Source organism: Chloroflexota bacterium, from assembly GCA_018825785.1.
GTDB lineage: Bacteria > Chloroflexota > Dehalococcoidia > JACVQG01 > JAHKAY01 > JAHKAY01.
Window position 1 is genome coordinate 1 of the sequence record JAHKAY010000054.1, and the last position, 43,799, is coordinate 43,799.

Annotated in this window: 49 protein-coding genes and 1 tRNA gene; 19 read left to right on the top strand and 31 right to left on the bottom strand. The window is 62.8% G+C overall.

The window, feature by feature from the left end; genetic code table 11:
- From KJ624_07595 to KJ624_07635, 9 genes are all read right to left on the bottom strand, one after another.
- Positions 1 to 325: carbohydrate kinase family protein (locus KJ624_07595; GenBank protein MBU2009680.1), on the bottom strand; the 325-nt coding region annotated here is incomplete at its 3' end.
- A complete protein-coding gene (locus tag KJ624_07600) occupies positions 322 to 1,278 on the bottom strand; it encodes a hypothetical protein (GenBank protein MBU2009681.1) in 957 nt (318 codons plus the stop codon). The genes KJ624_07600 and KJ624_07595, both read right to left, overlap by 4 nt.
- Complete coding sequence (locus KJ624_07605; GenBank protein ID MBU2009682.1) at positions 1,275 to 2,063, bottom strand: phosphoglycerate transporter; 789 nt, start codon at positions 2,061 to 2,063, stop codon at positions 1,275 to 1,277. Before KJ624_07605 ends, KJ624_07600 begins: the two co-directional genes overlap by 4 nt.
- On the bottom strand, positions 2,063 to 2,707 hold the full coding sequence (locus KJ624_07610) for a PHP domain-containing protein (GenBank protein MBU2009683.1): 645 nt from the start codon (positions 2,705 to 2,707) through the stop codon (positions 2,063 to 2,065). Before KJ624_07610 ends, KJ624_07605 begins: the two co-directional genes overlap by 1 nt.
- A 3-nt stretch (positions 2,708 to 2,710) precedes the next feature.
- The gene (gene efp, locus KJ624_07615; GenBank protein MBU2009684.1) at positions 2,711 to 3,271 is read right to left on the bottom strand and encodes an elongation factor P; all 561 of its coding nucleotides are present in this window, start codon (positions 3,269 to 3,271) and stop codon (positions 2,711 to 2,713) included.
- A gap of 108 nt (positions 3,272 to 3,379) precedes the next feature.
- Positions 3,380 to 3,787, bottom strand: coding sequence for a cobalamin B12-binding domain-containing protein (locus KJ624_07620; protein MBU2009685.1), 408 nt, complete (start codon positions 3,785 to 3,787; stop codon positions 3,380 to 3,382).
- Positions 3,788 to 3,790: 3 nt separating this feature from the next.
- Complete coding sequence (gene mce / locus KJ624_07625) at positions 3,791 to 4,189, bottom strand: methylmalonyl-CoA epimerase (protein ID MBU2009686.1); 399 nt, start codon at positions 4,187 to 4,189, stop codon at positions 3,791 to 3,793.
- Between the two features lie 8 nt (positions 4,190 to 4,197).
- Positions 4,198 to 5,844 carry a methylmalonyl-CoA mutase family protein gene (locus tag KJ624_07630; protein MBU2009687.1) on the bottom strand — a complete coding sequence of 549 codons (1,647 nt, stop codon included), beginning with the start codon at positions 5,842 to 5,844 and terminating at the stop codon, positions 4,198 to 4,200.
- On the bottom strand, positions 5,845 to 6,453 hold the full coding sequence (locus KJ624_07635) for a superoxide dismutase (GenBank protein MBU2009688.1): 609 nt from the start codon (positions 6,451 to 6,453) through the stop codon (positions 5,845 to 5,847).
- Between the two features lie 227 nt (positions 6,454 to 6,680).
- On the opposite strand from KJ624_07635, the gene ruvB reads away from it, so the two are divergent.
- Genes ruvB through KJ624_07650 form a run of 3 tightly spaced genes read left to right on the top strand, consistent with a single transcriptional unit; the run spans position 6,681 to position 9,776 of the window.
- Positions 6,681 to 7,736, top strand: a complete 1,056-nt coding sequence (gene ruvB, locus KJ624_07640) for a Holliday junction branch migration DNA helicase RuvB (GenBank protein ID MBU2009689.1) — start codon at positions 6,681 to 6,683, stop codon at positions 7,734 to 7,736.
- 35 nt (positions 7,737 to 7,771) lie between these two features.
- Positions 7,772 to 9,211: an SBBP repeat-containing protein gene (locus KJ624_07645; GenBank protein ID MBU2009690.1), complete on the top strand. Its 1,440-nt coding sequence runs from the start codon at positions 7,772 to 7,774 to the stop codon at positions 9,209 to 9,211.
- Positions 9,204 to 9,776: an epoxyqueuosine reductase QueH gene (locus KJ624_07650; GenBank protein MBU2009691.1), complete on the top strand. Its 573-nt coding sequence runs from the start codon at positions 9,204 to 9,206 to the stop codon at positions 9,774 to 9,776. The genes KJ624_07645 and KJ624_07650 overlap by 8 nt, the downstream gene beginning before the upstream one ends.
- Before the next feature lie 56 nt (positions 9,777 to 9,832).
- Here the strand turns inward: KJ624_07650 and KJ624_07655 are convergent, their stop codons facing one another.
- Together KJ624_07655 and KJ624_07660 are read right to left on the bottom strand one after the other, a co-directional pair.
- A complete protein-coding gene (locus KJ624_07655) occupies positions 9,833 to 11,179 on the bottom strand; it encodes a hypothetical protein (protein MBU2009692.1) in 1,347 nt (448 codons plus the stop codon).
- Entirely contained in the window at positions 11,172 to 11,705 is a 534-nt protein-coding gene (locus KJ624_07660) for an RNA polymerase sigma factor (protein ID MBU2009693.1), read from the bottom strand. Before KJ624_07660 ends, KJ624_07655 begins: the two co-directional genes overlap by 8 nt.
- Positions 11,706 to 11,793: 88 nt before the next feature.
- On the opposite strand from KJ624_07660, the gene rimI reads away from it, so the two are divergent.
- On the top strand, positions 11,794 to 12,399 hold the full coding sequence (rimI, locus tag KJ624_07665) for a ribosomal protein S18-alanine N-acetyltransferase (protein ID MBU2009694.1): 606 nt from the start codon (positions 11,794 to 11,796) through the stop codon (positions 12,397 to 12,399).
- Here rimI and KJ624_07670 read toward each other — a convergent pair.
- From KJ624_07670 to KJ624_07685, 4 genes are all read right to left on the bottom strand, one after another.
- On the bottom strand, positions 12,394 to 13,389 hold the full coding sequence (locus KJ624_07670; protein ID MBU2009695.1) for a DUF128 domain-containing protein: 996 nt from the start codon (positions 13,387 to 13,389) through the stop codon (positions 12,394 to 12,396). The two genes, rimI and KJ624_07670, sit on opposite strands and share 6 nt — an antisense overlap.
- A 49-nt stretch (positions 13,390 to 13,438) precedes the next feature.
- Positions 13,439 to 13,672, bottom strand: coding sequence for a hypothetical protein (locus KJ624_07675; protein ID MBU2009696.1), 234 nt, complete (start codon positions 13,670 to 13,672; stop codon positions 13,439 to 13,441).
- An 8-nt stretch (positions 13,673 to 13,680) separates the two neighbouring features.
- The gene (locus KJ624_07680) at positions 13,681 to 15,246 is read right to left on the bottom strand and encodes an FMN-binding glutamate synthase family protein (GenBank protein ID MBU2009697.1); all 1,566 of its coding nucleotides are present in this window, start codon (positions 15,244 to 15,246) and stop codon (positions 13,681 to 13,683) included.
- A gap of 119 nt (positions 15,247 to 15,365) precedes the next feature.
- A tRNA-Glu gene (locus KJ624_07685) sits at positions 15,366 to 15,439 on the bottom strand.
- Positions 15,440 to 15,653: 214 nt separating this feature from the next.
- Between KJ624_07685 and KJ624_07690 the strand changes: the two genes are divergently transcribed.
- Complete coding sequence (locus KJ624_07690) at positions 15,654 to 16,043, top strand: hypothetical protein (protein ID MBU2009698.1); 390 nt, start codon at positions 15,654 to 15,656, stop codon at positions 16,041 to 16,043.
- A 174-nt stretch (positions 16,044 to 16,217) separates the two neighbouring features.
- Here KJ624_07690 and KJ624_07695 read toward each other — a convergent pair whose 3' ends face one another.
- Both KJ624_07695 and KJ624_07700 read right to left on the bottom strand, forming a co-directional pair.
- A complete protein-coding gene (locus tag KJ624_07695; GenBank protein MBU2009699.1) occupies positions 16,218 to 16,604 on the bottom strand; it encodes a prepilin-type N-terminal cleavage/methylation domain-containing protein in 387 nt (128 codons plus the stop codon).
- A 191-nt stretch (positions 16,605 to 16,795) separates the two neighbouring features.
- The gene (locus KJ624_07700) at positions 16,796 to 17,386 is read right to left on the bottom strand and encodes a MarC family protein (protein MBU2009700.1); all 591 of its coding nucleotides are present in this window, start codon (positions 17,384 to 17,386) and stop codon (positions 16,796 to 16,798) included.
- Positions 17,387 to 17,577: 191 nt separating this feature from the next.
- On the opposite strand from KJ624_07700, the gene KJ624_07705 reads away from it, so the two are divergent.
- Both KJ624_07705 and KJ624_07710 read left to right on the top strand, forming a co-directional pair.
- Positions 17,578 to 18,603 carry a histone deacetylase gene (locus tag KJ624_07705; protein ID MBU2009701.1) on the top strand — a complete coding sequence of 342 codons (1,026 nt, stop codon included), beginning with the start codon at positions 17,578 to 17,580 and terminating at the stop codon, positions 18,601 to 18,603.
- Between the two features lie 6 nt (positions 18,604 to 18,609).
- On the top strand, positions 18,610 to 19,485 hold the full coding sequence (locus tag KJ624_07710; protein MBU2009702.1) for a hypothetical protein: 876 nt from the start codon (positions 18,610 to 18,612) through the stop codon (positions 19,483 to 19,485).
- A gap of 36 nt (positions 19,486 to 19,521) precedes the next feature.
- Here the strand turns inward: KJ624_07710 and hemW are convergent, their stop codons facing one another.
- From hemW to def, 8 genes are read right to left on the bottom strand one after another with little or no spacing between them, the layout of a single operon-like run.
- The gene (gene hemW, locus KJ624_07715) at positions 19,522 to 20,649 is read right to left on the bottom strand and encodes a radical SAM family heme chaperone HemW (GenBank protein MBU2009703.1); all 1,128 of its coding nucleotides are present in this window, start codon (positions 20,647 to 20,649) and stop codon (positions 19,522 to 19,524) included.
- Entirely contained in the window at positions 20,646 to 21,539 is an 894-nt protein-coding gene (locus KJ624_07720; protein ID MBU2009704.1) for a cation diffusion facilitator family transporter, read from the bottom strand. Before KJ624_07720 ends, hemW begins: the two co-directional genes overlap by 4 nt.
- Before the next feature lies 1 nt (position 21,540).
- Positions 21,541 to 22,428 carry a protein translocase subunit SecF gene (gene secF, locus KJ624_07725; GenBank protein MBU2009705.1) on the bottom strand — a complete coding sequence of 296 codons (888 nt, stop codon included), beginning with the start codon at positions 22,426 to 22,428 and terminating at the stop codon, positions 21,541 to 21,543.
- Position 22,429: 1 nt separating this feature from the next.
- A complete protein-coding gene (secD, locus tag KJ624_07730; protein ID MBU2009706.1) occupies positions 22,430 to 23,758 on the bottom strand; it encodes a protein translocase subunit SecD in 1,329 nt (442 codons plus the stop codon).
- A gap of 4 nt (positions 23,759 to 23,762) precedes the next feature.
- Positions 23,763 to 25,187 carry an HD domain-containing protein gene (locus tag KJ624_07735; protein MBU2009707.1) on the bottom strand — a complete coding sequence of 475 codons (1,425 nt, stop codon included), beginning with the start codon at positions 25,185 to 25,187 and terminating at the stop codon, positions 23,763 to 23,765.
- Positions 25,188 to 25,346, bottom strand: a complete 159-nt coding sequence (locus tag KJ624_07740; GenBank protein ID MBU2009708.1) for a hypothetical protein — start codon at positions 25,344 to 25,346, stop codon at positions 25,188 to 25,190.
- A gap of 1 nt (position 25,347) precedes the next feature.
- On the bottom strand, positions 25,348 to 25,803 hold the full coding sequence (locus tag KJ624_07745) for a PspC domain-containing protein (GenBank protein MBU2009709.1): 456 nt from the start codon (positions 25,801 to 25,803) through the stop codon (positions 25,348 to 25,350).
- A complete protein-coding gene (def, locus tag KJ624_07750) occupies positions 25,778 to 26,278 on the bottom strand; it encodes a peptide deformylase (GenBank protein MBU2009710.1) in 501 nt (166 codons plus the stop codon). Before def ends, KJ624_07745 begins: the two co-directional genes overlap by 26 nt.
- 103 nt (positions 26,279 to 26,381) lie before the next feature.
- On the opposite strand from def, the gene KJ624_07755 reads away from it, so the two are divergent.
- Together KJ624_07755 and KJ624_07760 are read left to right on the top strand one after the other, a co-directional pair.
- Positions 26,382 to 26,543 (top strand): hypothetical protein, encoded by a 162-nt coding sequence (locus tag KJ624_07755; GenBank protein MBU2009711.1) that lies wholly within the window; start codon positions 26,382 to 26,384, stop codon positions 26,541 to 26,543.
- A 32-nt stretch (positions 26,544 to 26,575) separates the two neighbouring features.
- Positions 26,576 to 27,169 (top strand): HNH endonuclease, encoded by a 594-nt coding sequence (locus KJ624_07760; protein ID MBU2009712.1) that lies wholly within the window; start codon positions 26,576 to 26,578, stop codon positions 27,167 to 27,169.
- Between the two features lie 178 nt (positions 27,170 to 27,347).
- Here KJ624_07760 and priA read toward each other — a convergent pair whose 3' ends face one another.
- The 4 genes from priA to KJ624_07780 are packed head-to-tail and all read right to left on the bottom strand — an operon-like array spanning position 27,348 to position 31,079.
- Complete coding sequence (gene priA / locus KJ624_07765) at positions 27,348 to 29,468, bottom strand: primosomal protein N' (GenBank protein ID MBU2009713.1); 2,121 nt, start codon at positions 29,466 to 29,468, stop codon at positions 27,348 to 27,350.
- A gap of 15 nt (positions 29,469 to 29,483) precedes the next feature.
- Positions 29,484 to 29,873 carry a 50S ribosomal protein L19 gene (gene rplS / locus KJ624_07770; protein MBU2009714.1) on the bottom strand — a complete coding sequence of 130 codons (390 nt, stop codon included), beginning with the start codon at positions 29,871 to 29,873 and terminating at the stop codon, positions 29,484 to 29,486.
- Positions 29,857 to 30,603 (bottom strand): tRNA (guanosine(37)-N1)-methyltransferase TrmD, encoded by a 747-nt coding sequence (gene trmD / locus KJ624_07775; GenBank protein MBU2009715.1) that lies wholly within the window; start codon positions 30,601 to 30,603, stop codon positions 29,857 to 29,859. Before trmD ends, rplS begins: the two co-directional genes overlap by 17 nt.
- Positions 30,603 to 31,079 carry a MogA/MoaB family molybdenum cofactor biosynthesis protein gene (locus tag KJ624_07780; GenBank protein MBU2009716.1) on the bottom strand — a complete coding sequence of 159 codons (477 nt, stop codon included), beginning with the start codon at positions 31,077 to 31,079 and terminating at the stop codon, positions 30,603 to 30,605. The genes trmD and KJ624_07780 overlap by 1 nt, the downstream gene beginning before the upstream one ends.
- A 213-nt stretch (positions 31,080 to 31,292) precedes the next feature.
- Here KJ624_07780 and KJ624_07785 point away from each other — a divergent pair, with 213 nt between their 5' ends.
- The 10 genes from KJ624_07785 (at position 31,293) to KJ624_07830 (ending at position 40,780) form a co-directional block, all read left to right on the top strand.
- Complete coding sequence (locus KJ624_07785) at positions 31,293 to 31,622, top strand: hypothetical protein (GenBank protein ID MBU2009717.1); 330 nt, start codon at positions 31,293 to 31,295, stop codon at positions 31,620 to 31,622.
- Between the two features lie 13 nt (positions 31,623 to 31,635).
- Positions 31,636 to 32,544: a 16S rRNA (cytosine(1402)-N(4))-methyltransferase RsmH gene (gene rsmH / locus KJ624_07790; GenBank protein ID MBU2009718.1), complete on the top strand. Its 909-nt coding sequence runs from the start codon at positions 31,636 to 31,638 to the stop codon at positions 32,542 to 32,544.
- A gap of 12 nt (positions 32,545 to 32,556) precedes the next feature.
- Positions 32,557 to 32,784, top strand: coding sequence for a hypothetical protein (locus KJ624_07795; GenBank protein MBU2009719.1), 228 nt, complete (start codon positions 32,557 to 32,559; stop codon positions 32,782 to 32,784).
- A gap of 27 nt (positions 32,785 to 32,811) precedes the next feature.
- Positions 32,812 to 33,153, top strand: a complete 342-nt coding sequence (locus KJ624_07800; GenBank protein ID MBU2009720.1) for a hypothetical protein — start codon at positions 32,812 to 32,814, stop codon at positions 33,151 to 33,153.
- 53 nt (positions 33,154 to 33,206) lie between these two features.
- A complete protein-coding gene (gene ftsA / locus KJ624_07805; protein ID MBU2009721.1) occupies positions 33,207 to 34,457 on the top strand; it encodes a cell division protein FtsA in 1,251 nt (416 codons plus the stop codon).
- Positions 34,458 to 34,474: 17 nt separating this feature from the next.
- Positions 34,475 to 35,593 carry a cell division protein FtsZ gene (gene ftsZ, locus KJ624_07810; protein ID MBU2009722.1) on the top strand — a complete coding sequence of 373 codons (1,119 nt, stop codon included), beginning with the start codon at positions 34,475 to 34,477 and terminating at the stop codon, positions 35,591 to 35,593.
- Between the two features lie 117 nt (positions 35,594 to 35,710).
- The gene (nrdR, locus tag KJ624_07815) at positions 35,711 to 36,220 is read left to right on the top strand and encodes a transcriptional regulator NrdR (GenBank protein ID MBU2009723.1); all 510 of its coding nucleotides are present in this window, start codon (positions 35,711 to 35,713) and stop codon (positions 36,218 to 36,220) included.
- 305 nt (positions 36,221 to 36,525) lie between these two features.
- On the top strand, positions 36,526 to 38,745 hold the full coding sequence (locus KJ624_07820; protein MBU2009724.1) for a vitamin B12-dependent ribonucleotide reductase: 2,220 nt from the start codon (positions 36,526 to 36,528) through the stop codon (positions 38,743 to 38,745).
- 60 nt (positions 38,746 to 38,805) lie between these two features.
- Positions 38,806 to 39,288 carry a hypothetical protein gene (locus KJ624_07825; GenBank protein ID MBU2009725.1) on the top strand — a complete coding sequence of 161 codons (483 nt, stop codon included), beginning with the start codon at positions 38,806 to 38,808 and terminating at the stop codon, positions 39,286 to 39,288.
- Positions 39,269 to 40,780: an ATP-binding protein gene (locus tag KJ624_07830; protein ID MBU2009726.1), complete on the top strand. Its 1,512-nt coding sequence runs from the start codon at positions 39,269 to 39,271 to the stop codon at positions 40,778 to 40,780. The genes KJ624_07825 and KJ624_07830 overlap by 20 nt, the downstream gene beginning before the upstream one ends.
- Positions 40,781 to 40,800: 20 nt before the next feature.
- On the opposite strand, the gene purL is transcribed toward KJ624_07830, so the two are convergent.
- Both purL and KJ624_07840 read right to left on the bottom strand, forming a co-directional pair.
- Positions 40,801 to 43,002, bottom strand: a complete 2,202-nt coding sequence (gene purL, locus KJ624_07835) for a phosphoribosylformylglycinamidine synthase subunit PurL (GenBank protein ID MBU2009727.1) — start codon at positions 43,000 to 43,002, stop codon at positions 40,801 to 40,803.
- A 58-nt stretch (positions 43,003 to 43,060) separates the two neighbouring features.
- On the bottom strand, positions 43,061 to 43,799 hold a 739-nt coding region (locus KJ624_07840; GenBank protein ID MBU2009728.1), incomplete at its 5' end, for an aminotransferase class I/II-fold pyridoxal phosphate-dependent enzyme.

Consider the following 43,799-nt stretch of genomic DNA (forward strand, 5'->3'; position numbering starts at 1 on the left):
CATAAAGGGAGCGGTGGCCCTTCTTGTCCACCAGGCCAAAGATGGTGCCGGTGGGGACGCCGGGCTTAACGGCTATGTGGCTGGTATCCACCCCCTGTCCCTCCAGGTCGGCGATGAGCCTTCGGCCCTCCTCGTCATCCCCCACCGCTCCGATGAAGCCAGTGGCCACCCCCAGGCGGGCCAGGGCGTAGATGGTGTTAGCCGCCGAGCCCCCCGGGGCCAGGAGCATCCCCTCGACGGGGGCCTCCCCCTCCCGGACAATCTTTTCCACCCGGAGGAGGCGGTCCAGGTTCATGGCCCCCAGGCCCACCACTTCAGGCTTCATCCCAGCTCCCCCGCTCTGGCCCGCAGCAGCCGGCGGTAGTGCTGGTGGAGCTCCAGGGGCCTTTCTTTCTTTCCCACCAGCCAGTGGAGGCCTCTTGCTCCTCCCGCTTCCACAAAGGCCCTCACCCCCTCCCTTCCTCCCTCCTCCCAGGCCAGGAGCACCCCCTCCAGAGGAAAGAGGCTCTCCCCGGCCAGGCCCAGGGTGGCATAGGGAAGGGCATACTGGTTGGCATTGAAGGCCACTGCCAGGCCCCCCGCCTCCCCCACCACCCGGAAGAGGGGGAAGTCGGTGATGCTGTCCCCCACCACCACCACCTCCCCAAAGGAGGTATCCCCTACGAGCTTTCTCAGGGCCTCCACCTTTCTTCTCCCTCCCACCGGCCTCACCTCCTCCAGGAGCACTTTCAGGGGGGAGGCAGCCAGCACCCTCCAGTAGAAATCGTCCAGGAGGGCTTTTATCTTCTCATCATCCCTCTCCGGGCGAAGGGATGACAGGGCCTTTTCAGCCCTCTCTACCGGCTCAAGGCTCTCCAGGGCAAAGGCCCGGCGGTACTGGTCCAGGGGGAGAGGGGTGGAGGCCACGTCCTTCGCGGGGATATCCAGACGGCGGGCGATGGCCCGGGCATAGGGCCGATAGGTGGTGGTAATACACAGGACCCGCCATCCCATCCCCATGAGCCGGCCTATCAGCTCCTGGGCACCCGGCGTGAGGCTGGCCTTTCTGGCCAGCCGGACAATCTGGGCCTCGGTGGTCCCGTGGCGAAGGAGAAAGGGAACAATAAGGCCCAGGGTGTCCCCCGGCTCATAGCCCGGCCTCTCCTCCAGAGTCAGCAGGTCGTCATAGCGGCTCACGGCCTCGAAGACCTCCCTGCCCCCGGGGAAGAGTCCCATCAGCTCGTAGGCATTGTCATTGGGGGAAAGGGGGCCTTCCAGGTCAAAGGCCACAATCTTCATCCCGGCTTCCCGGCCAGGGCCTTTTCTATCTCCGCCGTGAGATTATGGCCAGGGATAGCCCTGTCCTGCCGGTCCAGGACCCGCCCCCCCTCTATCTTCACCCTCCCCTCCCCCAGGGCCCGCAGGGTAGCCACGATGAGGGGGAACTCCCTTTTGAGCCCCTCCTCCCTGATGGCCTGGAAGAGGGGCAGGTCTTCTCCCCTGGCCCGGACCTCCTCCCAGGGGAGTTTCTCAACCTCCTTCCACAACGGGTCAAACCTCGCCCCCCGCAGGGAATAGGTGCAAAAGGTCAGCGGTGGCCCCTCGTCCAGCTCGGGGGTCACCAGGTGCATCATCACCCCCGAGGCCCGCGCCCTTGCCCGGATGAGCTGCCAGATGACCTCTTGCCAGGTCCCCTTGGGGCCTCCGGGGGCGGCGGGGTGGAGGTTTATCATGGGGTAGCGCTGGCACATCTCCTCCCCCAGGATGAGCATATAGCCCGCCAGGACCAGGAGGTCCGGTTTGAAACGCCTCAGCTTCCCCATCACCTTCCTATCGTATTCCAGCCTCCGGGAAGGACCGGAGATGCCAAAGCTGGAGGAGGAAAGGGTGAGGAGGGGTATCTTGTAGCCTTTCACCAGCCCAAAGAACAGGTCGCTCTCCCCAGCCTCCCCCGGCTCCCGGTTAGAGAAGACAAAGGCTATTTCCGCTTTGACCTCGCCCCGCCCTATGGCCTCCCACACCGTTTCTAAGAGGTCCCTGGCGGCCTGGTCCCTGCCCGTGGAGAGCCACCCCAGCCTGAGCATCAGCGCCCCAGGGCTTTGAGGAACTTCTGCCACGGGCCCAGGAAGTGCACCCAGAGGGAGGTGGTGCCCCCCCCAATCTTCGCCTTGGCCAGGGACTCCAGGAATCCCTGAGGGCCCTGGAAGGGCGGCATCTCCACATAGGCCCGGCCCACCTCCCCGAGGGTGTGGGCATCGCTCCCCGCCGTCATGAGGAGGCCATGGCTCTGGGCAAAGGCCTGGGCCTGGTCCCGGTGAAAAAGGGAGCGGGCATTGAAGGCCTCTATAAACTGGAGCTGGGGGAGGAGGTCCAGCAAGGTATCCCGCCGTAGGCATGAGCGGTAGAAGCGGTCAAAGGGGTGGGGGACCCCGGCCAGCCCCCCCTGCTCGCGGATGAGTTCCACGGTCTGGGCGGCGGTGAGGCCGGAGGGGACAGTCTTCTCCATGAAGAGGCCCAGGACTTCCCCTTCCCTGGTCATCACCTCCTCGCCCACAATGACCGAGAAGGGGGCCATCTCCCTCACCCTCAGGGCCCCCTCTATGGTCCCATGGTCAGTAACCGCCAGGCAGTCTATCCCCACCTCCCCACAGCGCCGCAGGAGCTCCCGGAGGGGGAGGCGGCAGTCAGGCGAGTAGCAGGTATGGAGGTGCAGGTCCGCCCGGAGCAAGGCCTAGCTCACCTTCTCCAGATACTCGCCGGTCCTGGTATCCACCTTGATGGTGTCCCCCGGGCTGATGTGGAGGGGGACCTGGATGGTAAGGCCGGTCTCCAGCCGGGCCGGCTTGCGGCCGCCCTGGGCAGTATCCCCTTTATAGGCAGGGCCTGTGTCCTCCACCTTCAGCTCCACCGCCGAGGGCAGCTCCACCCCTACGGGCGCCTCCTTGTAGAGGAGAAGCTCCAGGCCGTGGCCTTCCTTGAGGTAGGGCAGGGCCTCCTCCAGGTGAGCCTTGGGCAGAGGGGTCTGCTCAAAGGTCTCCTGGTCCATCAAGAAGTAGAGGTCCCCATCATGGTAGAGGTATTGCATGGGCCGGCGCTCCAGGCGGGCCAGGATGAACTTGGTCCCCGCCTGGACCACGCGCTCGATGGTGTGCCCCTCCCGAAGGTCCCGGAGCTTCATCCTCACCTGGGCGGAGCCCCGCCCCACCTTGATATGGTGGAAGTCCACCACCTGGTAGAGCTTCCCATCTATCTCAATAGTGCTCCCGCGGCGGATTTCTCCGGTGTCAATCATTTCTGGCAATTGAGATTATACACAGCCCCCCTCCCCCCTTCAACAGTAATGTTATTGCCCGCCTCAGGGGCCAGGATGATAGTGGAGGAGAGGAAGTAGAAACGGGGCTTACCCTTCCCGCCTTCTTTTCACCGCTTCCGTGATGAACTGGACAATCTGGGGGGTGGGGGTGCCGGGACCGAAGACCTCGGCTATGCCCAGGGCCTTGAGCCGGGGGATATCTTCCTCGGGGATGATGCCCCCCACTACCACTATCACATCATCTCTGCCCTTCTTCTTCAGCCCCTCCATTATCTGGGGGAGAAGCTCAAGGTGGGCACCGGAGAGGATGGAGAGCCCCACCACGTCCACGTCCTCCTGGGCGGCGGCCTGGACCACCATCTCCGGGGTCTGGTGTATGCCGGTGTAGATGACCTCCATCCCGGCGTCCCGGAGGGCCCGGGCCACCACCTTGGCCCCCCGGTCGTGCCCATCCAGGCCCGCCTTGGCTATCAGCACCCGGACCTTTTCCTTCACGGCCTACACCTTCTGGGCCAGCTCTATGAGCACGCCCCGGGTAGCCTCAGGATGAATGAAGGCCACCTTCCCCACCAGACCCGACCTCCCCTTCTTGTCTATAAGCCGGACCCCCTTTTTCTCAAGCTCCACCAGCTCCCGGTCCACATCGTCCACCTCAAGACAGATATGGTGCAGCCCCTCCCCCCGGCTCTCCAGGAACCGGCCCACCCCGCTGTTGGGGTCCAGCGGCTCAACAAGCTCAATCTCCGAGCCCCCCACGGGGAGGAGGGCCACCCTCACCCCCTGCTCCGGGAGAGCCTCTATCTTCTCCGGCCTGAGGCCGAAGAGGCCCTCATAGAGCTTCAGGGCCTCTTCCAGGTTTCTTACCACTACCGAAACATGGTGAATTTTCTTAATCATCCCTCTCCCTAAAGGACCAGGAGCTCCTGCTGGGTGCCGAAGACGGCCCTCAGGACAGCGCAGATTTCCCCCAGGGTGCAGTAGGCCTCCACCGCCTCCAGAATGGCGGGCATGGTGTTTTCCCCGCTCCGGGCCACATCCTCCAGGCGCTTCAAGGCGGCCTGGGCCTTTGCCTGGTCCCTCTTTGCCTTCACCTCCGCCAGCCGGGCGAGCTGGCGCTGCTGGTCCTGGGGGCTGACCCGCAGGGTGCCCATGATTTTGGGGAAGGGGGAAACGAACTTGTTCACCCCCACCACCACCCTCTCCCCCTTCTCCATTTCCTGCTGGTATCGGTAGGATGCCTCCTGGATTTCCCTTTGCTCAAAGCCCTGCTCAATAGCGGCCACCGCCCCGCCCAGGGAGTCTATCCGCTCTATGTATTTGCGGGCCTCCGCCTCTATCCTGTCGGTAAGGGACTCCACCAGATAGCTTCCCCCCAGGGGGTCGGCGGTGTCGGCCACCCCGCTTTCGTGGGCCAGGACCTGCTGGGTGCGGAGGGCGATGGTCACCGCCTCCTCGCTTGGAGTAGCATAGGCCTCGTCCCAGGAGTTGGTGTGGAGGGACTGGGTCCCCCCCAGGACCGCCGCCAGGGCCTGGATAGCGGTGCGGACAATGTTGTTATGGGGCTGCTGGGCCGTGAGGGTGGAGCCAGCCGTCTGGGTATGAAAGCGCAGCATCCACGAGCGGGGGCCTTTGGCCCCGAACCTCTCCTTCATTGTCCGGGCCCAGAGCCTCCGGGCGGCCCGGAACTTGGCCACCTCCTCAAAGAGATTATTGTGGGAGGCGAAGAAGAAAGAGAGACGGCCGGCGAAGCTGTCCACCTCCAGCCCCCGCTCCATGGCCGCCTGGACATAGGCAATGCCGTGGGCCAGGGTGAAGCCCAGTTCCTGGGTGGCCGTAGCGCCGGCCTCTCTCATGTGATAGCCGCTGATGCTGATGGGGTTCCAGCGGGGGAGATGCCGGGCGCTGTATTCCAGGATGTCCACCGTGAGCCTCATGGAGGGCCTGGGGGGGAAAATATAGTTGCCCCGGGCCACATACTCCTTGAGGATATCGTTCTGGATGGTGCCCTCCAGGACTTCGGGGCCTATCCCCTGTTTTCTGGCCAGGGCGATATACATGGCCAGTAAGATAGGGGCGGTGGCATTGATGGTCATAGATGTGGAGACCTGGTCCAGGGGGATGTCGTGGAAGAGGGCCTCCATATCGGCCAGGGAGGAGATGGGGACCCCCACCTTCCCCGCCTCACCCCGGGCCAGGGGGTGGTCGGAGTCATAGCCCATCTGGGTGGGCAGGTCAAAGGCGATGGACAACCCCGTCTGGCCCTGGGACAGGAGGTATTTATAGCGCTTGTTGGACTCCTCGGCGGAGGCAAAGCCGGCATACTGCCGCATGGTCCAGAGGCGCCCCCTGTACATGGTGGGCTGGATGCCCCGGGTGAAGGGGTACTCTCCCGGGAAGCCGATGGAGTAATAGTCGGGCCTGACATCCTCCGGGGTATAGAGGGGGTGGACCTCCAGGCCCGAGGGAGTGGTGAACCGGGCCTGTCTTGCCGGGAAGCGCTTAAGGAAGGGCTTGAGGCTGGCCTCCTCCCACTCAGCCCGGCTCTGGCTCATCTAGGCCTTCTTCCGGCGATGCTCCACAAGGTTGAGGTCCTTGACCCTCTGGTTGACCACATCCCAGTTGATGCTCTTCATGAAGGCCTCGATATAGGCCTTCCTCCCCGTGCCGTAGTCTATGAAGTAGGCGTGCTCATAGACATCCAGGATAAGCAGGGGGGAACAGGCCCAGACGCCGTCGGAGTGGATATCAGAGAGGTAGTTGCGGAGCTTCTTGTCGGCCCAGTCAAAGGCCAGGACCACCCAGCCCCTGGCGGCGATGCCCAGGGCCCGGAACTCCTCCTCCCACTTCTCGCAGGAGCCGAGGTCCTCCCTAATCAGGTCCAGGACGATCCCCTTTGGGACACCGTCCCCGCCCAGGTTCCCAAAGTAGCCCTCATGGAGCCTAATGGCCTGGGTGGCAAAGACCTCCTCCCTCTTCAGCTCCCGGATAAGGCTGTAGGTAGCATTGGCCTCCGCCGGGGGGGCGGTGGTGAGCTTGGATTCGATCTCATTGAGCTTGTTGACATACCCCCTGTAGAGGACATCGTGGTGCTGTTCAATCTGCTTTTTGGAGATACCGGTGAGTTCTTTGGCGGGCTTGAGCTCCTTAGCTATCCAGGGCATGGGCCACCTCCCTAAGTCTTTGCCCCTATCTTAAAGCCCCATCCAGAGAGCGTCAAGGGAAGGGGCAACCATCCCCCCTGTCCCCCCTTCCTTACTAAGGGAGGGGGGAACTCACTCGTTTCTGGGGGACACCCCCAGGCCCCCGCCAAAGGGGCCAAGCCCCTTTGGAATCCCCCCTTTTCGCTCCGGCCAGCGCCCCAATAGACCGCCGTGATATAATCGTTCCTATGGAGCGGCTGGTATCGGCCAAGCCCACCACCGAGGACCAGGCCTTTGAGGCTTCCCTCCGCCCCCGCCGGCTTGCCGAGTTCATCGGGCAGGAGAAGGTCAAGGAGAACCTGAAAATCGCCGTTGAGGCGGCCCAGAAGCGGAAGGAGCCCCTGGACCATATCCTCCTCTTCGGCCCCCCCGGCCTGGGCAAGACCACCCTGGCCTATATCATCGCCGCCGAGATGGCGGTGAGCATCCGTCCATCCTCCGGCCCCGCCATAGAGAGGGCCGGCGATCTGGCCGCCATCCTCACCGGCCTCAAGAGGGATGATATCCTCTTCATTGACGAGGTCCACCGCCTGGGCAGGATGGTGGAGGAGGTGCTCTATCCCGCCCTGGAGGACTTTGCCCTGGACCTGGTGGTGGGCAAGGGGCCGGGGGCTCGCAGCCTCCGCCTCACCCTTCCCCCCTTCACCCTCATTGGGGCCACCACCCGCTTTGCCCTCCTCAGCTCCCCCCTACGGGAGCGCTTCGGTGCCGTTTACCGCCTGGACTTCTACGATGAGCCGGCCATAGCCTCCATCATCCGCCGCTCTGCCCGGGTGCTGAAGGTGGAGATAGAGGAAGGCGGAGTGGAGGAGCTGGCAAAAAGGGCACGGGGCACCCCCCGGGTGGCCAACCGCCTCTTGAAGAGGGTGCGGGACTATGCCCAGGTGAGGGCCAAGGGGGTCATCACCCGGAAGGTGGCCCAGGAGGCCCTGGCCCGGCTGGAGGTGGACCATACCGGCCTGGACGAGGTTGACCGGAAGGTGCTGTTGACCATTATTGAGAAGTTTGAGGGGGGACCGGTGGGGCTGGAGACTATCGCCGCCGCCATCTCCGAGGAGCCGGATACCATTATGGATGTCTACGAGCCCTACCTGCTTCAACTGGGCTTCCTGGAGAGGACCCCCCGGGGACGGCTGGCCACCCGCCTGGCCTACCAGCATTTGTGCCTGCCCTACAAAAAGGAAGCCCAGCCGGGCCTTTTCTCAACCACGGAGGGAGGCTCCGATGGAGCTTCAAAGCCATAGCTTGATTCCCCTCAGCGAGGACAGGAGGTTTAGAAATGATGGGTAGTGCGGGCAATTCTCTGGCCAGGGTGGCCGGGGTGCTCCTCTTCCTCGCCCTGGCAGGATGCGGCTCTCGCACTCCTGTCACCCCCACCCCGACACCCGTGGCCAGTTTCACACCAACACGCACTCCAACATCCACGCCCACTCCAACATCCCCGCCTACTCCAGCAGCCACGCCCACCCCAACATCCACGCCCACGGCTGCACCTGTTCCCTTTGCAGCCTGGACCCGCAATGTCGGCTCCCCCGAATGGGATAGAGGTAATGCGGCAGCGGTGGGCGGGTCAGGAAACATCATCGTGGCAGGTGCTACACAGGGTGCCCTGCCCGGCCAGACCTCGGCTGGCTCCTGGGATATGTTTGCGCAGGAATTCACCCCGGCGGGCGTCGACCTGCGGGCCTACCAGTCTGGCTCCTCCGGTTCGGACGGGGCTTTGGCGATGGCGGTGGACGGGTCAGAAAATGTCATCCTGGTGGGCCACACAGATGGCAGCCTGCCCGGGCAGACCAATATCGGCTTGGACGACGCCTTTGTGCGGAAGCTCAGCCCCTCGGGAGCCGAACTGTGGACCCGCCAGTTTGGCTCATCCGAGCCGGACTGGGCTTTCGGGGTGACGACGGATGGGTCAGGAAATATCATCGTGGCAGGCGGTGCAGATGCCACCCTGCCCGGCCAGACCTCGGCTGGTCTTGAGGATGCCTTCCTGCGGAAGTTCAGCCCGGCCGGAGCCGAGCTGTGGACACGGCAGTTCGGCTCCACCGCCACAGATAGGGCTAATGTGGTGGCGGTAGATGGGTCAGGAAACATCATCGTGGCAGGCTACACGTATGGCACCCTGCCCGGCCAGACCTCGGCTGGTCTTGAGGATGCCTTTGTGCGGAAGTTCAGCCCGGAGGGCGCCGAGCTGTGGACCCACCAGTTTGGCTCCACCGATTCAGATAGGGCTTTTGGGGTGGCGGCGGATGGGTCAGGGAACATCTTCGTGGCAGGCTACACGTGGGGCACCTTGCCCGGCCAGACTCATGCTGGCTCCTGGGATGCCTTTGTGCGGAAGCTCAGCCCGGCCGGAGCCGAGCTGTGGACCCACCAGTTCGGAACCTCACTTGCAGATGAGGCTTTCGGGATAGCCGTGGACAAGACAGGAAACGCCTTCGTGGCGGGCATCACAGAGGGTACCCTGCCCGGCCAGACCTCGGCTGGCGCCCACGATGCCTTTGTGCGGAAGCTCAGCCCCTCGGGAGCCGAGCTGTGGACCCGCCAGTTCGGAACCTCCCAGTCAGACCCGGTTACTTCGGTGGCGGTGGATGGGTCAGGAAATATCATCGTGGTAGGCCATACCTATGGCGCCTTCCCCGGCCAGACCAACGCTGGCTCCTGGGATGCCTTCGTCGTCCGCCTGAACGAACCCCTCGCTCCCAGGCCGGGTGGCTAACCTCCTCCTCCATACCTGCTGCGGCCCCTGCGCCACCTATACGCTGGAGCACTGGAGGAAGGAAGGCCTGGAGCTCTCGGCTTTCTGGTTCAACCCCAATATCCACCCTTACCTGGAGCACCAGCGGCGCTTTCAGGCCCTGGAACAGTTCCTGAAGGGAGCTGGGGTCCCCCTTTTTCAGGACCCCGGGTATGAGATGGTGAAGTTTATCCGCCGGCTGGTGGGGAAGGAGGGCCAGCGCTGCGGACAGTGCTTCCACCTCCGCCTGGGCCGGGTGGCGGAGACAGCCAAAGAGCAGGGCCTGGATGCCTTTAGCACCACCCTACTCATCTCCCCGTACCAGGACCACGAGCTCCTGAAGGCGGCGGGGGAGGAGGTGGCCAGGGAGAAGGGGATAAGATTCTTATATGCCGACCTCCGCCCCCATTTTTCCGAAAGCCGCCGCCTGAGCAAAGAGCTGGGCCTCTACCGCCAGAACTACTGTGGCTGTATCTACAGCGAATACGAGCGCTTTTCCGGAATAAGGCTCACCCAGATAACGGACTCCCTCAAGGAGGAAGGCTAAGGGGTTCGGCTGATTGAGGGAGGCACTCTTATCCTCGCCAGCGGGGAGAGGGCCCGCTAGTCTTTATCTTTCTCGTCGCGCTTGTCCTGTAGCCTTTTCAGAGCCTTCTGGTAGTTATCGCGGTTTTTCTCCAGGGCCTGGCGGAGGGACTCACGCGCCTCGGGTGGGACCTTGTCCAGGTGCTCTTCCAGTAGCTCGTCCTGAAGGCGGGCCCCATCTTCCAGCCGGGCCTCCAGCTCCGGCTTCACGGGTTTTGCAGCCTTCTCCGGCTCCGGCTTCGCGGTCTTCGCCCCCTCGGGTGTGCGCGTCGCCCGCGGCGTGGCGGTCACTTCGGGAGTGCGCGCCGCCCGCGGCGTGGCCGTTACCTCAGGGGTGACCGTCCTATCGGGCCCTGCCTTCTCCGGCTCCCCCCTTTCGGGCTTTTCGTCCTCCCCCCGGCCTTCAGCCTGGGGCGGTGGGCCGGGCACTTGCTCAGGGGCCCGCGCCACCTCAGGGGTGGGGGTCGGCTCAGGGGTACGTGTAACCGCAGCACTGGGCGCCGCCACTGGAGTGGGAGCCGGCTCGGGGGTCGGCACCACGGGGCTAACCTCTGGGGTCAGCACTGGCTGGGGGGTGGCCGCCACCGCAAAAGCAGGCGTCGCCTGGGGAGTGACGCTGACCCCGAAGCTGGGAGTGACCTCGGGGGTGGCCGCCACCCCAGGAGTTGGCGTCGGCTCCAAGGCCAACGCTGCCTGGGGAGTGGGGGATGGCGTGGCAGGGGCAGCGGCTAACCCGGCTGCCCCGTCAGCGACCTGTTCGGTTGACGGCTCGGGGGATGGCAGGCCAGCTGGCGAGGTCGGTGCGACTTGCACGTCGGGACCTGCCACTTTCTCCAGGTGACGCTCCAGCCGTTCGGCCAGCTTCTCCAGGTCCTGGGGACGGTTAAGCTGGGCCACGGCCACCATCTCCCTCGCCCGCTTCTCGGCCAGGGCAAGTTCCAGCCTGGCCTTGCCCGCTTCCGTAGGGGTGATGGCCAGCTGGGCCTGCTCCGCCGCTAGCTTTACCTGGTAAAGTGGCTGGTGGGGAAGGCTGTTGGCCGAGGCCAGCACCGTCCCCCCCGCCAGCATAAAGACCAGAAACAAGGAGGTTGCTGCCACGGCCCAGGGGCGTAGCCAGGCCAATTGGGAAGCTCGGGGCCGGCTCCTGCCATTCATGGCTGGCTGGAGGTGGGTCCAGACGCGGGCCCGGGCCCCCGGCGGTGGGGCTATCCCGGCCAGGGCCTTCCGGGTGACAAGAGACGCCTTGAGGAGGGGCTCCAGCTCCCGCCGGGCATCAGGATAGCGGGACAGGACGGCCTCCAGGGCCTCCCCCCGGGCCAGCCTCTCCAGGCAGTCGTTCAGGGCGTCTACAATCTTCTCATCCATAGCCAAGCCTCTGGCGCAGGGCCTCAATAGCAGCGTGCTGGAGGGCCTTTATTGCCCCCGGGCTCTTCCCCAGCACCTGGGCCACTTCCTGAATGGAAAGCTCGGCGGCAAAGCGCAGTTTTATAACCTCCTGCTGGGCCGGAGTGAGGCGGGGAAGGTGGCCCAAGACCTCCTCCAGCCTTGCCTTCTCCTCCACCAGCGCCTCCGGGTCCTTTTCCTCTGGCGGGGGAGGGGGATTGGAGAGGAACTTCTGCTCCGAGCCCTTCCGCCTCTGGCTGTCAATGGCCTGGTTCCGGGCAATGCGGAAGAGCCAGGGAGCAAACCCCACCCCCCGCCACCGGAAGCTATCCAGGGACTGGTAGGCCTTGAGGAACACCTGCTCCGTCATATCCTCCGCCTCCATGGCCCCTTCCGACCGCGCTGCCAGAAAGCGATAGATCCTGTCAAAATTCTCCTCATAGAGCCTGCCCCAGGCCTCCCGGTCCCCGTTCTTGGCCCTACTGACCAGGCCCTCTTCATCCTGCAATGGCGCCTCCCACGCCAATTATAATAACGGATGAGGACAAAAGAGGATAGTCGTGGCAAAATAGTCGTGCTAAAATAGAGGTCATCGGATGTCTATTTCGGTGCGCGCAATGACTCTGGCCGATGTGGACCAGGTTATGGAGATAGAAAGGGAGGCCTTCCCCACCCAGTGGCCCCCCACCTCCTTCCGACGGGAACTGCAGAACCGCCTGGCCCATTACTTCGTCGCCAGGGACGATAAGGTCAAGGTGGGCATACCATCCAGCCCTCAAGCAAGAAGGGGCTGGTTCTGGCGCCTTCTCCGCAGCCAGCCCCCGCGGGGGGAGGCCCCCCTGGTGGTGGCGGTGGGGGGGATATGGATGCTCTATGATGAGGCCCACGTCACTACCGTGGCTGTAAGGGAAGCCTATCGCCGCCAGGGCATCGCCGAGCTACTCCTCATCAAGGCTATTGAGAGGGCCCAGGAGCTGGGGGCCGGGATGATGACCCTGGAGGTCAGGGTCTCCAACCTGGCCGCCCAGGCCCTGTATGAGAAATGCGGCTTCCGCCGGCTGGGGGTGCGGCGGGGATACTATTCCGATAACCACGAGGATGGCATCATCATGACCACCGACCCCTTTACCTCAGCCCCCTTCCAGGCCCTCTTCCAGCGCTTGAAGGAGGACCATACCCGCCGCTGGGGAGTTCGGCTATAGCTCCCGGAAGTTGACCAGGTCCTGGTAGTCTATTACCCCGCTCATAGCGAAACTGTGGACTTCAATCCCCGATTCCACCGCCGCAGCCACCGGGTTAAGGCCGCCCAGGAGGACCACCCCCACCTTGTTCAGGCTCACCGGTATCTGACAGCAGGGCTCGCTTACCTCCCCCGTGACCAGGAGGCCCCCCAGTCCAGCCTTCCTCAATCCCACCACCACCTCCTCCGCCAGGGGACGGCAGAGGGCGGGGACCTCCCTGAAGTTGGCCAAGAGCTTCCCTTCCCCCTTCCTGGCTACCTCCAGGACACTGGTCATCCGGCTGGTGATGAATATCTCCGAGGGGTCCAGGGAAGACCCCGAGTATTCAACCAGCTCAACAAAGCGGTAGGGCTTCCTGTCCCTTATCTGGAGAAGGCCGCCGAAACGGGAGTCCATGGGAATGCCAACCTTGAGCAGGCAGCCATTGACGACGATGCTACATACCGAGGCGAAGCCGACCTGGCCCTGGGGGACGAGGACATCCCCTAACCTCTCCCCCCCACGGGCTACAGCTACCAGGGGGCTCACGCAAAGACCCGCCTCAAAGGCCTCCTTCATCGCCGGGAGGGCCTTCTTGAAGTCGCTCCGGAGAAAAAAGGAGATATTCATGGGCACCAGACCGGTGCGGCTCTTGCAGTCAAAGGTGGTGCGGAAGGCCAGGGACTCGATCTTGGAGATGACGAAGCCCACCTTATCCCCTACCAGGGCATTCTGGAGCTCCTCCTCCCCCAGTAGGGTGAGGACCCGGCCATCCCGGCCTACAAGCTGGGTGAGGCCCCTCTCATCCATAATCTTCAGGTGGTAGCGCACCGCCCGCTCCCCCAGCTCCACGCCGTGACCCTTGAGCCGGCGGGCAATAACCCTGGCCCCCACCAACTCCGGTGAGTCCCGCAGCACCCTGAGGATGGAGATAATTTTCCTCTCTACCTCCACCCTATCCTGCCCTATCATCGCCCCTCCCACCAGCATAGCCCTGGCCGGGGGAAGTTTCCAGGGGAAATCAGAGGGATTCGGCCACAGGCTCTTTGGAGTCCCTCATCATCCACTGAACGCTCTTGTGCTCCAGGGGCTTCTCCAGGCTCCAGGTTATGCAGCTCTTTCGGCACAGGCCGCAGCCAATACACAGGGCGGGGATGACCTCCACCTTCTGGTCGCTGATGCGAATGGCATTGGTGGGGCATACAGGTTCACAATAGGGGACCGGACAATAGCGGGGGCAAAGGACCTTTGTCATAGTGCCTCCTATCCTCCCAGAATCCTGCCTACCTCATCCCTGTCGGCATCCATAACATAGGGGATACCGGAGACTTCAGCAGCCTCCCGGGTGAGGGCCATAAGGTCACTGCGCTCCAGATGGGGCAGGGCAAACTTTCGGGCCCCGGCCATGAGCTGCTGGAGGCCAGTGGCCAACCGGTCATAGTAGGTGTAAATGCCCATGGCGGCCGGTGGTATGCGGACGAAGTCCTTGCCGTATTTCTCCTTGAGCTGGGCCGCCCCGGCAAAGACCCTGAGCAGGCCCGCCTGGCGCTCCTCAGGGTTGTCCCCATTCTTCCCGGCGACAAAGCGGCCATGCGTGCCCCCCACCATCCCCGCCAGCATCGTGGCCCGGCCAAGGCACACCCCCTTCACGTAGGGGGCGCCCATCGCGATCGCTTTGAAGACGTGGTCTTCCAGGCAGAGCCCCCCGGCGATGGCACAGTCGGGGACAAAGGCCCCCTTCTTAGCCAGCCTGCCCAGGTAGTCGTAGAGCAGGGATTCCAGGTACACCGTGGGCACGCCCCACTCGTTCATCATCCGCCACGGGCTCATGCCGGTGCCTCCCCCCGAGCCGTCAACCGTCAGCAGGTCAATCCTGGCCTCGGAGGCGCACTTCACCGCCAGGGCCAGGTCCCGGGGACGGTAGGCCCCCGTCTTGAGGAAAACGTACTTCGCGCCCGCGTTCCTCAGGTGCTCCACGGATTTCACAAAGCCCCCCGCATCCACCATCCCCAGCCGGGAATGCCTCTCGAACTCCCGGAAGCCTCCAGTCTTGAAGGCCTCCTGGACCGAGTGGTCTTCCGGGTCGGGGAGGACAATATAGCCCCGCTTCTTGAGCTGGAGGGCTCTCTCCAGGCTGGGGAGCTTCACCTCACCGCCAATATCTTTGGCGCCCTGCCCCCACTTGATCTCTATGACCTCCACCCCCAGCTTCTCGGCGACATACTCCGGCACCCCGAGCCGCCCGTCCTCCACGTTGAACTGCGCCACCACGGCGCCGTAGCCGTCGTACCAGTCCTTGAAGGTCTTTATACGCCTCTCCATCTCCGGGGAGCGGACTATGCGGCCGCTCTTAATCTCGGCCTGAGGGTCCATCGCGCAGACGTTCTCTCCTATCACCACCATGGTGCCGGCGATGGCGGCCCCCACAGCGCAGCCCTCCCAGTTCACCCGGGCTATCTCGGTGGAGCCCATGGCCCCGGAGAAGAAGGGCACCCGCAGCTTGAGTTTGTCCTTTCCCCCGACCTTCGTGGAGACGTCCACGTTGGGGAAGAGGGCCTTGTCGGAGTCCGCAGCCGCCCCCACTGCCCCCACGCAGCTCCCCTGGATGTTGAAGTGGGAGAAGTCGACGGGGAATTCCTTCTCCGACCCGGCGATGACCTTGCCGAAGGGCTGGGGGTACATCACCGCCCTGCCCTTGACCGCCGACCGGCCCACCTCACAGTAGCCCGGACAGCCATCAATACAGGTGACACATATGCCCGAGGGAGAGGGCGCCACCCGGTTCGTGGTGAGGGTGGCAACGCTGGCATTGGCCCGGTTCAGAGTCACAAAGACCTCCTTCTTTTCAGTCCTGTTGTTTCAAACGTGTTACCCAAACGGCAACCATTTGCCGACTCTACCACTTCTTGGCAACCGTGTCAATACTGGCAGGCGGGAGAGAAAATGAATGCCCCCAAGGGGATTCGAACCCCTGATTACCGGCTTGAAAGGCCGGTGTCCTAGGCCACTAGACGATGGGGGCCACAGAGAGTATATCAGCCCCCACTGGCAAGGGGCAAGAAAACAGTGAGAAGTGTTTGGCCCACGATGGGCCTCCCACGCCCTTGTTAAAAACTATGCCAAGTTCTGGTATAATGCATGCCCGGCTGGCCAGGACTTCCGTCTATTGATTTAGGTGAGCCATCCCTGTAGAATAGCCCAGATGAGAAGGGCAAGATGACAGACCGAGGAGGTGTATGTTCTTAGAAGCTGCCAGGAACTTCCTTAGAGCACTGGGCTCCAGGAGGAAGAGAAGTCTCATTAGTCTCCCGGTATTCTGCGCTGGCATCGTCCTTGGATATCATGCCTTTCTAGCATGGTTGCTTTCCGGATTCATCATAGCTAAATACTTCGGTGGCAAAGCGACCGGTAAACGAGGCAGGATTCCCTCCATCGCTTTTCCTCTAAGGAAGCGCAAGGCCCACCTGCACCATTGGCTTATTTCTTCAGCGACGATGGGTCTCACGCTCTTGACAGGCACGTGGTTCTTGCCCGGGGACCTATTCTATGGATTTGGGGTTGGTATAGCATTCCAAGGTATTTATTGTTATCAAGACTGGCACAAGATCTTGTTCCTCAACCAGTAACCCGGCGCGCTGTGCCAGAGCCAGCCCGGCATGGCCAGTTGAGGTCCACCAGCGGGCTGAAACAGTCTTATCCCGAAGGCAGCATGGTCCTGCAAGTACGCCCCTCAGTGCATTCAGCGGAAGAAGCACGGGCCGAATACGGGAAGCCGGAAAGGCGGGCCGCCAGGCCCCCTACTAGGGGACTCTGGAGATGCGTCCGGCGCTGTCCCACTGATAGGGGCCGTACTTAGCGTAGCGCACCCTCAAGAAGGCGCCCGCCAAATCCCCATAGAGGTAGGCCGTCCCCACCGCATCTTCGTCAATATCACCCCCGCCGGCTGATGAGAAGTCAGAAACACCTCCCACCGGAGAAGGTTCTACGGTGGTAAAGCCGAAATAGGTGATAGCGGTATCCATGGAGGACTGGAGGGTATTCAGCTCCCAGTCGGCCCCCTCGTCCTCACCCGTGCCCACGAACCGGGCCACATTGGGCACCACTATGGCGGCCAGGGCTGCCATAATCCCCACGACCACCAGAAGCTCAATGAGGGTGAAGCCCCTATTCATATTAGGTCTTTTCATTTCCAGCCCCCTCTTGCAAGGACTCTCCCTTTACTGAGAATTTACTGCGTTCCTGGGCCTGGTTCAATGCCTCTTTAGTACTACCTCCTCTGAGTAATAAAGTACATCCTCTTCCCGGTAAGGAATGAGGAGCCATGTCCCAAAGCTCCTGGGTGTCAGACTTTCAGGGGGTATTTCTCGGGGCTTGAGCTTTACCCCAGCACCAGCTCAATCCCGCGGAAGATCATCCGCACCCCGATGGCGGCCAAGAGGAGGCTGGCCACCTTGGATACCGCCCTCAACCCCCCCCGGCCCAGAAAGCTGGCAATCGCGCTGGCCTGAAGGAAGATAAGCCAGGCCGCCGCCATGTTCAGGGCAAAGGCCAGGAGCACTAGGGGCAGGGAGTACTGGTCGCTCAAGAGGAAAAGGGTGGTGAGGGTAGCGGGTCCCACGGTGAGGGGCGTGCCAATAGGCACCACCGCCACCATCTCTTCCTTTGAGGGCTCGTCCACCATCTTGCCCATCACCAGGTCCCGGACGGAGAAGGCCAGGAGCAAAAGCCCCCCGGCCACCGCAAAATGGCCCACCGAGATTGCCAGGAGTCTGAGGATGGCCCGGCCCAGGAGGAGAAAAACCAGCCCCACAGCCGATGCGGTAAAGATGGCCACATTCACCAGGCGGAGGCGTTCCCTCCGCCCCATCCCCTCGGAGAGCCTGATGACCGCCGGCAAGGTGCCCACGGCATCAATGGCCACAAATAGGGGGACAAAGCTCACGAGCAGGGAATCCCAGAACGCTGCCACAGCTTGCCTATCCTAAGCTCGGTGCCCCTGCCTGTCAATAAGAGGCTTGCTGGCGCAATACCCAGTTTTGACTTCGCCCCGTATTCTTTCCGGGGAGAGTCTGGCCCCTGCGACCCACGCCAGATATGGAAGCCTTCCCTGGACGCTCCTGATGGCGAAACCGCCCCGGGCTTGTGGTATATTATCCCCCGATGAAGGTCGGGCTGGTCTATGACCCTATCTACCTGGAGCATGATACCGGAACCCATCCGGAGAACCCCCGCCGCTTGAAGGCGGTGATGGAACTCCTGAAAAAGGATGGGCTCCTTTCCCGGCTCCACATGCTCTCCCCCAGGAAGGCCACCACCGAGGAGCTGGCCCTGGCCCACTCCGCGGAGCACATCCAGCGGGTGGAGGCCACGGCCCGGAGAGGCGGGGGCTGGGCGGATGCGGACACCATGGTTTCCCCTCGTTCTTACGAGGTGGCCCTCTACGCCGCCGGAGGAGTCCTGCGGGGGCTGGAGGCGGTGATGGGCGGAGAGGTGGACTCGGCCTTCTGTCTGGTAAGGCCCCCCGGCCACCACGCCTCCTTCTGGCAGGGGGGCGGCTTCTGCCTCTTTAACAACCTGGCCATCGCGGCAAAGTATGCCCTCAACCACTGGGTCCAGAGGCTCCTCATCGTGGACTTTGATGTCCACCACGGCAACGGCACCCAGGACCTCTTCTACACTGACCCCAATGTCCTCTATTTTTCCACCCACCAGGTACCCCTCTACCCCGGCACCGGCTCCCTGGAGGAGAGGGGTGCCCGCGAGGGGGAGGGGATTACCATCAATATCCCCCTACCCCCCGGCTGCGGGGATGAGGAGTTCCTCCGGGCCTTCCAGGAGGTCCTCCTGCCCGCCGCCAAACGCTTCGTGCCCGAGCTCATTCTGGTCTCCGCCGGCTACGATGCCCACTGGCGGGACCAAATTGCCGGCATGAACCTTTCGGTCAAGGGCTACGCCCGCATTGCCAAGTTGCTCAAGGATATGGCCCGGGACCTGTGCCAGGGGAAGCTCCTCTTCGCCCTGGAGGGGGGCTATGACCTGGAGGCCCTGGCCTCTTCGGTGGCTGCCACCCTGCGGGTGCTCCTGGGGGAAGAGGACCCCCCCGACCCCCTCGGCCCCCCTCCCAGCTACCAGCCCCCCTCTATATCTGCCCTGCTCCAGATAATCAAGGCCAGGAACGGGCTGTAGACCAACATGGCAGGAACGATACTTGGCTACTATTTTGTTGCCTTTATCGACATAGTAGGTCAGCGCGACAGGCTTAAGCAGTTGGTTTCACTTCCGAAGAATGACGCCGAAAGGAAGGCTGTCGCAGGTATTCTCTCGGAGACGTCCGCGTATGTGAAGGACCTAAGAGGGCAGTTTGACACATTGTTCGAGATGGCCGCGAAGCCAACCGGTTTGCTCGACGGTCTCAAGCCCGAGCAGAGAGCGTGGGCAGAACAGCGCAAGCGGACAACCCTATGGCGTCGGGGCTTTTCCGATTCATACTTCATGACGGTCCCTTGCTGGCATGAACAGTCCTGGGGCGCGCATACCCTTGCCATCTACGGTTCTTTGTTCAGTATTTGCGGCATGTTCATATGGGCGTTGGCCAAGCGAAAGCCATTTCGAGGAGCAGTGGAAGTTGGGTTGGGAACGGAAATAGCCAAAGAGGAAGTCTACGGACCAGTGAACGTGCGAGTATTTGAACTTGAAAAAAATGCAGGATGCCCCCGTATCATAATTGGCAAAGGCCTGCTGGATCATCTCGACGACCTGGAGAAGAGATGTTCAGATAGTTTGGAAGGTAGGCATACAAAACACAGCATCCAAGATTGCAGAAACCTAGTCACAACGGACTATACAGATACGCTCATCCTCGACCCCATGGGTGAAGGTGTGAAAGCAGTTCCCGGAGCGGTTGCTCCAGAGATGGTCGAACGAGCCTACAGATTCGTCGTCAGCGAAGAGCAATCCTTTGGTAAGTCTGGCAAGGAGCCTGACGAGAAGCTTCACCGCTATTATGGAGACCTTCGCAAATACTGTGAATCAAGACTCGGTCTGTGGAACCTGCGCGCTATCCAGTAGTGCGAACCGCGTTGTCGCCTGGACGTGTGTCCTCCTCTACCCCACGAAGCGGCAGAAGACCTGGTTGGCGAGGAGGCGGCCGCGGGGGGTGAGGCGCAGATGGCCTTCCCTTTCTTCCAGGAGGCCCAGGCCCACAAGCTCCTCTATCTGCGGGCCGAAGAATGACCGGGGCGGCCCGCCAAAGCGCCGGGCGAAGGCCCCGCCCTCTATCCCCTCTATTAGTCTGAGCCCCAGGAACATGGCCTCCGCCCTCTCCATCTCCGGGCCCATCTCCTCGCTTTCCGCAACGGGGGACTCCCCCGCCTCCACCTTCTGGATATATTCCTCTATTGAGGAGACCCGGGCGGAGCGGACGCCCATCAAGTAGGAGTGTGCCCCCGCCCCCAGGCCCAGGTAGGGGCCACCCTCCCAGTAGATGATGTTATGGACGCACTCCCTCCCCGGCCTTGCCCAGTTGGAAAGCTCATAGTGCCGGTAGCCGGCCTCGTCAAGAAGCGCTTCTGCCAGGAGATACATGTCCGCCTGCTGGTCGGGGTCGGGGGCAGGGAGGTCCCCCAGGGAGACCGCCTTCTCCAGGGGGGTCGCCTCCTCCAGGCTCAAGGCATAGAGGGAGAGGTGCTCCGGCCCCAGCGCCAGGGCCGACTCCAGGCTGTGCCGGAAGGCCCCAAGCCCCTGCCCGGGGAGGCCGTAGATAAGGTCCAGGCTGATATTCCCCAGCCCAGCCTCGCGGGCCTGGGCGAAGGTGCGGGCTGTATCCCCGGCCCGGTGCCTCCTGCCCAGGAGCCTCAGCTCCCCGTCATCAAAGCTCTGTGCCCCCAGGCTGAGGCGGTTCACCCCCAGCCCCAGCAGGGCTTTGAAGTAGTCCAGCCCCCCGTCCGCCGGGTTGGCCTCCAGGGTTATCTCCGCCCCGGGAAGGACCCGAGAACTCCCCTCAAACGCCTTGAGAAAGCCCCCGATTTCCTCCGCCTTCAGAAGGCTGGGGGTGCCGCCCCCGAAAAAGATAGTCTTTGCCACCAGCCCCTTTCCCCGGAAGCCCTCTATCTCCCGGACGAGGGCCTTTAGATAGGCGGGGATGAGGTGGTCTTTCCCTGCCCAGGTAACGAAGTCGCAGTATCGGCAGCGGGAGGCGCAGAATGGGATGTGTAAGTAGAGGCCCAGGGTCACGGGGAGCCGGTCTGGACGCGGGGCGGGGGGGGCTCTTCCAGGGGCGGCTCGCAGTGGATAATCACCGAGGTGTCGGGCAAACGCGCCTGGATATCAGCTTCCAGGTGGTCGCACAGCCGGTGGGCTTCTTCCAGGCTCATCCTCCCCGACAGGACCAGATGTAGCTCCACGTGGTGAGTCTTGCCCGAGTGGCGCGTGCGCAGCTGGTGGAAGTCAATGAACTCCTGGTAATGCTCGACGATTGTCTGGGTAATGACCCTCTCCTCCTCGGCGGGCAAGCGAGCGTCAACCAGGCCAGGGAAGGACTTCCTACCCACCTCCCAGGCTGACTTGAGGATGAGGACGGCTACTCCCAGGGCAATCAGCGGGTCCAGGAGCTCAAAGCCCGTGAGTCGGACGGCCCCGAGCCCGACCACCACCCCCAGCGAGGTATAGATATCGGCAGTGAGGTGGCGGGCATCGGCCTCAAGGGCCAGGGAATCGTGCTGGCGAGCCATGCGGTAGAGGAAGCGGGAGACCACCAGATTTGTCAGCACGGAGAAGAGCATCACTCCCATCCCCACCTCCAGGAACTGCAACTGCGCCCCTCTCAGGAGCCTCTGCACCGCCTCGTAGATGACCCACCCTGCCCCCACCAGGATGAGCAGCCCTTCCACGAAGGCGGCGACGTTCTCGGCCTTGCCGTGACCGAAGGGATGGCCCGAGTCCGGTGGCTGGTAGGCAAACCGCAGGCCAAAGAAGGCCACCAGGGCCGCCATGAGGTCCAGCAGACTATTCGCCGCCCCCGCAAGGATGGCCACCGAGCCCGTGACCAGCCCCGCCGTAAGCTCAATGCCAATGACAAAGGCGTTGGACAGGACGGATAGGCCGGCTGCCCGGGCAGGGGTCATACTACCTGCGGGTCGGCCAGCGGCGCTCCCAGGCCACCAGGAGCTGGCTGGCCAAGAGCAGGGAGCTGTAGGTCCCCACCACCACCCCGATGAGCAGGGCCAGCATGAAGAAACGGATGGTCACCCCGCCCAGGAGCAGAATGGCCAGGATGGTCAGGACAACCGTGATAATGGTATTTAGCTGCCGGCCCACGGTATCCAGAAGGCTGCGGTTCACCACTGCCTCAAAGTCCTTGCTTATCCCCCTCTTCATATTCTCCCGGATGCGGTCAAATACCACCACCATGTTGTTATCGCTGTAGCCGAGGACGGAGAGGACGGCGGTGATAAACAGCGCGTCAACCTGGACGCCGAAGAAGCGCCCCAGGAAGGCAAAGGCTCCCAGGACAATGAGCACGTCGTGCAGAAGGGCCACTACGGCGCAGGCACCCCAGCGCAAGGGGCTGGGCATCTTGCGGAAGGCCCACGCGATGTAAAGCAGGATGCCCGCTACGGCCGCCGCCACCGCAATGGCTGCGTTCCGCCTTACCTCCTGGGCGACGACCGGCGAGACCAGATAGAAGTCCAGCACCGTTAGCTCGCCAAACCGGTCTCTAAGCCCAGCCTCCAGCTGGGCCTTTTCTTCCTGGTCTATCGCCCTCAACCTCAGCAGGAAGTCCCCCTTCCCGGTCTTCTGGATAACGGCCTCGGGGTGGCCAATCTCTCCCAGGGCCGACCGCAGGTCGGCCTGCTCCACCACATCTTGAAAGCGGACGGTCATGGTGGAGCCAGCGGTGAACTCAATCCCCCAGTGCAGGCCGGGTGGGAGGAGGAGGAAGAAGAGGCTAAAGGCGGCCAGGACTCCCGAGATGAGGAAGTACCATTTGCGGCCCCGGGCTAGGTTGAACATCCTAAATCCTGTAGAGGGCCGTCTGGTCGGCCCCGGCGCCCAGTGCCAGGCCGAACAGACGCCGCGTTACCGTAACGGCGGTGAACATGCTCACCGCTACCCCCAGGAACAGGGTAACGGCAAAGCCCATCACCTGGCCAGCGGCAAACTGGCTGCCAAACCAGTAGAGGACAACACAGGCAATAAAGGTGGTGATATTGCTATCCCGGATGGCGGTCCAGGCCCGGGAGAAACCCCTATCTATGGCCCCCCGCAGGGGCACACCCCCCCGCAGTTCCTCCTTCATCCTCTCAAAGATGAGGATGTTGGCATCCACCGCCATGCCCAGGGAGACGATAAAGCCAGCGATGCCCGCCAGGGTGAGGGTAACGGGGAGGAGTTTGAAAATGGCCAGGAGTAATGCCCCGTAATAGAGCAGGGCCAGAGAAGCCAGGAGGCCGGGAAGGCGGTAATACAGGATGAGGAAGAGCATCACCAGCCCCAGCCCCACCACTCCGGCCTGGAGGCTTCTCTTCAGGGAATCGGCCCCCAGAAAGGCATCCACATCCTCCTGCTGGACCACCTTCAGGGGGATAGGCAGGGCACCGGCGTTGAGCTGGATGGCCAGAAGGCGGGCCTCATCCAGTTTGATCCCCTCTATTATCCCCTTGTCCTCGATGACCGCCCTCACGACGGGGTCGGAGACAAGCTCGTTGTCCAGGAAGATGCCCAGGGGCATGTTGAGGAGCTCTGTGGTTATCTGTTTGAAGAGCTGGGCCCCCTCGGCGTTCCATTCAAAATGGACGATGGGCTGGTTGGTAGTGGGGGTCAACTCTACAAAGCTGTTGGGCTTGAGAAAGGCCCCGGTGAGGTGGACATCTTTGTCGTCCATGGTCCCCGTGGCCGGGACCCACACCGGCTCCCCCAACTCATCCAGCACCACCTGGCCTGTCTCATCCAGCTTCTGCTTGCGGAAGTCCAGCTTGGCAGTCTGGCCGATGAGCTTGATGGCCTGGCCCACATCTTTCACCCCGGGGAGCTGGACGATAACGCGGTTGCCCGCCGGCTGGCGCTGGACTGTGGCCTCAGCCACGCCAAAGGCGTTGGTTCGCCGCTCTATGATTTTCATGGCCCCATCCATTGCCTCCCCCGGGTCCTGGCCAGGTGCAAGCTGGGTGAGGTCGGCCTCCAGCACCACGTGGGTCCCTCCAGCCAGGTCCAGGCCAAGCTTCATTCCGAGGTCCTTGGTCCCCCCTCGCTCAAAACCCCCAATCTTGATAGTGGGGGTGAGCAGGGCCCAGACTGAAAAGAGGATGAGGAGCAGGACGAAAATATTGGTGGCAGTCTTCATTTTCTCAGCTACCTTCCTTCTTTAGCTGTTTTTCCACCCAGGCCAGGGCCTCCTCACGGGTGCTGACCTCCCCCGCCGCCTGCGCCTCCCTCAACCCCTCCAGAAGCTCCCCGATTATGGGGCCGGGGGGGAGGTGGAAGAGTTCCATTATGTCACACCCGTCAATCAGCTTGGGCGGCGGCACCTCCCGGAGCGAGCGGAGGTGCTCCTCCAGGGCGAAGGCCGTGGCCTGAGCATGGCGCCGCCACTCGGCCATATCCAGAAGGGGCCCCCGGGTGGCCAGGTGGTCAGCCAGGCTGAGGAAGAGGGTGTCAATCCCCGCCTCACCGGTATCGCGGAAATAGCGGTAGATGGCCCGGCGGGTGGGGGGCTCACCGTCCCGGCCCATCTGGGCGGGGCGGAGGTGGTGGATGACCATTGTCTGCACCAACTCTGTTTCCCGGCGGGAAAAACGCAGCCGCTCCATTACCGCCTGGAGCATTTCCGCCCCCTCCTGGGCATGGCCTATGAACCTTATCCTCCCGCCCTCCTCTGTCCTCTTCCGGGGCTTCCCTATATCGTGGAGGAGAGCCGTCAGCTTGAGGTGGGACGAGCGGGGAAACCCCCCCAGAAGCCCCCCAAAATGCCCCTCCAGAAAGGGGCCCCAGGGCTCCTCCGCCAGGGCCTCCTCCGGCCAGCCGTTGCCCTGGCGGAGGAGGAACCCCACCGCCCCCACCGCAGCCAGCGAATGCCGATAGACATCCCAGTAGTGCTCCGGGGGCTGTACCACCCCCTTCTCCTCCCCCAGCTCCGGGAAGAGGACCAGGAGAAGGCCCAGCCTGTCCAGAAGCCCCACCCCCTCCCTGGCCCCGGGCAGGGATAGGAGGCGCATCAGCTCCTCCCGGGACCTCTCCCCTGCTACCCTCCGGAGTTCACCGGCATGGGAGCTTATCCAGCCCTGGGTCCTCCCATCAATCTCAAAGCCCAATTCCACCGCCAGCCGCACGGCCCGGAGGAGCCGGGCGGGATCCTCTTCAAAGGCCCGCTCGCCCAGGGCCCGGATAAGCCTGTCCTCCAGGTCTTCGCGCCCACCGAAGGGGTCCACCACCTGCCCGTCCAGGGTCAGGGCTATGGCATCTACGGTAAAGTCCCGGCCTGCCAGGTCACGGGATATTTCCCCCTTTAAAGAGGCAAAGTCCAGGGAAAACCCCTCCCCCACCACGCGGGCAATCCCCCGCTCCTGGTCCAGGGGGACAAAACTGCCCCCCAGGGCAGCCGCCGCCCTCCGGGCCACCTCCAGGGCCGACCCCTCCACCGCGATATCAATATCCCTGGTCTCGCGGCCCAGCATCAGGTCCCGGACATACCCCCCCACCAGATAGACCTTCCCTTCCCGGCGGAGAAAAGCCGCCAGCTTTCCCTGGAGAAACAAGGGCTCTAGCTTGACCATCTAGCGCCTCTGAAGCCTGAGGATGACCAGACCCACCAGGATGAGGACGATGGGCAGGATGACGAACCACCGGAACAGCAAGACGAACTTCAGGCCGCTGAAGAGCGCAATGACGCCCAGGACCAGCAGGGCCAGTCCCAGGCAGGAGGTCCGGTTCAAGCTAGCGCCTTCGCCACACCAGGAGCAGGCCCACCAGGATGAGAACGACAGGCCAGAGTACGGCCCACCGCCACCACCGCACGATGTCCAGGCTGGAGAGGAGGAACATGAGGCCCAGGGCAACCAGAAACACCCCCACCCAGAAAGCGCCACTCCGCTTCCACTCCTCGGCCTTCTCCCCGGTTACCGCCGCCTTTGCCTCGCCCTGCAACTCCACGAGGCGCTTCTTGATGTCCTCTATGTTATCTCCCACCACCCCCCCGGCCTCCACCTGGGAGCGGCGGGGCATGATTATCCAGAGGACGATATACACGAGTATCCCCGCCCCGCCGGCCAGGGCCACGAGGACAAAGACAAGCCGTACCAGGGTGGGGTCGAAGCCAAAGTATTCCGCCAACCCCCCGCACACCCCGCCCAGAATGCGCTCCTTCTCACTCCGCGTGAGCTTCTTCTCCATCCTCTTCCTCCTCAACCTTCTTGAGCATATCCGGGCTTTCCAGCCGGTCTATATAGAGGACCCCGTTCAGGTGGTCTATCTCATGCTCCAGGACCTGGGCCAGGAGCTCTTCCCCCTTGATGCGGAAGGACTTGCCTTCCCGGTCGAGGGCCTTCACCACCACCTGAAGGGAGCGCTTCAGCTGGGCGTGGTAGCCGGGGATGGAAAGACAGCCCTCCCCCACATCCCTGTCCCCCCTCCTCTTGACCACCTCGGGGTTGATGAGGACCAGGGGCTCCTGCTCCGGTAGCTGAATGACCGCCAGCCTCAGGGAGACCCCCACCTGGGGCGCAGCCAGGCCCACCCCCTCGGCGTGGCGCATGGTGTCCAGCATGTCCTCCACCAGTCTCTGGATGGAGCCATCTATTATCCCCAGCCTCCTGGCCTTCTGCCTTAGGACAGGGTCAGGGTGACAGCGCAAAGGGAGGACCGCCATACTTTCCGGCCGATTATATTCCAGGGTGCTAGGCTTGTAAAGCTTACAGAATCTCCCCCACCCCTACATTGACTGGTGCCCCTATGCCAACTATAATCCGTCCGTGTCGAACAAAAAGCTGGGTACGGCACTATTCGCGGCAGCAGGGGTATGTATTGCTGCCGTGTTTCTCTTTGCTCTCGTCCACGCGCCGGAAGCGGTTTTCCCGCCGATAGTCATACTTGCAGCCGTCCTCTTCTCAGCCGGACTCATAGCTAGCCGCTAGCCACACGTGCAGCTGGGGAAGGAGCAGAGAGCTTGGCACGACCGACGAAGGAAACCAAGAAGCTCATCGCCGAAGCAAGGAAGCAGTGGGAGTATGAAGAAGATTGGGACGGGGAGCGGAGGAAAACGGGGAGGGTCCGTTGTCCGGAATGTAGGAGGGCTTTTCCCCTGGACATTATGGAGGTGGACCACATTCGTCCGAAGAAACTCCGTGGAGGAGACTTCATTGACAACACTCGGCTCCTCTGTCCACCCTGCAACAAGAGGAAGGGCAGCAAACTAGAAAGAGTGGGGCCTAAAACAAAAAAGGGCGTGGGAGCCAGCAGAGTTTCAGGCGCGACAAAAAAGGCAACGACCAAGGGCACAGCTGCCAAGAGGGCTACCAAAGTGAAGAAGGTGGAGCGCAAGACGACAGCCAGGCGCACAGCTACCAGCAAAGCCATGGCCGCCAAGAAGCCGACCACTCGTAAAGCTTCAGCTTCCAAGAAGAAAACGACTGCCAAGCGCACAGCAAGCAGGAAGGCCACTGGAGTCAAGAAGGTGAAGAGGAGGACAGCGGCCAAGCGCACAGCAACCAGGAAAGCTCCAGCCAGCAGAAAGGGAAAGAGAACAAGCACGCGGAAGTGACAATTTGAGTGTCACTATCGGCTCCAGAGGGCCCTCCACTCCCAGGACCAAAGTGAGGAATGAGTTGATTTACGAGCCTCTCTTTGTCATTCTGAGCAAAGCGAAGAATCTCGGAGATTCTTCGTCGTCCCGACTCATCGGGACTCCTCAGAATGACATCAGGAATGACCTCGATAGCTTACAGCAAATGCACCGGGTCTATATCCACCGCCCAGCCCGGGGGTATCTCCAGGGAGGAGAAAAGGCGGGGCAGGTCCTCCCCCCGGACCAGGTTCTGCCAGCGGTATTTGCCCCGGAGGCGGGGGTAAAAGGCGGGGGAGGGGCCCAGGACCTCCGCCCCCGCCGCCCTTAGCTGCTGGCCCAGCCTCTCCGCCTCCTTCCCGGCCCGGGCCTGGCTGGGGCTTGAGTAGAGGAGGCGGGCCATCTGGGAGAAGGGGGGATAGCGGTAGCGGCGGCGGTAGGCCATCTCCTGCTGATAGAAGGCCCGGTAGTCGTTGGCCAGGGCGGCCTGGACGGCATAGTGCTGGGGCTGGTAGGTCTGGATGATGACCCTCCCCGGCCAGTCCCCCCGCCCCGCCCTCCCCGCCACCTGCATGATAAGCTGGAAGGTCCGCTCCCCGGAGCGGAAGTCGGGATAGGTGAGGCCGATATCCGCCAGAACCACGCCCACCAGGGTCACGCGGGGTATGTCCAGCCCCTTGGCCACCAGTTGGGTCCCGATAAGGATGGAGGCCTCCCGGCGGCGGAACCTCTCCAGGACCTCCTCGTGGGCCCCGCGGCGGGTGACGGCATCCCGGTCCCAGCGCAAAAGGCCCGCCTGGGGAAAAGCCTGGGCCACCTCCTCCGCCAGGCGCTGGGTGCCCAGGCCGAGGAAGCTCAGCCGCTCCGCTCCACAGCGGGGGCAGCGGGAGGGGAGGGGCTGTCTTGAGCCGCACTGGTGGCACTTTAGGCCCTCGGGATGGCGGGTGAGGGCCAGGGCGCAGCGGGGGCATTCCAGGACATGCCCGCAGGCGCGGCACTGGACCTGGGCCGATAGGCCCCGGCGGTTGAGGAAAAGGATAACCTGCTCCCCGGCCGGGAGGGCCTCGGCCAGGGCCTGGGAAAGGGCCCGGCTGAGGGGGCTGCGGTTACCGGCCTTTAGCTCCTGGCGCATGTCCACCAGCTCCATCCTGGGGAAGGCCCCCGGGCTGATGCGCTGGGGGAGCTCCAGCAGGCGGTATTCCCCCTTGAGGGCCCGAGAATAGCTCTCTACATCCGGGGTGGCACTGCCCAGGACCACCACCGCCCCCTCCCTCCGTCCCCTCTCCAGGGCCACCTCACGGGCATGATAGTAAGGGGTCTCATCCTGTTTGTAGGTCCACTCATGTTCCTCGTCCAGGACCACCAGGCCCAGGTCGGGGACGGGGGCAGAGACAGCGCTCCGGGTGCCGATGACCACCTGGTAAGCCCCCTCCCTTATCCCCCGCCAGGTATCAAACCTCTCCCCCTCACCCAGGCCGCTGTGGAGGAGGGCCACCCTGCCCGGGAAGCGGGAGAGAAAGCGCTCCACGGTCTGGGGGGTGAGGGCTATCTCCGGCACCAGCACCAGCCCCCGCCTCCCCAGGGCTGCTGCCCGGAAGAGGGCCTGAAGATATACTTCTGTCTTTCCGCTCCCCGTTACCCCGTGGAGGAGGAAGACGCCCTTCCGGGAGAGGAGGCCCTGGCGGATTTCCTCCAGGGCCCCATCCTGGGCGGGGGTGAGGGGCAGGGGGGGCTCGTGGGGGAAGACCTTCCCCGCCAGGGGGTCCCGCCTCACCTCCACCTCTATTCTTTCCACCACCCCCTTCGTAGCCAGCGAGCGCACCCCCTCTCCGGCTATTTCCCTCGCCTGGGCCAGGGTCATAGGCCCCTCCTTCAGCTTCTCCAGCAGGAGGGCCTGGCGGGGGGAGCGGGGGGCAAAGGAATCCACCTTGAGACAGAGGTAGATAACCTTTTTGGGCTTTTGGGTCTCCCAGGCCGGGGGGAGAAAGAGGGCGAGGGCCTGATAGAGGGGGGCAGAATAGCGCCAGGCAAGCCAGCGGCCCAGGGCCAGGGCCTCAGGCGAAAGGACAGGCCCGGGAGTGATGACCTCCACTATGAGCCTGGTATCGGCCACAGGCGAGGCGGGGACAAGCTCCAGGACGAAGCCCCGCAGGACCTGCCGGCCAAAGGGGACCCTCACCCCCTGGCCGGGCTGGACCTCCATAGAGGGAGGGATAGCGTAGGTGAAGGTGGCCGGCGAGCGAAGGGGGAAATCAACAGCTACCTGGGCATAGCCCACGGAGGACGGCGCAGCCTATCGCTCCCCGGCGGGTGTCTCGGCGGCCGCGGCCTCGGGGGCGGCCTCGGCGGGCAGCACCTCCTTGGGCAGATCCCGCCTTTCCTTTATCCTCCCCTTCCTGGCCGAGAGTCCCCTGAGGTAGTAGAGCTTGGCCCTCCTCACCTTGCCCCGCCGGAGCACATCCACCTTCTCCAGGGTAGGGGAATGGAGGAAGAAAGTGCGCTCCACCCCCACACCATAGCTTACCCGGCGCACAGTAAAGGTGGTCCTCTCCCCTCCCCGCTTCACCCGGATGACCACCCCCTGGAAGCTCTGGCTCCGCTCCTTCTCCCCCTCCTTTATCCGAATGGTGACCTTCACCAGGTCACCGGGGCGGGGGACCTCCATGTTAGGTCTGGTTTCCATCTCTTCCCTCACTAGCCTTTATTATTTCCAGAAACCGTCTATCCTCCCGGGTAAGACAGGCCTTCTCCAGAAGCTCGGGACGCCGCTTCAGGGTTCTCACCAGGGCCTGCTCCCGGCGCCAGCGGGCTATTTTAGCATGGTGGCCGGAGAGGAGTATTTCAGGCACCGTCCAGCCCCGGAAGTCGGGTGGGCGGGTATACTGGGGGTATTCCAGGAGGTCCCAGGTATGGGAGTCCTCCTCCAGGGCCTGGGGGGAGCCCAGGGCCCCGGGCTGGAGCCTGGCCACCGCCTCCACCACCACCATGGCCGCCACCTCCCCCCCACAAAGGACAAAGTCCCCCAGGCTTATCTCCTGGTCCGCCAGGTGCTCCCTGACCCTCTCATCCACCCCCTCATAGCGGGTGCAGAGGAGCAGAAGATGTGGCCTCCGGGCCAACTCCTGGGCCAGGGCCTGGTGGAAGGGGACCCCCTGGGGGTCCAGGAGGATGACCCAGCTCCCCTCCCTCTTCAGGGCCTCCACGGCCTCGAACAGGGGCTCGGGCTTGAAGACCATCCCCGGTCCTCCGCCGAAGGGGTAGTCATCCACCGTGCGGTGGCGGTCATGGGCAAACTGGCGCAGGTCGTGCACCCCCACCCTCACCAGCTCCTTTTCCCTGAGCTGGCCGAGGAGGCCCACCTGGAGGAAGCCCTGGAACATCTCGGGGAAGATGGTGATGATATCAATCTCCATCACTCCTTAGCCTCCCCCCGCAGCACCTCAATGGCATGGGGCAGGGCGGGGAGGATGGCCTCCAGCCCCTCCCTCACCCCCCGGGGGCTGCCGGGGAGGTTGATGATGAGGCACCTTCCCCTCACCCCCGCCACCCCCCGGCTGAGCATGGCCCTGGGAGTCTGAGAAAGCCCCCGCTGGCGCATGGCCTCGGCAAAGCCAGGGGCCAGTCTGTCCACCACCGCCAATGTAGCCTCCGGGGTGTGGTCCCTGGGTGAAAGCCCCGTCCCCCCCGAGGTCAGGATGATGTCCAGCCCAGCATCGGCCCAGTCTCTAAGCCTTTTCTCAATCATCTCCCTTTCATCGGGCACGATTTCATATTTTACAGCCTCCACCCCCAGGGGAGAAAGGAGCTCCCCTATCAGGGGCCCGCTCTCATCCGCCCTCTCCCCCCGGAACCCCCGGTCCGACGCCACCAGCACCCCGGCCTTAATCATGCCCACATATTATACTCGACCTGAACCTTATTGTCTTCGCAGTTGTTTCAAAACAGTTTAATCTTTTTTCTCATATGCTCGTCATCAAACTGAACCTGGAGATGGGTATTATGGACTAATTTTTAGATTATTCTTAAAAAGGTATTGACAAAGCGGGGACTAGGTGCTCTATAATTGGGCCGTTGTGTGGAGGGGAGGGGAAGGAGAAGGGATTTGGGGCTCCTGCAGTTTGTAGAGGTTTACGGCAACACCCGGGCCAAGCTCCGGGTGCTCTTCATCTTAGCGCGCCATCCTCACGCTCGCCTTGACCGCCGGACCTTTTCCCTCTCCCTTGAGGGCTATCCCCTGGACCTGGCCGAGGGCCTTGAGGAGTTGGTGGCCCAGGGGGTAGTGGAGGAGCACCCCCACTCGGGCGATTCCCTCTACTCCCTCACACCCGCCAAGAGGGAACCAGTGCAGGAGCTGGCGGATCTGGACCTGGGACAGGCCCAGATCCTGTCCCGCCTTGCGGTGAGCCTCAGGCTTACCCAGGTACCGGCTTAGAGAAATGAGGCTGATGGGCGCTGTCCACATACCCGTCCTCCTCCCCCAGGTCATGGAGGCCCTGCAGGTGACGAGGGGAGGGAGGTATCTGGACGCTACGGTGGGGGGAGGAGGGCATGCCCGGGCCATCCTGGAAGGGGGAGGCAGGCTCCTGGGCCTGGATGCCGATGCCGAATCGCTGAAGACGGCCCAGGAGAACCTTGGGGGCAGAGGAGATTTCTACCTGGTCCATGCCAACTTCAGAAACCTGGAAATGGTCTGCCACCTACACGATTTCGAGCCCCTGGACGGGGCCCTCTTTGACCTGGGCCTCTCTTCCCTCCTACTGGAGGAGGGGGGGCGGGGCTTCAGCTTCCTCAGGGATGAGCCCCTGGACATGCGCTTTGACCCCACCCAGGAGCTCACCGCCGCCCAGCTAATAAACTCCTCCTCACCCCGGGAGTTGGAAGAGGTCTTGAGGAAATACGGTGAGGAAAGACAGGCCCGGCGGATTGCCCATGAGGTTCTGAGGCGGCGCCCAATTCATAGCACCGTTGAGCTGGTCCAGGCGGTGGAGATGGCGGCGGGGAAGAGGCGGGGAAGGCTTCACCCCGCCACCCGGACCTTCATGGCCCTGAGGATTGCCACCAACCGGGAGCTGGAGAACATCTCCCTGGCCCTGCCCCAGGCAGTGAAGCTCCTCAGGCCTGGAGGAAGGCTGGTGGTTCTTTCCTACCACTCCCTGGAGGATAGACTGGTGAAAGAGTTCCTCCGCCGGGAGTCCCGGGCATGTCTCTGCCCGCCCCGGACCCCGGCCTGTATCTGTGGGCACAAACCCAGCCTTCGCCTCCTCACCCCCAGGCCCGTTATCCCTACCCCGGAGGAAATAGCGGTAAATCCCCGCAGCCGTTCCGCCCATTTGAGGGCGGCGGAGCGGGTGTAGAAAGGAGTTCGCATGAAAGTCTATTGGGCCGACTGTCTTGGAGGGGCATACCACCTGGCAGGAAGGTGCGCCAAGTGCTCCTCGGGGGTCATCTTCGTCACCTCCAACTCCCAGCAGTCAGGGATTGTGCAAGCCCCCTGCCTGGACTGCGGGGCCAAGCAAGCCCTCTATGTGCACCCGGCTGACCACCAGGCCTGGGCTCTGGCCGAAGCCGTAGACGTGGTCCCGGTCAAAGGGTAGAAGAGGAGGGTCTTTCAGGGATAAGGGATGAAACGAGTCAGTCTGGTGAGAGAGAAGAGGGGCTTCTTCCTTTCCCTGGTATATGGCCTGGGGATTCTCCTTATTATTTTCCCCGAGCCCATCAGCTCTATTCCGGGCTCCCTCATGGTGGCCTGGGCCCTGCACCAGACCCTAAGAAGGTGCAGAGGGGCCTACGGGGCCTGCCGTTGCGACTATCACCGCTACGGGCCCTGCCTCTTCTCCGGGTTTCCTTACCTTGAGGTCTGGGGCAGCCTGCCGCCCAAGAGAAAAATCGTCGTCGAGCGCGTGGCGGTCCTGTCCCGACCCGGAATCTTTCCCTTGCCACTAAGGGGAGTAAAGGCAAGATGAGAACCGAGCCCTATCCGTCCCAAGGTAACCCTACTCTAGAAAGGAGGAAATAGATGGCGAAAACAGTCTTCGCCGCCCTCGATGTGGGCACCACCAAGACTTGCGGCATCATCGCCAGCGCCGGAGACGCCGGCGCCTTTCAGGTCCTCGGGGTGGGGGTCTCCGCCACCAGGGGCCTGAAGAAGGGGGTGGTGATCAACCTGGATGAGGCCAAAAGTGCCATCCGGGAGGCAGTGAAAAAGGCAGAACATGCCAGCGGGATAAAGATGGAATCGGCCTATGTGGGGGTCACGGGCAAGCACATCTCCTCCCTCAACACCCGCAGCGCCGTGGCCGTCGGACGTGGGGACCGGTTGGTGAAGGGCGCCGACCTGAAGAGGGTCATGGAGTCCGCCCGGGAGATTGAGATCCCCAGCGACCGCAGGCTCCTCCATGTAATCACCCGCCAGTATATCCTGGACGGCCATGAGGGGGTGAGGGACCCAGTGGGGATGTCTGGCTTCCGCCTGGATGCCGATGCCCATGTGGTCACCGCCTCGGCCTCCGCCGTGCTCAATTTGGTCAAGTGCGTCCGGGGGGTGGGGGTGGAGGTGGAGGACCTTGTCCTGGAGCCCCTGGCCTCCGGTGAAGCGGTGCTGAGCCCCGATGAGATGGAGGCCGGGGTCATCCTGGCGGATATCGGAGGGGGCACCACTGACATTGCTGTCTGGAAAGGCGGCAGCGTCTGGTTCACCTCGGTCCTCCCCGTAGGGGGCTTTCAGGTCACCCGGGACATCGCCGTAGGCATGGGTATCCCCTATGAGATGGCGGAACAGGTGAAGGTGAAGTATGCCAACCTCACGCCGGGCACCGATGGCAAAGCAAAGGTGCAGCCGGCAGTAGTGGGCACGGACAACGGCCAGGAGATACTGCTCCAGGACCTGAACGACATCGTCCGGGCCCGGATTGACGAGCTCCTGCGGATGGTGATGATGGAGCTGCCCCGCTCGGAGCTTGCCGCCCTGGCCCCAGCCGGCCTGGTCCTCACCGGCGGGACCGCCAACCTGCCGGGGATTGAGGTCCTGGGCGAGGATGTCTTCCGCCTGCCGGTGCGGGTGGGGGCCCCCCAGGATGTCTATGGCCTGGCCGACATCCTCTACGACCCCGCCTATGCCACCTGCGTGGGCCTGCTCAAGTGGGGGGCCAAGAGGGCGGGGACCGACCCCGTCCCTGCCACCCCCCTGGAAGCCATGGGCAAGACCCTCCGCCACTTCATGTTCCGGGCACAGCAGACATTTACTAGAGCTAGACAGGAAAGGAGGTAGCTGTGGCAAAACAGATCATGGCTCCCAACGCCGCCCGGATAAAGGTCATCGGCGTGGGCGGGGGGGGCTGTAACGCCGTCACCCGCATGGTTCGGGATGAAATCCAGGGCGTAGAGTTCTACTGCCTCAATACCGATGCCCAGTCCCTGCAACTAGTGGACTGCCCCCATAAGGTCCAGATCGGGGAGAAGCTCACCCGGGGCCTGGGGTCGGGGGGAGACAACGCCATGGGCCAGAGGGCAGCGGAGGAAAGCCGGGACGATATCCGCGATATAACCGCCGGCGCCGACATGGTGTTTGTCACCGCCGGCATGGGCGGCGGCACCGGCACCGGCGCCTCACCCGTAGTGGCCGAGGCTGCCAGAGAAACCGGGTCCCTGGTTATCGGCGTGGTCACCAGGCCCTTCAGCTTTGAAGGCGCCCACCGCCGCATGGTATGCGAGGACGGGATAAACAGGCTTATGGAGCATTGTGATACTCTTATTATTGTTCCTAATGACCGCCTGCTCGCCCTCTGCGACACCAAGACCGCCGTGGACAATGCCTTCAAGATGGCCGATGAGGTCCTGCGTCAGGCGGTGGCGTCCATCGCCGAGGTCATCACCGTCCCCGGGATGATAAACCTGGACTTCGCTGACATCAGGTCAATAATGAAGGATGCCGGCCCCGCCTGGCTCTCCATTGGCAAGGGAACCGGGACCAACCGGGCCACCGATGCCGCCAAGGCCGCCCTGGCCAGCCCCATGCTGGACATCTCCATTGAGGGGGCCAAGGGCGTACTTTATACCGTCTCCGGCGGTTCCAGCCTCACCCTCCACGAGGTAAACCAGGCCGCCGATCTCATCAAGGGGGCCGTGGACCCCGAAGCCAATATAATCTTCGGCGTCACCTATGACCCCAAGATGGACAGCGAGGTGCGCATCACCCTGGTAGCCACCGGCTTCCGCACCAAAGCGGGGGGCACCGCTCCCAAGCCGGAAGACATAAGACAGCTTCTCAAGGAGACGAAGGAGGAAAGCGAGCTGGATGTCCCATCATTCCTGCGCCGACCATTAAGCCTACGCCGCCAGCAAATGCTCTCCAGGACATCCTCTGTTTCCAGCCGCACCCCCCCAGGGTCAATCTCCGGCCGCTGACCTCTCCGCCTCTGCCTCTGGAGGCCGGCCGCTTTCGCGGCCGGCCTCCTCGCTTTTTGACCCAACATTTTGATGTTTCCCCTTGACAGGCACAACATATTGTGGCCTAATGGGACAATGAGGTGTCCCTATTGTGGTGGAGCGGAGAGCCAGGTGGTGGACTCGCGGGAGGTGGGGGAGGGAATCAGGCGGAGGCGCGAGTGCCTGGGATGTGGGGCCCGGTTCACCACCCAGGAGCGGGCAGTGGCCAGGAGCCTTTATGTCATCAAGAGAGACGGCCGGCGGGAGCCCTTTCAGAGGGAGAAGCTCCTCACCGGGGTGCGCAAGGCCTGTGAGAAGCGCCCCCTTCCTACGGGGACCCTGGAGAAGATGGTGGACGATATTGAAGGGGAGCTCTACCGGCTGGGCAAAGAGGAGATTCCCAGCCCGGCCCTGGGGGATATGGTGATGGAGAGGCTGAAGAGCCTGGACCACATAGCCTATATCCGCTTCGCCAGCGTTTACAGACGGTTCACCGACCTCTCCGACCTCAAACAGGAGGTGGACAGCCTGGTGGGGACCCCGGTCCCAACTCAACTCCCCCTCCTCCCCGGCCCCCCACCCCGCCAGAGAAAGAGGGCCAGATGACCACCAGGAGACGGGCCCGAAAGGGTCTGGACAGGAATGAAATAGCCCAGCGCTTCTTCACCGAGGCCAGCGCCATGGGGATGGCGGAAAGGGACATGGTGGAGGAGGCCATCGGCCTCTTCATCGCCCGACACACCCTCCCCGGCTTTGAGGTGGAGGCCTGGCCTGAACCCCTGCCCGCCCAGGTCCACGCCCTCCTCCGGGAGGTCCAGGCCAACAAAGCCCCCCAGGCCCCCTCCCCCAGCCCCAGAATTATCCTTAAGGAGGAAGTTGTGGCCCAGGAAACGCTCGTCACCAAGCCCCCCCTGCAGCTCTCCAACACCGCCAGGAACGTACTGGAGAGGCGCTACCTGGCCAAGGACAGCCAGGGGAAAGCGATAGAGACCGCCGAGGAGATGTTCCGCCGGGTGGCCGGGAACATCGCCCAGGCCGAGCTCCAGTACAACCCCCAGGGAGATGTGGCACGCTGGGAGGAGGAGTTCTACCGCCTCATGACCAGCCTGGAGTTCCTGCCCAACTCCCCCACCCTGATGAACGCCGGAAGGGAGCTCCAGCAGCTATCGGCCTGCTTTGTTATCCCCATAGAGGACTCCATGGAGTCCATCTTTGATGCCGTAAAATACACCGCCCTCATCCACAAGAGCGGTGGAGGCACGGGCTTCTCCTTCTCCCGCCTCCGGCCCGAAAAGGACAAGGTTGGCTCCACCGGGGAGGTGGCCAGCGGGCCTGTCTCCTTTATGAGGGCCTTTGATACCGCCACCGAGGTCATCAAGCAGGGGGGGAAGAGGCGGGGGGCCAACATGGGCATCCTCGTTGTCACCCACCCCGATATCCTGAAGTTCATCACCGCCAAGGCGGAGCCGGGGGCCTTCACCAACTTCAACCTCTCCGTGGCCGTCACCAGAGACTTCATGGAGAAAGCCATGAAGGGCGAGGAATACGACCTCATCAATCCCCGCGACAGCCAGGCGGTGGGGAGGCTCAATGCTAAGGCGGTCCTGGACAAGATTGTGGAGATGGCCTGGAAGACCGGGGACCCCGGGATAGTCTTCATTGACCGGATAAACGAGACCAACCCCACCCCCCATCTTGGGCAGATTGAGAGCACCAACCCCTGCGGCGAGCAGCCCCTCCTCCCCTTTGAGTCCTGCAACCTGGGCTCCATCAACCTGGCCCGTATGCTCCGGGAAAGGGACAGCAGCTACGAGATAGACTGGGAGAAGCTGTCCAGGACCATAGATAGCAGCGTCCGCTTCCTGGACAACGTGATAGATATGAACCGCTTCCCTGTGGAGCAAATAGCGAAGAAGACCCGGGCCACCCGCAAAGTCGGCCTGGGGGTGATGGGCTTCGCCGATATGCTTATCCGCCTGGGCATCAGCTATGACTCCGAGGAGGCCCTGAAGCTGGGGGAGAAGGTCATGGCCTTCCTATCGGAGAAGGCCACCCGGGCCTCGGAGGGGCTGGCAAAGGAGAGGGGGACCTTCCCCGCCTTCAAGGGGAGCATCTACGACCGGGCCGGGATGCCCCAGGTGAGGAACGCCACCCGCACCACCATCGCCCCCACCGGGACCCTCTCCATCATCGCCAACTGCTCCTCGGGCATTGAGCCCCTCTATGCCCTGAGCTATACGCGCAATATCCTGGACAATGAGCAGTTCCTGGAGGTCCACCCCATCTTTGAGGAGGTGTCCAAAAAGGAGGGCCTCTACTCCCCGGAGCTCATGGCGGAGCTGGCGGGGGGGAAGAGCCTGCGGGAGATGAAGGGCATCCCGGAGCCGGTGAAACGGGCCTTTGCCACCGCCCATGACATCACCCCAGAATGGCATGTGAAGATGCAGTCGGCCTTCCAGCGCCATACCGATAACGCCGTCTCCAAGACGGTGAACCTGCCCCACACCGCCACCCCCGAGGATGTTTCCCGGGTCTTCCTCCTGGCCTACAAGGAGGGGCTGAAGGGCATCACCATCTACCGGGACCGCTCCAAGGACCGGCAGGTGCTGGCCACCCCTCAGGCGGAGGCTCCCCCGGAGGCCCGGGCCACCCGCCAGCCCCGCCAGCGCCCCAAGAGAACCAACGGCTTCACCGAGAAGGTGACCACCGGGTGCGGGAACCTTTATGTAACGGTGAACTCCGATGAGAAGGGGCCCTTTGAGGTCTTCACCTCCCTGGGGAAGGCGGGGGGCTGTGCCGCCGCCCAGCTTGAAGCCACCAGCCGTCTCGTCTCACTGGCGTTGAGGAGCGGGGTGGAGCCCGCCTCCCTCGTCAAGCACCTTAAAGGGATAAGGTGCCCGGCCATAACCTGGGAGGAGGGCCACGCCATCCTCTCCTGCGCCGACGCCATCGGCACCGTACTGGAGAGACACCTGTCCGGGAAGCAGGAGCCGCAGGCCAAGGGTAGCGCCACCCACACGGCGAACGTCGCACTCGGGGGGCAGGGCCAATGCCCCGACTGCGGCGGCATGCTCATCTACCAGGAAGGCTGCTTCGTCTGCCGCTCCTGCGGGTACACCAAGTGCTCATAGGTTCAGGTATATGGGCACAAAGCGCAAATGTGTATGATGCCTGCACGGATAGGAGGACAAGTGCTGAACCCAATTGAGAAGTTGGAGGCCTTCCGGAGCAAAAACGGGTTATCAAAAGGACAGCTTGCGCAAATGATGGGTATCCCCGTGAAGACCATTGAACCCTGGTTTTGCCCAGGGCCGTCCGGGTACATACCCGGTAAGAAGAACCTCAGGCGGATACAAGACTTCCTAGCTGATAAATTGCCAGAGGCAGTCAGGAGAGCAGAGACTACAGAACTGGAGAGAGAAGCCGAGCGACGCTCAGAGAAAATCAAGTATCTACTGCTATTGCTGGAAGACGAACTTAGGTGGTTCAAGGACACGCCACAAAAAGAAGCTAGGCAAGTGCTGCGAAGACAAATCTACTTTAATGATGTGGGCTACATCTCCAGTCTCCTCGGTATGTTAGGGGACGAAGAGATGTTTCAGCGGTGGAAGACCCTAACAAATTACCGGTTCAAAGGATTAAGAGGAGGGGGGGATGGGAAAAGTAAGAATTGAGGCAAACCTTGGTAATCTCCTCGCCTACATCGGTTCTCTATACCGAAACCCTGCTGAAGCCGCAAAAGAATATATCAGCAACGCAATCGACACGTGGAAGAAGGCCGGGGGAGACGTATCACGGCCATGTCATGTTGTGTTCCAGCTAAGCCGGAGCCGGATAGTTGTTGATTACGATGCGCCAGGCATGACGCAGGACGAGTTCAAAGCCGCTTTAAGAAGGGTGGCAGACTCAATAAAGAAGGGCGAGCCATCTGCCATTGGCGAGTTGGGAATAGGATTATTTGCCTTCAGCCAATTTGCCAACTGCGCCACCTTCTTTAGCAAGAAGGATAAGCATGGTCCCACTCTCAAAGTTGTTCTGCGCAAAGGCAGCGCCGAAGCAGAAATTGCAACAGCGATGAAGCGGGAAACGCGTCCAGAAAGAGGAATGACCATAGTATTCACCGGATTGTTCACCGACCCGCTGAGGCGAAGAGGACCGCTTTCAGCAGAAGTACTGCAAAGGTTCTTTTCAGAGAAGTTTGACCCCTATTTGAGGGAAGGCGGCTTACAAATATCTGTTGCCGCCAATGGGGAAAGGCTTGAGGTTCTGCCTCTCAATATAGATTTACCCAAGGTGGGCGTGGCTTTCGGCCAAGTACACCTCACTGGTGAGTGGCAAAAGAGCTTTGGCTGTCAATTCTGGTTTGACCCGTCCGGAAACGGAAGGGTTTTAATCCGCCATAAAGGCCTGGCGATTGTGGAGGACTTGAAAGACCTTCAGGCCTATGGCTTGCAGGAGAGCATCCTGGCCAGCGGCTTTGTGAGGGGAGACATAAATGCCGATTTCTTGAAGCCCCTGCCAGCGAGAGCCGGGTTTGAGTTGAATCGGGACTGGATATTGTTTCTGAAGGAACTGGAGAGGATTTGTCCATCCATTGAAGCCGAAGTTGAGCAGTTGAAAGCCGAAGTTGAGCAAAAATCGTTGACTACTATCCAAAAGCAAGCCATAGAAATGGCGAAGAGCATATTGAGCCAAGAAACCTTCAAGGACCTCGCACTTCTGGGCGGCCTAGTTAGGAAGCGCGGACCGAAGAAACTCACTGGCAAGTCGAGCAAGAAGGGGCAATTGACGGGCGAAAGGTCAGGGGACCCTGGCGCCAAGAGGGGGCCCGGGCTTCGCATTAAGTATCAGGAATTACCATTTGAGCAAGAAGCTTCCTTGCACAGCCGCTTCATAAGCGGCATCGTCCAAGTCAATACGCTGAACGCTGACTACCTAAGGGAAATGAAGGGCACCCCGAAGGACCAGCTAGCCTATTGCACTTTAATGATAGGCAAGGAGACCCTAACCTATAACAATAAGGAAGCCGATAGAGTGTTGGAGAAGCTACTGTCGTATCTCTTTCAAATCAAGTCAAAGGTCGGCACGTGGAGACCAGCGGCACGCCCCAAGAAGTCCAAACGCTTGGTCGCTCGCTCCCCACAAATGAAGTTGAACCTGCGGTAGTTATTGGGGGTGAAACCAAGCTAGCTCCCCTTAGCCGCCAGCGCTCCCTCCAGCCCTCCCCTCCATGCCCGCGCCATCTCTGCCAGGGGGAGGCTGACAGGACCTAAGCCAAAGCTGTCTCCACCTACCATCCCCAGCGGAATAAGAGAGACCTGATAGGCCGCGGCCAGGCGGCTCAGGGCAGGGGCTTGGCGGGGGGGGACGGAGACCACGACCCTGGCCCCGCCCTCGCCGAAGAGGAACTCGTCAAGACGGCCCTTTGGCTTAACCGTCCCCTGGAAGCCGATATTGCCAGCGATGGCGCTTTCCGCCAGGGCCACCGCCAAGCCGCCATCGGAGACGTCGTGGGCGGAGCTTATGAGGCCCCGCTTGATGGCCTCGCGCAGACATCGCTGGACCCTTTTCTCCAGGGCTAAGTCCAGGCCCGGCCTGCCGGCCACCAGGCCATGAATCAGCTCCAGGTACTCGCTCCCCGCCAGGCTGCCGCCCTCCCCCAGGAGAAAGACTATATCGCCCTCCTTCTTGAAGGCGTGGTCGGCCCGTTTTTCTATCTCCTCCAGGAGGCCCGCCATGCCCACCACGGGGGTGGGGTAGATGGCCTGGCCCCGGGTCTCGTTGTAGAGACTCACATTGCCGCTGATGACGGGGATGCCCAGGACCCGGCAGGCGTGGGCCATGCCCCGGATGACCTCCTTTAGCTGGTAGAAGACATCGGGCCTCTCGGGGTTGCCCAGGTTCAGGCAGTCGGTGATAGCCAGTGGCTCCGCCCCCACGCAGGCCAGGTTCCTGGCGGCCTCGGCAACCGCCAGGGCCCCACCCCGGTAGGGGTCAAGATAGCAGCACCTCCCGTTGCCGTCGGCCGTCAGGGCCAGGCCCTTCCCTGTCCCCTTCACCCGGAGCACCGCCGCATCCCCGCCGGGGGGAAGCACAGTGTTTATCATCACCTGGTGGTCATACTGTCTATAGACATATTCTTTAGAGGCGATATTGGGCGAGGAGAGGAGCCGGAGGAAGACCCGGCTGGCCTGCTCCGGCTTGAGGTCGGGGAGGGAACGGGGGTCAAAGGCCTGGAGCTTCTTGAGCCAGAAGGGCTTTCGCACCGCGTGAGTGTAGCTCGGGGGCTGGGTGAGGAGCCCTACGGGGACCTCAGCGATGGGCTTTGTCGCCTCCTTTATCCGGACAAGGCCGTCGCCCGTGACCCGGCCTATCTCGGAGCAGGGCAGGCCCCAGCGGGAGAAGAGGGCCTTTATCTTCTCTTCATATCCCCTCTTGCCGATGATGAGCATCCGCTCCTGGGACTCTGCCAGCATGACCTCGTAGGGGCTCATCCCCTCCTCCCGGCGGGGCACCTGGTCTATGTCTATTTCCACCCCACTCCCCCCCCGGGAAGCGGCCTCCACGGCGGAGGAGGTGAGGCCCGCCGCCCCCAGGTCCGCCATCCCCTCTATCCAGCCGGTCTCCGCCAGCTCCAGGCAGGCCTCGATGAGGAGCTTCTCCATGAAGGGGTTCCCCACCTGGACCGCCGAGCGCAGTTCCCGCTCCTCCTCAAAGGTCCGGGAGGCCAGGCCCGAGGCCCCGTGGAGGCCGTCCCGTCCGGTGTCAGCCCCCACCAGAAAGAGGGGGTTGCCCTCCCCCTGGGCACGGGCCCGCACCAGCTTTTCCTTTTCCATCAGCCCCAGGCACAGGGCGTTGACCAGGGGGTTGTGGGAATAGGCGGGGGAGAAGGAGAGCTCGCCCCCCACATCGGGGATTCCCAGGCAGTTGCCGTAGCTGGCGATGCCCCCCACCACGCCCCCGAAAAGGTAGCGGTTGCGGGCCTCGGCGAGGGGGCCAAAGCGGAGAGAGTTGAGGAGGGCGATGGGGCGGGCCCCCATGGTGAAGATATCGCGGACGATGCCCCCCACCCCCGTGGCCGCCCCCTGGAAGGGCTCGATGGCCGAGGGGTGGTTATGGGACTCCATCTTCATCACCACCGCCAGCCCCCCCCCGATGTCCACCGCCCCGGCATTCTCCTCCCCGGGTCCCACCAGGACCCTCCTCCCCCGGCTGGGGAACATCCTGAGGAGGGCCTTAGAGTGCTTGTAGCCGCAGTGCTCGCTCCACAGGGCCCCGAACATCCCCAGCTCCAGGGGGTTGGGCTCCCGGCCCAGGAGCCGGACTATCTCCCTGTACTCCCCCTCGGAGAGGGCTATTTCATCCAGGAACTCCTTAGATACCGTCATTCTCCCCATAACCGGGCAATTATAGCATTGTAGGCAACGGTTCCCGTAGCGACCCCTTTCAGCCCAGCCCGAATCTCCTGGCGGCCGCCCGGAAGCCTGCCAGCGAACCCTCCAGGGTGCGCTCCTCAACGCAGTAGGCGATGCGGAAATAGCCGGGGGAGCCAAATCCCCTGCCGGGAACGGTGAGAACCCGGTGCCGGGCAAGCTCGGCGCAGAAGGCAACATCATCCTCTATGGGGGCCCTGGGGAACATGTAGAAGGCCCCCTGGGGCTTAACGACTGAATAGCCCATCCCCACCAGGTGACCGTAGAGGAAGTCCCTTCTCTTCTGGTATTCCCCGGGGTCAACACTTATCCCCTGGAGGGCGGCCACCACCCGCTGCATGAGGGCAGGGGCGTTGACAAAGCCCAGGGTCCGGTTGCAGTGGCCCAGGGCACCGGCGAGCTCCTCCACCCCTTTGCAAACGGGGTTGACGGCGATATAGCCTATCCTCTCTCCCGGGATGGCCAGGTCCTTGGAGTGGGAGGTGACCATAATGGTCCGGGGGTGATTGTGGAAGACAGGGGGGCATTCCAGGCCATCAAATACCAGCTTCCTGTAGGGTTCATCGCTCACCAGGAAGATGGGGTGGCCGAACTGGGCCTCCTTTTTCTGAAGGACCTGCCCCAAACCCCGGAGGAGCTCCCCGGGATACATGGCCCCGGTGGGGTTGTTGGGGGAGTTGATAATGACGGCCTTGGTGCGGGGGGAAAGGCGGGCCTCCAGGGCCTCCAGGTCAGGGTAGAAGCGCTCATCC

Bases quoted from the DNA above. Each gene is read 5' to 3' on its own strand.
- KJ624_07780 (MBU2009716.1), bottom strand. From the start codon at position 31,079: ATGATTAAGGCCGGGGTGCTGGTGGCGTCGGACCGGGGGTTCCGGGGG.
- KJ624_07735 (MBU2009707.1), bottom strand. From the start codon at position 25,187: ATGGTCAAGCTAGAGCCCTTGTTTCTCCAGGGAAAGCTGGCGGCTTTT.
- rimI (MBU2009694.1), top strand. From the start codon at position 11,794: ATGTCTATTTCGGTGCGCGCAATGACTCTGGCCGATGTGGACCAGGTT.
- KJ624_07655 (MBU2009692.1), bottom strand. From the start codon at position 11,179: ATGGATGAGAAGATTGTAGACGCCCTGAACGACTGCCTGGAGAGGCTG.
- KJ624_07645 (MBU2009690.1), top strand. From the start codon at position 7,772: ATGATGGGTAGTGCGGGCAATTCTCTGGCCAGGGTGGCCGGGGTGCTC.
- KJ624_07675 (MBU2009696.1), bottom strand. From the start codon at position 13,672: ATGACAAAGGTCCTTTGCCCCCGCTATTGTCCGGTCCCCTATTGTGAA.
- secF (MBU2009705.1), bottom strand. From the start codon at position 22,428: ATGTTCAACCTAGCCCGGGGCCGCAAATGGTACTTCCTCATCTCGGGA.
- purL (MBU2009727.1), bottom strand. From the start codon at position 43,002: ATGACGGTATCTAAGGAGTTCCTGGATGAAATAGCCCTCTCCGAGGGG.
- KJ624_07705 (MBU2009701.1), top strand. From the start codon at position 17,578: ATGAAGGTCGGGCTGGTCTATGACCCTATCTACCTGGAGCATGATACC.
- KJ624_07720 (MBU2009704.1), bottom strand. From the start codon at position 21,539: ATGACCCCTGCCCGGGCAGCCGGCCTATCCGTCCTGTCCAACGCCTTT.
- KJ624_07605 (MBU2009682.1), bottom strand. From the start codon at position 2,063: ATGCTCAGGCTGGGGTGGCTCTCCACGGGCAGGGACCAGGCCGCCAGG.
- KJ624_07710 (MBU2009702.1), top strand. From the start codon at position 18,610: ATGGCAGGAACGATACTTGGCTACTATTTTGTTGCCTTTATCGACATA.
- rsmH (MBU2009718.1), top strand. From the start codon at position 31,636: ATGGGCGCTGTCCACATACCCGTCCTCCTCCCCCAGGTCATGGAGGCC.
- ftsA (MBU2009721.1), top strand. From the start codon at position 33,207: ATGGCGAAAACAGTCTTCGCCGCCCTCGATGTGGGCACCACCAAGACT.
- KJ624_07795 (MBU2009719.1), top strand. From the start codon at position 32,557: ATGAAAGTCTATTGGGCCGACTGTCTTGGAGGGGCATACCACCTGGCA.
- trmD (MBU2009715.1), bottom strand. From the start codon at position 30,603: ATGGAGATTGATATCATCACCATCTTCCCCGAGATGTTCCAGGGCTTC.
- KJ624_07630 (MBU2009687.1), bottom strand. From the start codon at position 5,844: ATGAGCCAGAGCCGGGCTGAGTGGGAGGAGGCCAGCCTCAAGCCCTTC.
- rplS (MBU2009714.1), bottom strand. From the start codon at position 29,873: ATGGAAACCAGACCTAACATGGAGGTCCCCCGCCCCGGTGACCTGGTG.
- ruvB (MBU2009689.1), top strand. From the start codon at position 6,681: ATGGAGCGGCTGGTATCGGCCAAGCCCACCACCGAGGACCAGGCCTTT.
- mce (MBU2009686.1), bottom strand. From the start codon at position 4,189: ATGATTAAGAAAATTCACCATGTTTCGGTAGTGGTAAGAAACCTGGAA.
- KJ624_07670 (MBU2009695.1), bottom strand. From the start codon at position 13,389: ATGATAGGGCAGGATAGGGTGGAGGTAGAGAGGAAAATTATCTCCATC.
- def (MBU2009710.1), bottom strand. From the start codon at position 26,278: ATGGCGGTCCTCCCTTTGCGCTGTCACCCTGACCCTGTCCTAAGGCAG.
- KJ624_07635 (MBU2009688.1), bottom strand. From the start codon at position 6,453: ATGCCCTGGATAGCTAAGGAGCTCAAGCCCGCCAAAGAACTCACCGGT.
- nrdR (MBU2009723.1), top strand. From the start codon at position 35,711: ATGAGGTGTCCCTATTGTGGTGGAGCGGAGAGCCAGGTGGTGGACTCG.
- KJ624_07690 (MBU2009698.1), top strand. From the start codon at position 15,654: ATGTTCTTAGAAGCTGCCAGGAACTTCCTTAGAGCACTGGGCTCCAGG.
- KJ624_07600 (MBU2009681.1), bottom strand. From the start codon at position 1,278: ATGAAGATTGTGGCCTTTGACCTGGAAGGCCCCCTTTCCCCCAATGAC.
- KJ624_07745 (MBU2009709.1), bottom strand. From the start codon at position 25,803: ATGGAGAAGAAGCTCACGCGGAGTGAGAAGGAGCGCATTCTGGGCGGG.
- KJ624_07830 (MBU2009726.1), top strand. From the start codon at position 39,269: ATGGGAAAAGTAAGAATTGAGGCAAACCTTGGTAATCTCCTCGCCTAC.
- KJ624_07695 (MBU2009699.1), bottom strand. From the start codon at position 16,604: ATGAAAAGACCTAATATGAATAGGGGCTTCACCCTCATTGAGCTTCTG.
- ftsZ (MBU2009722.1), top strand. From the start codon at position 34,475: ATGGCTCCCAACGCCGCCCGGATAAAGGTCATCGGCGTGGGCGGGGGG.
- efp (MBU2009684.1), bottom strand. From the start codon at position 3,271: ATGATTGACACCGGAGAAATCCGCCGCGGGAGCACTATTGAGATAGAT.
- KJ624_07800 (MBU2009720.1), top strand. From the start codon at position 32,812: ATGAAACGAGTCAGTCTGGTGAGAGAGAAGAGGGGCTTCTTCCTTTCC.
- secD (MBU2009706.1), bottom strand. From the start codon at position 23,758: ATGAAGACTGCCACCAATATTTTCGTCCTGCTCCTCATCCTCTTTTCA.